Consider the following 56,656-nt stretch of genomic DNA (forward strand, 5'->3'; position numbering starts at 1 on the left):
GGCGGTCCAGCGGGCGATCTCCGGCCCGGTCATCCCGTTGAGCAGGATCGCCATGGCCAGCGCCGACATCTGCTCGTCGGCGACCACACCCTTGGTGTACGCGTCGACGACCCAGTCGATCTGCGCGTCGGAGAGCACACCCCCGTCCCGCTTGGCCCGAATAACATCAACCGCCGCAAAACCACTCATCAGATAGATCTTTCCTCGTCTGCTGGCGTTACCGACCCGCCATCCTCGACCTGGGCGGGGCGAGGCCCCTCAAGCTCAGCCACCCCAGCGGATCGGGATCTCCATCGGCGGCTCCCCCTCGCCCGCCCAGAAGACCGTGCCGGACGCGTCCACCACGACGACGCGGGGCGTCCGCGCCAGCCCCCAGGTGATCGCCTCGGCCGGGTCGTCCCAGCTCGGGCCCTCCTCCAGCACACCGGTCTCGGCGCCCTCGGTGTCCCCGGCCGACCGCTCCCAGTACGCCGTCCACACCTGCTGACCGGCGGACAGGTCGGGATGCACGAACACCGTGCCGCGCCCGCGCCAGGCGGCCAGCCGTTCCGGCACCACCGGCAACGGGGTCTCCCCGGTCACCGCCTCCAGGTCCTCCACGCCGAAGGCGTGCGGCAGCAGCTCGGCCATCCGCAGCGGGCCGCCCTTCGCCTCGATGAGGCACTCCGGGCCGCCCTGCTCCCAGAGCAGCTGCCGGCAGCGCCCGCAGGGCATCAGCGGCTCACCGGTCGCGTCCACGCAGGACAGCGCCACGATCCGGCCCCCGCCGGTGGCGTGCAGCGAGGAGACCACGCCGCACTCGGCGCAGAGCACCACGCCGTACGCGGCGTTCTCCACGTTGCAGCCGACCACGACGCGGCCGTCGTCGACCAGGGCGGCCGCCCCCACCGGGAACTTCGAGTACGGCACGTACGCGTGCCGCATCACCTCGGTCGCGGCGGCGCGCAGCCGCCCCCAGTCGATCTCCATGCGGTGTTCCCCCGTCAGCCCTTGATGTACGGCTTGCCGTCGGCGGCCGGCGCCCGGACCTTGCCGACCAGGCCGGCGACCGCCAGGATCGTCGCCAGGTACGGCAGCATGGCCAGGAACTGGCTCGGGATGGTGCTGTTGATCGCGCCCAGGTACGTGGCGAGCTGGTCGGCGAAGCCGAAGAACAGCGCCGCGAGCAGCGCGCCGGTGGGGCTCCACCGTCCGAAGATCAGCGCCGCCAGGGCGATGAAGCCCTTGCCACCGATCATGTTCTTGGTGAACGAGAAGAGCGCCAGCGTGTACGACGCGCCGCCGATGCCGGCGACCACGCCGGCCAGCAGCACGTTGCGGTAGCGCAGCCGCAGCACCTTGACGCCCAGCGTGTCGGCGGCCGTCGGGTGCTCGCCGACCGAGCGGGTCCGCAGACCCCACCGGGTGCGGAACAGCGCGATGTGGATCACCAGGACCAGCAGCAGGCCGAGGTAGAGGAAGATGTTGCCGCGGAACAGCGCCGGCCCGATCAGCGGGATGTCCGACAGCAGCGGGATCTCCCAGCTGCTGAATCGCGGCGCGCTGTTGTACCGCTCCGCGTCGGTCTGCATCAGCCGCTCGTAGAGGAAGCCGGTGACGCCGACCGCGAGCAGGTTCAGCACGATGCCCATGACCACCTGGTCCACCAGGTAGCGGATCGCGAAGACGGCGAGCAGCAGCGAGATGAACGCGCCGCCGATGGCCGCGGCCACCAGGCCGACCCAGACGTTGCCGGTGATGCTGCCGAAGAGGGCACCGCTGAAGGCGCCCATCAGCAACTGGCCCTCGATGGCCACGTTGACCACGCCGGACCGCTCGCAGAGCACGCCGGCCAGCGCGCCGAAGATCAGCGGCAGGGCCAGGATGAACGTGCCCCGTACGACGTTGACCAGCGGCATGAAGTTCTGCCCGGCCGGGGCGGCGGAGACCTGCCAGCACAGGAAGCTCAGCACGAACCCGACCAGGCCGGCGGTGAGCACCAGCGTGAACCAGCGCTTCGGCAGCCCGGCGAGCATCGCCACACCGGCGGCGAGCGCGACCACCCCGAACAGGATCGCGCCGAGGGTGCCGTTGACCGCCAGGGCGGCGCCGGCCGCGTCCTCGCTGAGTGTGAACCGCGCCTGCTGGTCGGTGGCGAGCGCCCCGAAGAGCACCGCCGCCAGCAGGCCGAGCGCGGTCAGCACCAGGCCGACCTTGCGGGTACGCGTCCAGAACCCCTCGTCGACCGGGGCGACCGCGACGTTATCGACAGCCATGGTGGACACGCGTCACCAGCCCTTCGCGAGGCTCGTCTGGAGCCGGGCGGCCCGCGCGGCCCGGAGCTGGAAGATCGCCTTCACCAGGGCCGGCGCGGCGATGAAGATGACGATCAGCGCCTGGAGCACGGTGACCAGCTCCAGCGAGATCCCGGAGTACGACTGCATCCGGTTGCCGCCGGCCTGGAGCGCGCCGAAGAGCAGCGCCGCCAGCGCCACGCCCCACGGCTTCACCCGCCCGAGCAGCGCCACCAGGATGCCGTCGAAGCCGATCTGCGCGACCACCAGCGGGGTCAGCGCGGCGGCGGTGGTGCCGAGCACCATCTGCGAACCGCCAAGGCCGGCCAGGACCCCGGCGAAGACCATGATCAGGATGTACGTCCGGGTCACGCTGATACCGGCGGTGCGGGCCGCGTCCGGGTTGGCGCCCACCGCGCGCAGCTCGAAGCCGAGCGTGGAGCGGTTGAGCAGCCAGGCGACCGCCCAGGTGGCCAGCACGGCGAGGATGATGCCGGCGTGCACGCGCAGGTTGTCGCCGAGCAGGCGGGGCAGCTGCGCGGACGCGTCGACCGGCTTGCTGATCGCGTCGGTCCGGTTCGGGTCCTGGATGCCGTTCTGCACGATGATCCAGGTCAGGAAGTACGTCGCGATGTAGTTGAGCATGATCGTGTTGATCACCTCGTGGGCGCCGGTACGCGCCTTGAGGATGCCGGGGATGAAGCCCCAGATCGCCCCGCCGAGCGCGCCGGCGAGCACCGCGACGAGCAGGTGCAGCCCCGGCGGCAGCGGCAGCAGGAAGCCGGCCAGCGCGGCCAGGATGACACCCATCGTGGCCTGGCCCTGGGCGCCGATGTTGAACAGGCCGCCCCGGAAGGCGAGCGCCACGGACAGGCCGGTGAACACCAGCGGCGCGGTGTAGGTCAGCGTCTCCGAGATGGGGCTCAGCGCCGCCGTGAAGCCGACCGCGTCCGGGTCGAAGACCGCGCCCTTGAACAGGTTCCCGTACGCCTCGCTGACCAGCGTCCAGCTGGAGTTGATCGCGTCCGACGGACGGGCGGTGATGTAGCTGTAGGTGGCGAGAACCTCCGGGTCGGAGACGATCATCAGGATCGCGCCCACGACCATCGCCAGCACCAGCGACAGCACCGTCACCGTGAAGGTGTTGGCGGCCCAGAGGTTGTCCAGGAAGAGTCGCCCGAGCGACGGGCGGCCCTCGGGCGTCGGCTGCTTCGGGGTCGTCGCCGTCTCGGCCCGCTCGGCGTTGCCGAGCGCGTTCTGCGCCGCCTGCGCCTCGGTCGCCGGCTCCTTGTCCGGAGAACCAGGGTTCGGGTTGGTCATGCCTTGTCCTCGCTGTCGGTCCCGGCCGGGCCGGTGGCCGGTGCGCCGTCAGAGCCGGTCGACGCGCTCTCGGGGGTGATGCCGGCCATCAGCAGGCCGATCTCCTCGCGCGGGGTGTCCGGGCCGACGATGCCGATGATGCGGCCGCGGTACATGACCGCGATCCGGTCGGCCAGCCCGATCACCTCGTCGAGTTCGCTGGAGACCACCAGGACGGCGGTCCCGATGTCCCGCTCCCGGATGACCCGGCTGTGGATGAACTCGATGGAGCCGACGTCGACGCCGCGCGTGGGCTGGGCGGCGATGAAGAGCTTCAGCGGCCGGGACAGCTCCCGGGCCACGATCACCTTCTGCTGGTTGCCGCCGGACAGGGTGCCCACCGGCGCCTCGGCCGACGAGGTGCGGACGTCGAACTGGGCGATCCGCTCCTTCGCCGACTTCGTGATCTGGTCCGGCTTCAGCGCGAGCCCCTTGCCGAACGGCGGCCGGTCGTAGATGTCCAGCACCAGGTTCTCGGCGACGCTGAACTCCTTGACCAGCCCGTCGACGCTGCGGTCCTCGGGGACGTAGCCGACGCCCGCCCGGAGGACCTTCTTGGTCGACCAGCCGTCGACCCGCTCGCCGTCGAGGCTCACCGAGCCGGCGAGCACCGGGCGCAGGCCCATGATCGCCTCGATCAGCTCGGTCTGGCCGTTGCCCTGCACGCCGGCGACGCCGAGCACCTCACCGGCGTGCACGGTCAGGTCGACGCCGTCGACCGCGCGGATCTGCCGGTCGTCGTCGACGACCAGGCCGGCGACCTCCAGGACCGGCTTGCCCGGGGTGGCGGGCTTCTTCTCCACGGTGAGGCGGACGCTGCGGCCGACCATCAGGGCGGCCAGCTCGTCGCGGCTCGCCTCGGGGGACGCGGTGCCGACGGTCTTCCCGCGCCGGATCACGGTGATCCGGTCGGCGATGGCCTTGACCTCGCCGAGCTTGTGGGTGATGAAGACGATCGACTTGCCCGCGGCCTTGAGCGACCGCATGACGGTGAGCAGTTCCTCGGTCTCCTGCGGGGTGAGCACCGCGGTCGGCTCGTCCAGGATCAGCAGGTCGACGTCGCGGGTGAGCGCCTTGACGATCTCGACCCGCTGCTGGATGCCGACCGGCAGGTCCTCGACGATCGCGTCCGGGTCGACGCGGAGGTTGTAGCGGGCGGAGACCTCGGCGACCTCGCGCCGGGCACGCCGGCGGTCCAGGAAGCCGGCGATGCCGCCGCGGACCTGCTCGGCGCCGAGCATGATGTTCTCCGCGACGGTGAAGACGGGCACCAGCATGAAGTGCTGGTGCACCATGCCGATGCCGGCCGCGATCGCGTCGGACGGGCCCCGCAGCTTCAACGGCTTGCCGTCGACCAGGATGTCGCCCTCGTCGGGCTGGTACAGCCCGTACAGCACGTTCATCAGGGTCGACTTGCCGGCACCGTTCTCGCCGAGCAGGGCGTGGATCTCTCCAGGCTCCACCGTCAGGTCGATGTGGTCGTTGGCGACCAGGTCACCGAACCGCTTGGTGATGCCGCGCAGTTCGAGTCTCAGCGCAACCTCCTGGAGTGCGAAGCGATGGTGCAGCGTAGCTGCCGGGCCGCCCACCGGGGCTCGGGCGGGATGGGAACCGATCGGCCGCCCCGGCGCCGGGGACTGGTCCCCGTGCCGGAGCGGCCGATCGTCGTGCTTGCCGCTCGCCGGCCACCTGCGGTGATCATCCCACCGCCGGCGGCCGGCGACGCGTCACTTCGGCTGGGCCTTCGACTCGACCTTGACGGTGCCGGCGGCGATGTCCGCCTTCAGCTTGTCGATCTCGGCCTTGAGGTCGGCCGGGATCTTGCTGTCGAAGTCGTGGTACGGGGCGAGCGAGACGCCGTTGTTGGCCAGCGTGCCCAGGAAGCCCGGGTTCGCCTCGAGCTTCTCGCCGCCGGCGGCCTTGAGCACGGCCTCCTTGACGGCGTCCGGGATGTTCTTCACCACGGTGGTGATGATCGCCGGGCAGTCCGGGGTGCTCTCGCAGCCGTCGACGTCCACCCAGATGGTGTTGTACTTGCCGCCCGAGGCCTTCGCGGCGCCGGTGGTGCCGAGGCCGGCGCCGCCGGCGACCGGCATGACGATGTCGGCGCCCTGCGCGACCAGCGCGTCGCTGACCTTCTTGCCCTCGTCCTGCTTGACGAAGTCGTTGGTGAAGGAGCCCTTCTGGGTCGCCTTGTCCCAACCGAGGACGCGGACGTTCTTGTTCTTGGTCTTGTTGAAGTGCGCGACGCCGTCGGCGTAACCGTCCATGAAGATGGTCACCGGCGGGATCGGCAGGCCGCCGTAGGTGCCCACCGCGCCGGACTTGGTCAGGCCGGCGGCGAGGTAGCCGGCGAGGAAGCCGGCCTGGGCGGTGTCGAACTGCATCGGGTAGACGTTGCTCTCCGGCAGCTTCGCGTCGACGATGCCGAACTGCTGGTTCGGGTTCGCCTTGGCGATCTTGGAGGTGGCGTCACCCATCAGGCCACCGACGGCCAGGATGAAGTCGCACTTCTGGTTGACGTACTGGGTCAGGTTGACCTCGTAGTCCGCCTCGGCCTTCGACGCGACGTACTTGATGTCGATGTTGTCGTTCTCGGCCTTGGCCGCCTCCAGGCCCGCCCAGGCCGAGGTGTTGAACGACTTGTCGTCGATGCCGCCGACGTCGGTCACCATGCAGGCGCTGTACTTCTTGTCGCCGTTACCGGCGCCGTTGTTCTCCTCAGGAGCCTCACCACACGCGGCGGCGGCCAGCACGAGGCCACCCACCGCGAAGACCGAGGCGATCCGCATCCCACGCACCGAGCGCAAGACGTCTCCTTCCATTGCTCACCGCTGCTCGCGGTGGCAGCCCATTGTCAACCGGCCTGCGTTGTGCCGCCGGCGTCCCACGTTACGGACGCAGAGCGTACGCCCACGCCCCTCCACCGGCCGACAATCGTGCAGGACTGTTGAGCGCCTGTTACCCCTATGTAACCCGTGGGTGGGCCAGATCACTCTCAGTGCCGATAAGTGGGCGTTCGGGCGCACGAACGTCCGTTCTCCGGGTGGCTTCTCCCTCTGTCGGACGTTACCGCCAGAAGACCGCCACCGCTGCGTTGACCAGGGTCAACCCGATGATCGCGAGGAAGTGGCCGCGGTTGACCACGTCCCGCTTACGGGAAAAGAAGACCATGACAAAGATCAGCAGCGCGAGCACCAGTTTGGTAACAAGTTTCGCGGGTGCCGGCTCGTCCCCGTCGCGAAGCGGAGCGGCCAGGCCGACACCGGTCAGCAGCATGATCACCGCGCCCCAGAGCATGGGCTGGTTGATCCGGAGCCGGCCGGTCACGTACTGCACGATCGCACCGCCGAGAAGCAGGGCGAAGCCGATGAGGTGGATGTACCGGAGGATGAGTCGAAGAGCTTCCACCTTCCCATCCTCCCGCATCAACGACATTTTGTAGTAGAGGGGTGAGCGGCCGGGCGCGTCGCCCGCCGCGACGACGGCGGGCGGGCACCCTTCGGCACCCGCCCGCCCCGCCCGCGCGTCGACGCGTCAGCGCCCGGCGGCCACGGTGTCACCCGGCACGACCGCGTGGGTCCCGCCCGCCGGGGCACCGGCTCCCCCGGTGCGCGCGAGCGCCACGAGGATGAGGCCGACCAGCGCGTACCCGGCCAGCACCGCGAGCGGTCGGCCGGCCGCCGCACCGTCGAAGAAGGCCGCCGACCGCAGCAGCGTCCCACCGGCACCCACCGGCAGCCACTGGCCCACCTCGCCCCACGGCTGCGGCAGCAGCTCCGGTGCGGCGCTGACCGCCGAGAGCGGGTTGCCGACCAGGAACACCAGCACGGCCCCGAGCGCCAGACCGACGCGGCCGAGCACGGCGCCGAGCCCGGCCACGGTCGCCGACGCCGCGAGCGCGAAGAGGCCGATCGCGCCCGCCTCGGCGAGCCGGTCGCCGTCGATGACACCCAACCAGTCGTGCAGCACCGCGACGCCGGCGGCGCCGGCGAGCACCCCGAAGAGAGCGAGGCCGGTCAACCGCGCGAGGCGGCCCGTGACCAGCAGCACGACCAGTGCTCCGGCGAGCAGGCTGGTGAGTGCCAACGGGAGGAAGCCGGCCGCGAATCCCGCGCCGCGCGCGTCGTCCGGATCACCGGGGACCACCTCGACAACGGTCACGGGTCGGCCGGCGCCGAGCTGGTTCGCCGCCTCGGTGAGGAGCAGGCCGACGGTCGGGCTCGCCGCCGGCGCGGTGTGCAGGGCGAGCCCGTCGGGCCGGACGACGAAGGCGGCGTAGACCTCCCGGTCCCGCAGCGCCCGGTCGGCGGCCGCCGCGTCGGGCAGGGTGGCGATCTCGAAGGCCCCGGGCCGGGCGGCGGCGAGCCGCGCGGCCAACGGGCTCGCGACCGGCACCGGACCCGCGACGGCGACCGGCAGGTCCCGCGGCGCCAGGTTGGCCGCGGGCGCCGCGAACAGGGGTACGAGCAGTGCCTGCACACCGACCACGACGGCGGCCAGCAGCACGGCGAGTGACAGGGGTGACCGGACACGGGATGACATGGCAACTCCAAAACGAATGCTCGTTCTCTTTACGTCCAGCGTCCTCCCGCCCCGCCCCGGTGTCAAGAACGAACGTTCGCTTTACGCTGTATCCCGTGCCACGTGTCTCGGAGCACCACCTCGCCGCCCGCCGTCGCCAGATCGTCGACGCCGCCCGCCGCTGCTTCGTGCGGGACGGGTTCCACCGCACGACGATGCAGGACGTGATCGCCGAGGCCGGGCTCTCGGTCGGCGCGGTCTACCGCTACTTCCCGAGCAAGGCGGACCTCATCACCGCGATCGCCGAGGAGGCGGTCGGCGGCGTCGAGGGCATCCTCGCCGACCTGATCCGCCGCGACCCGCCGCCTCCGCTGCTGGACGCCCTCGACCGCGCGCTGGAGTACGCCGAGGCCCAGATGGGCGACGACGGCGTCCTGCGGATCGCGATCCAGGTCTGGGGCGAGGCACAGCGGGATCCGGCCCTGGCGGCCTTCGTGGCCCGGGCGTACGACGGCATCCGGAGCAACTTCGAGACGCTGGTCCGGCGCGCGCAGCGCACCGGCGAGGTGCCACCGGACGCCGACCCGCAGGCCGTCGGGGCAGCCCTCTTCGCCCTGGTCCCCGGCTGGTTCCTCCAGTGCATCCTCACCGGCCGGCCGGACCGGGCGACCTACCTCGCCGGGGTACGCGCCCTCCTGCGCTCCGGCGCCTGACCGGTCCCGGCGGTGACGACGAAGGGCGGGCGTCGGTCGACGCCCGCCCTTCGCGGATTCGGCCGCGCGTCAGCCCTTCGTACCGCCCGCGGTCAGCCCGGACACCAGGTGCCGCTGGGCGAAGAGGAACACCAGGCCCGCCGGCACGGTCACCAGGACCGCCGCCGCGGTGAGGTACTCCCACTGCGGGTTGAACTGCGGCACGAACTGCTGGAGCCCGTACGCCAGGGTGAACTTGTTGTCGGTCTGGATGAAGGCCGACGCGTACGCCACCTCGCCCCACGCCGTGAGGAAGGTGTAGAAGGCGGTGACCGCGATGGCCGGGCGGGCCAACGGCAGCACGACCTTCCAGAAGATCCCGAACGGCCCGGCGCCGTCCAGCGCCGCCGCCTCGTCCAGCGAGGTGGGGATGGAGTCGAAGTAGCCCTTGAGCATCCAGGCGCAGAACGGCACCGCGATGGTGAGGTACGCGATCACCAGCGACGGCAGGGTGTTGATCAGCCCCAGCCGAGCCATGATCGTGTAGATCGGCACGATCAGGATGGCCACCGGGAACATCTGGGTGACCAGGAAGACCATCATCAGCGGCCGGCGGCCCGGGAAGTTGAACCGGGACACCGCGTAGCCGGTGGTGGCCGAGAAGAAGATGCCGATGATCATCGTAAGCGCGGCCACGATCACCGAGTTGAGCATCCACTTCGGGAAGCTCGTCTCGCTCAGCACGTAGCTGTAGTTGGCCAGGGTCGGGTCCGTGACCAGCGTCAGGTCGGTGCTCTGGACGGCGTACCCGGGCTTGAACGACGACAGCAGCACCCAGGCGATCGGCCCGATCGCGATCAGCGACGCCAGGATCAGCGTGCCGTGCAGCAGCACCGACTTCACCGGGCTGCGCCGGCTGCGGCCGGGCCGCTTCGCGCCCCGACCCCGCGCCGCCGTGGCGGCCACGGCGGGAGTCGCCGCCGCGGGAGTGGTCAGCTGGCTCATGTCACCACACCTCGCCTTGCTTGCGCAGGACCCGCCGGTAGAACACCGAGAAGACCAGCAGGATCGACAGGATCAGCACGCCGTACGTCGACGCGAGCGAGTAGTTGCGGATGCCCTCGAACGCGGCCCGGTAGGCGCCGGTCACCAGGATCTCGGTCTCGCCGGCCGGCTGGCCCTCGGTCACCAGGAAGATGATCGGGAACATGTTGAAGGTCCAGATGGTGCCGAGCAGGATCACCGTCATGCTGACCGAGCGCAGGCCCGGCAGCGTGATGTTCCGGAACCGCTGCCACGGCGAGGCGCCGTCGATCTCGGCCGCCTCGTACAGCTCGCCCGGAATGGTCTGCATGCCGCCGAGCAGCGCCACCATCATGAACGGCACGCCGAGCCAGATGTTGGTGACGATCGCGGTGAACAGTGACGTCCACCGGTCCGCGAACCAGTCGACCGGGTCGATGCCGAGCGACAGGAGCAGTGAGTTCGCCAGGCCGAAGCGCTCGTTGAAGATGAACTTCCACGCGAAGGCGCTGACGAACGCCGGCACCGCCCACGGCAGCACCAGCAGCACCCGGTAGAGGCCACGGCCCCACATCGGGCGGTTGAGCATCACGGCCAGGCCGAGCCCGAGGCCGTAGTGGAAGGCGACGCCGACGAAGGTCCAGATCAGCGTGATGCCGGTCCACTCCCAGAACTTTCCGACCTCGCCGGAGAGGACCTTCAGGTAGTTGTCGAGGCCGACGACCTCCCACTTGTTGGGGTTGTCCTTGCAGACCTCGCTGCCGGTGATCGACTTGGTGCAGATCTCCGCCACCTGGTTGGCCTCGGTGAGGTTGGTGAAGGAGAGCCAGACCCCGCGGAAGAGCGGGTAGAAGATCAGAACCGCCAGGACGATGACGACGGGCAGGACCATCGCCCAGGCGTACCAGTGCTTGTCCCAGCTTCGACGCAGCCGGGACGGTGGTGCGGAGCGGCGGCCGGACGGCGCGGACGCTGGCGCCGGCTCGGCTGTCACAGTGCGCATATCAGCTGTGCTCCTACGGGAGTGAGCCGGCAGGGCCGGCGACCGGTCACGGTCGCGCGGCCCTGCCGGGTGCCGAATTGGTCGCCGGCCGCTGCCAGCGCCGACTCAGGTCAGAGACCGTACGAGGTGACGACCTCTGCCTTGTACTTCTTGGCGACGGCGTCGAGCGCGGCCTTCGGGTCCTTGTTCTGGATCAGGACCTCGGTGGCCATCTGGTCCAGCGGGCCGAAGAACTGACCGGCCTCGGGGATCCACGGGCGGGCCACGGCGGCCTCGACGACCGGCTGGTACGCCGCCACGATCGGGTTGTTCTTCACCGCGTCGAGGTTGTACGCCGACTTGCGGGTCGGCAGCAGGCCGAGCTTCTCGGAGAGGAAGGCCTGCGACTCGGCGGAGCTCATGAACTTCACGAAGGCGACGGCCGCGTCGATCTTCTCCTGCGGCATGCCGGACCAGATCGTGTAGTTGTGGCCGCCGACCGGGCCACCCGCCTTGGCGGAGCCGGCCGGGACCGGGGCGATGCCCAGGTTCTCCAGGCCACCGAAGGCCGGCGCCGACTTGACGTTGTTGACCTCCCACGGACCGTTGATGATCATGGCGACCTTCTTCTCCTTGAAGAGGGTCATCATCGTGCCGTAGGAGTCGTTGGCGGACGGCTTGGCGGCCGCGCCGCTGGCGATGAGGTCCTTGGCGATCTTCAGCCCGGCGACGTTCTGGTCCGAGCCGACGGTGATCTTCTTGGACTGGACGTCGACCACGTCGCCGCCCTCGCCGTACATGAACGGCAGCATGAAGTAGCCGGCCGGGTTGATGTAGAGGCCCTCGGCGCCGGTCTTCTGCTTGATGGTCTGGGCGGCGGTCTTCAGCTCGGCCCAGGTCTTCGGCGGGGTGGAGATGCCGGCCTTGGTCAGCAGCTCCTTGTTGTACATGAGCGACAGCGTGTCGGTGACCTGCGGGACGCCGTACGTCTTGCCGTCGTACTTGTTCGACGAGAGCGGGGTCTCCAGGAAGTCCGACTCGTCGGCGAGCAGCTCCGAGCCGTCCAGCGCGTACAGGTAGCCGAGCGAGGCGAACTCCGGCACCCAGGCCACCTCGGCCCGCAGGATGTCCGGCGCGCCCGTCTTGGCCTGCGCGGCGGTCTTGAACTTGTTCTGGGCCTCACCGAACGGGACCGACTGGTAGTTGATCTTGACGTTCGGGTAGGTCTGGTTGAACTTGGCGATCAGCTCCTGGAACGCCGGACCCTCGTTCTTCGGGTCGGACGTGTCCCACCAGGTCAGTTCGGCCTTGAGGGCTGCGGGATCCGCCTTCGGCTGCTCCTCCGACTTCTTGTCCTCCCCGCCGCAGGCGGCGAGGGCGAGAGCAAGGGTGGTGGAGGCGAGAACGGCGATCCCCTTGGCTGTGCGACGCATGTTCGCTCCTAGATTGCCTGCCGGGTATCGGCGGGACAGTAGCAAGAAGTTTCCGGATTAGAAACCCCTTGCGAACGCCCTTGCAACAACCGATCCCGTCTTGTCATCTGACGATCCCTCGCTTGGGGCCTTTGGGACAAACCGCACCCGCTGAAGGTGTCCCAGATCCCACCTCGGTGACCACCGCGAGACCCTGTGTCACCTGCCCGTCCTCGATCGGCCACCGCCGGGGCACCCTCGGCGCCGCCCCGGCGGCGAGCGACCACGCCCGCGAAGGATCACTCCTGCTCGAACGTGCAAGAACTTGCGGGCCACTGCGCAAGAACCACTCAGTGAGCTACAGTGCCGCCATGCGCGCTCGACTGTCCGACATCGCCCAACAGGCCGAAGTCAGCGAGGCCACGGTGTCGCGGGTGCTCAACGACCGCCCCGGGGTGGCCCCCGAGACCCGGCAGGCCGTCCTGACCGCCCTCGACGTGCTCGGCTACGAGCGCCCGGCCCGGCTGCGCAAGCGCAGCGCCGGCCTGGTCGGCCTGGTCGTCCCGGAGCTCGACAACCCGATCTTCCCGGCCTTCGCGCAGATCATCGAGTCCGCGCTGGCCCCCACCGGCTACACCCCGGTGCTGTGCACGCAGACCCCGGGCGGCGTCCGCGAGGACGAGTACGTGGAGATGCTGCTGGACCGCCAGGTCTCGGGCATCATCTTCGTCTCCGGCCTGCACGCCGACACCGCCGCCGACCACGACCGGTACCGCGCGCTGACCGCCCGGCCGCTGCCGGTCGTCATGATCAACGGGTACGCCTCGGGCATCCCGGCGCCCTTCGTCTCCTGCGACGACCGGGAGGCGGCCGACCTGGCCGTCGCACACCTGGCCGCGCTGGGGCACCGGCGGATCGGCCTGATCACCGGGCCGGACCGGTTCGTCCCGGTGCAGCGCAAGGTCACCGGCTACAAGGCCGCGATGAAGCGTCTCGGCGTGTCCGACGACGAGCTGGCCGAGCTGACCGAGCTCTCCCTGTTCGGGGTGGAGGGCGGCGAGGCCGCCGCCGCCCGGCTGCTCGACCGCGGCGTCACCGGCATCGTCTGCGGCTCCGACCTCATGGCGCTCGGCGCGATCCGGGCCGCCCGCCAGCGGGGCCTGTCCGTTCCGGACGACCTGTCCGTCGTCGGGTACGACGACTCCCCGCTGATGGCGTTCACCGACCCGCCGCTGACCACTATGCGCCAGCCGGTGGCCGCGATGGCGGTGGCCGCCGTCCGCGCCCTGGTCGACGAGATCAACGGGCACGCCGCTCCCCACTCGGAGTACCTGTTCCGTCCTGAGCTGGTGGTTCGCGGCTCGACCGCCGTCGCCCGGGCGGCCGCCGCCGACGGCGGCCCCAAGCGGCAGCGCCCGGCGCCGTCCGCCCTGGCCGTCTCGGCCTGACCCGTCGCCGTACCCGGCCGGACCGTTCCCGCGGTCCGGCCGTCGCCGTCCCGTGCGGTCACCGCCGGTCCGTCCTCGGCCCGGGTACGGCGTGACGGCCGTCATCTCTTGCGCAAGGAATGCTTGACTCTTGCAGTCGGGGAACGGCACCCTTGACAGACGTCCGCGCTCCCATCACCCCGCGTGGACCCCGCCGTCCCGCGCCACAGAACGGGGAACGCCTCGATGACCCCCAGCAACCCCACCCCGCTGACCTCCGACGACGACTGGTGGCGCTCCGCGGTCGTCTACCAGGTCTACGTCCGCAGCTTCGCCGACTCGAACGGCGACGGCATCGGCGACCTGCAGGGGATCCGGCAGCGCCTGCCGTACCTGCGCGACCTCGGGGTGGACGCGCTCTGGCTGACGCCCTTCTACACCTCACCGATGATCGACGGCGGGTACGACGTCGCCGACTACCGGGACGTCGACCCCATGTTCGGCACCCTCACCGACTTCGACGAGATGATCACCGACGCCCACGCCCTGGGCCTGCGGATCATCGTCGACCTGGTACCGAACCACACCTCCAGCCGGCACGTCTGGTTCCAGGCCGCGCTGGCCGCCGGCCCCGGTTCCCCGGAACGCGAGCGCTACCTGTTCGCCGAGGGCAAGGGCGCGAACGGCGAGCTGCCCCCGAACGACTGGGAGAGCATCTTCGGCGGCCCCGCCTGGACGCGGGTCGAGGACGGCCAGTGGTACCTGCACCTGTTCGACCCGGCCCAGCCCGACCTGAACTGGCGCCACCCGGAGGTCCGCGCCGAGTTCGAGGACGTGCTCCGGTTCTGGCTGGACCGCGGGGTCGACGGCTTCCGGATCGACGTGGCCCACGGGATGATCAAGGCCGAAGGGCTGCCGGACGTCGGCTTCAGCAGCATGACCACCGGCCAGCGCCAGGTCGAGCTGCTCGGCAAGGGTCGCCTGCCGTACTTCGACCAGGACGAGGTCCACGACATCTACCGCTCCTGGCGCCCGATCCTGGACAGCTACCCGGGTGGCCGGATGGCGGTCGCCGAGGCCTGGGCCGAGACGCCGCAGCGGCTGGCCCGCTACATCGGCCCGGACGAGCTGCACCAGGCCTTCAGCTTCGACTTCCTCGACGCCACCTGGACGGCCGACTCGTTCCGCAAGGTCGTCGACACCGCACTGGCCGAGTCGACCATCGTCGGCGCTCCGACCACCTGGGTCCTCTCCAACCACGACAAGCAGCGGCACGTCACCCGCTACGGGGACGGCCCCGAGGGGCTGCGCCGTGCCCGCGCGGCGACGCTGCTGATGCTCGCGCTGCCCGGCTGCGCCTACCTCTACCAGGGCGAGGAGCTGGGCCTGCCGGAGGTGCTCGACCTGCCGGACGAGCTGCGCCAGGACCCCGCGTTCCTGCGGACCGGCGAGAGCCGGGACGGCTGCCGGGTGCCGATCCCGTGGAGCGGCGAGCTGGCCCCGTACGGCTTCGGGCCCGAAGGCTGCGAGCTGAGCTGGCTGCCGGCCCCCGCGACCTGGCGGGAGCTGTCGGTCGCCGCCCAGAGCGGCGTGCCCGGCTCGACGCTGGAGCTGTACCGCGCGGCACTGCGGATCCGCCGGACGCACCCGGCGCTGTCCGCCGCCGCCTCCGGGATCACCTGGCTGGAGACCGAGCCGGGCGTGCTCGCCTTCACCCGCACCGCCGGTGACACCGTGCTGACCTGCGTGGTGAACATCAGCGGCGCGCCGGCCCTGATCGACGGGTACGGCGACCCGGTCGTCGCCAGCGAGACGCTCACCCGTCAGGGCTCCGCCCACGTGCTCCCGGTCGACGCCGCCGCCTGGTTCGAACGGCGCTGAGCGGGTAAGCCCACATCGACCTGGTCGTCCGTCGTGCTCCGCGCCGCCGGGCGACTGGGCAACCGACCCCTTGTGGTGGGGGGTGAGGTGGCGCCGGCGCCTCGGGAATTCGTTCCCGGGGCGCCGGTGTCCATCCACGACGCGCGTCGATGCGTCGAAGCGCGCACGAGTCGCGGCGGCGGCACGGCGACCGCCAGCCCGGGGTCAGCCGCCGGCACCCGGGAGCCGGGCCGCGATGCGGCCGAAGCCCGCCCGCAGCTCGGCCTCGGTCGGCGGCGCCGCCGGACCGGTCCGCCGGTCCCGCTCGGCCGCCGCCTCCAGTTCCTCGTCGATCGTGTCCTCGTAGTCGCCGTACAGGTCGGCGCTGTCGACCTGCGCCGCCTCGTCCTCGGCGGCGATCTGGGCGGCGGCGATCTCGCTACGGATCTCGTCGACCGAGACGGCGGGCAGCAGCGGCTCGACGACCGCCATCAACTGCTCCTCCGCGACGACCGCCTCGGCGAGGGCCAGCGCGTGCCCACGCTCGTACGGGCCGCAGACCACCGGCTCCCACTCGTCGGCGTCGCCGAGCGGACCGAAGGTGATGATCCACGGCAGGTCGAGCATCGGCGAGTCGTCCGGCAGGTCGAGTGTCACGAGAGCGCCCACCCGCCCATCATCGTCCGGGCAGGGAGCGCGACGTGCCCGGTTCGCCGGCCTCGTCGCTTGTTCGGGGTGTCACATGATCGACTCTGTGCCGGCGGCGAGCGGCGTCCAGCGGGCGGCCCAGACCCGCTCCAGGTGGGCCGCCCCGGCGTCGTCGATGCCGTACGCGCTGACCGTCAGGCTGACCGGGCCCGGCTCCGGATCGTCCAGCGGGCGCTCGGCCGTCGCCGCCAGCAACCGGCCGTCGGGATCGACCACGATCCGCTGTCGCGGGCTGTGGAACCACTCCTCGGTCGACCCGGCCGTCCCGAGCACCGCCATCAGGTCGCGACCCGTCCCCGTGCCGGTCAGGTAGGCCGTCCGGCGCTGGCCCTCCGGCCGGCACTCGAGCAGGAAGCGCAGCTGGGCGAAGAACGTGCGCCAGCCCTCCGCGATCGCCTGCTGCTCGGCGGCCGCGGCGTCGTCGGCCGGGGCCGGCAGTACGGCGCTCAGCCGGGTCACGTCGCCGTCGGGGTCGAGCCGCAGCTCCGAGCCGTCGGACATCGAGATCCGGTCCGGTGGCCGGGGTGTCGCGTGGTCGACGAAGATGAACCGGATCTCGTCGTCGAGCCCGTCGTAATCCCAGCCGAACCACTGCCGGATCTCCTCGGGCACGGTCAGGGCCGACCAGACCCGCTCCGGCGGTGCGTGCACGCTCGTCTCGACGAGGGTGCCGTCCGAGTCGGTCATCGATGTCCTCCTGCCTCGACGCGGGCGCGGTCAGCCGGTTCGTGCCTCGATCGCGGCCCGGACCAGGCCGAGCGCCGTCTCCGGCGCCACCCCCAGCCGGGCCGCCTCCACCGCGTACTCGCCCGCGGCCCGCTGCAACCGGTCCGTCGCATCATCGCGGCCGGGTGCGACAACCGTGCCGTGCCGGCCCCGGGTCTCCACCAGCCCGGCCGCCTCCAGCTCCCGGTACGCCCGGGCCACCGTGTTGACCGCCAGGCCGAGGTCCGCGGCGAGCTGGCGGACCGTGGGCAGCCGCGTGCCGACCGGCAGCCGACCGTCCCCCACCTGCTCCGCGATCCGCGCACGCACCTGCTCGTACGGCGGCACCGACGAGCGCGGGTCGATCAGGATCCGCACGTGTGCCCTCCCTTTCCCCGTTCAGCCGGCCCCACCCGGGGTTCCGGGCTCGATCTCCTCGTCCAGGTCGACCGGTACCGGCCCCTCCGCCAGGTCCACCACCCGCCCCCGCTGGCTGGTCGCGGCCAGGGCCGCGCCGAACAGCACGAGCTGGTTGAGCAGGTACAGGTAGAGCAGCAGGCCCACCGCGCCGGCCACCACCGTGTACGCCGGGTTCCGCTCGGTCCGCACCACGTAGTAGCGCCCCACGGTGTTGAGCAGCGTGATGCCGACCGCCACCAGCAGCACGACCGGACGCAGCCGGACCCGGCTGATCCGCAGCCGCGGCACCGCCACCAGCAGCAGGGTGGCGAGCACCATGTTCACCAGTATGCTGAGCACCGCGCTGACGGTGGTCAGACCGACGGAACCGGTGCTGCGCAGCAGGAAGCGCAGGAGTGCCTCCAGCGTGTCGACGGCGGCCACCGAGACGCCGAGCAGCACGAAGACGATCAACAGCACGCCGAGGTCGACCAGCCGGCGGACGACCAGGTTGCCCGGCTGCTGGTTGAGGCCGTACATGAGCCGCTGCGAGGACCGGATCGCCTCCACCCACCCGATCCCGGTGAACGCGAGGATGACCAGGCCGACCACCCCGACCGTGCCGCTGTCCTCGGCGATCTGCACCGGGTCGAGGAACGGCAGGTTCTCCCGGAGGAAGTCGGCCGCCGCCGCGCTGACCTCGTCGTTGTCCTCCAGGATCGCGCCGAAGACGGAGTACGCGACCAGGGCGAGCGCGAACACCGCGAAGAAGCCGTAGTAGGCGATCGCGGCGGCCAGCCGGCCGCCGAGCAGGTCGGTGTAGAGCACGCCGGCCCGCCACACGTGGTCGAAGGCGTCGGAGCGGCGGCGGGCGGCGTCGATCCGCGCACCGATGGTCGCCTCGACGCGCCCGAACACGTTCACGCCGTCATCCTCGCCGATCTCCCGCCCGCGCGGGGTGAACCGACCGCCGCCGTGTCAGCCGCCGAGTCGGAAGTCCCGACGCGGCTGCCACCGCGCCTGCCCGCTGTGCGAGAAGAGGGTGAACGCCTCCACCTCGAACATCGCCGAGAAGTCGGCCAGGTCCTCGTACACCTTGTCCAGCGCCTCCGGCACGACATCCTGCGCGACGGTGACGTGCGGGTGGTACGGGAAGCGCGTCTCGCGGTGCAGCTCGGGCGCGGCGCGGATCGCGGCGGCGAGCAGCTCGCACTCGCTGATCCCGGCGGCCACCGCCACGAACACCACCTGGGTGACCGGCCGGAACGTGCCGGTGCCCCGCAGGTGCAGGGTGAACGGCAGGTGGGCGGCGGCGACCGCGTCGAGGTGCCGCTCGACGGCCGGGAGCGTGACGACCGGGATCTCGGTCGGCCCGAGCAGCGTCACGTGCGCCGGGACGGCCTGCGGGTCACCGGCCTCCACGCGGCGCCGGGTGAGCATGCTGCCCCACGGCTCGGGGATGTCCACGGCGATGCCGATCTGGATGGTGCCGTCGGACGCCGGCGCCCCGTCCCCTTGATCCACGCTCCGCGCCACCCCTCCGGCCACCGACTCCACGACCCACCCGTACCGTCGGCCGCGGCGCTACTCGCCGCGCACCGGCGGGAAGAAGCCCACCCGCTCGTACGCGGTCCGCAGCGTCGGCGCGGCCACCGCCCGCGCCTTCTCGGCGCCGGCGGCGAGCAGCTTGTCCAGCTGGACCGGGTCGTCGAGGTAACCCCGGGTGCGCTCCTGGATCGGCGCGACGAACTCGCGCACCACCTCGCCGAGGTCCTTCTTGAGGTCGCCGTAGCCCTTGCCGGCGTACGCGGCGACCAGGTCGTCGATGCTCCGGCCGGAGAGCGCCGAGTAGATGGTGAGGAGGTTGGAGACGCCCGGCTTGGTCTCGGCGTCGAAGACGATCTCCCGGCCGGTGTCGGTGACCGCCGAGCGGATCTTCTTGGCCGAGCGGGCCGGGTCCTCCAGGAGGTCGACGATGCCGGCCGGGGACGACGACGACTTCGACATCTTCGCCGTCGGGTCCTGGAGGTCGGTGATCTTCGCGGTGTCCTTGACGATGTGCGGCGCGGGCACGGTGAAGGTCGGCCCGAACAGCGAGTTGAAGCGCTGGGCCAGATCGCGGGAGAGCTCCAGGTGCTGGCGCTGGTCCTCGCCGACCGGCACCGCGTGCGCCTGGTAGAGCAGGATGTCGGCGGCCTGGAGGATCGGGTACGTGAACAGGCCCACGCTGGCCCGCTCGTTGCCCTGCTTCTGCGACTTGTCCTTGAACTGCGTCATCCGGCTCGCCTCGCCGAACCCGGTGATGCAGCCCAGCACCCAGGCCAGCTGCGCGTGCTCGGGCACCTGGGACTGCACGAAGAGCGTGCAGCGCTCCGGGTCGAGGCCGACCGCCAGCAGCTGCGCGGCGGCCACCCGGGACCGCTGCGTGAGCACCTTGGGGTCGTGCCCGGCCGTGATCGCGTGCAGGTCCACCACGCAGTAGAACGCGTCGTGGGTCTCCTGCAGGGCCACCCAGTGCCGTACCGCGCCCAGGTAGTTGCCGAGGTGGAACGAGTCGGCCGTCGGCTGGATGCCGGAGAAGACACGGGGACGGGCGGGTACGTCGGACATGCCGGCAATTCTGTCAGCAACACCCGGCGTCCGTCATGACGGGCCGGTGGGTCGTCCACGCCCGGCCGGCGTGGGGGCGGTGACCGCGCGCCGGGGCTCGGGCAGGCGCGCGGCGGAGACGGCGACGCGGGCGACCCGGCGCCCGTCGAGGGCGAGCACCCGCAGCGACCAGCCGGCGGTTGGCTCGTCCCGCGGGGGCCCGCCGCCGGCCGGCTCGGCGGCCACCGGCACCTCGTCGCCGACCACCGGCAGCCGCCCCAACGACGCCATCACAAACCCGCCGACCGTCTCGTACGGGCCGGTCGGCAGGGCGACCCCGGTGCGCTCGGCGAAGTCGGCGAGGTTCAGCCGGCCGTCCACCATGGCGGGAAGGCCGGAGGTCGTGGGTTCCGGCGGACCGTCGTACTCGTCGTGGAGCTCCCCGACCAGCTCCTCGATCAGGTCCTCGCACGTGACGATGCCGGCGGTGCCGCCGTACTCGTCGACCACCACCGCGAGGTGGTGCCCCTCCCGGCGCATCTCGGTCAGGGCCGCGAGCACGCGCTTGCTGCCGGGCAGCCGTTTGACCTCGCGGGTCAGCTCGCCCACCGTGGTGCAGGGGTCCTGGTCCGGCCGCAGCAGCACGTCGCGCAGATGCACGAAGCCGACCACGTCGTCGTGGGTGCCGTCGACCACCGGGTAGCGGGTGTGGGTCTCCAGCCGCACCAGCCGCTCCGCCTCGGCGATGGTCAGCGCGGCGGAGAGGAAGACCACCTCGGTGCGCGGCATCATCACCTCGCGGACGAGGCTCGCGCCGGCCACCAGCACCTCGTCGATGATCCGCCGCTCGACCGGGTCCAGCACGGTGGCCGCGGCGACCAGGTCCCGCAGCTCGTCCTCGCTGATCCGTTCCCGACCGGACGCGGGGCTGGCCCCGAGCAGGTCGGTGACCAGCCGGGTCGCGCCGGTGGCGGCGCGGACCACAACGCGGGCGACCGCCCGGGCGACCGGCCCGGGTTCGCGGCGGGGCCGGCCCCGCGCTCGACGCCGGAGCCCGGGACCGCCCGCTTCCCGCATGAGAAGGATGGTAGACACCGCCGTCGCGGGAAACGCCCTATGTTCGACTCTGTTCAATCGTGAAAGGTTATGATGGAATGAGCGAGGGCCGAGGGTGCAGCGCGCCCACCGGCGGCAGCCGTAGGGTGATCACCGAGCGGCCGCCGGCGCGGCGGCCAGGCAGGAGGAGACCGACGTGAAACTGCTCGTCACCGGCGGCGCCGGCTTCATCGGCAGCGTGGTGACCCGGATGCTGCTCGACGCCGGCCACGAGGTCGTCGTCCTGGACGACCTGCGGACGGGCCACCGCGTGGCGCTCGCGCCCGAGGCCACGCACGTCGAGATCCCGCTCCACCACGTGGCGCAGGTGCTCACCCCCGACGCGGGCTTCGACGGCGTGCTGCACTTCGCCGCCCTGATCGCCGCCGGCGAGTCGATGGTGAAGCCCGAGCTGTACTGGCACAACAACGTCACCGGCTCGCTCGCCCTGATCGACGCGGTCCGTGCCGCCGGCGTGCCGAAGCTGGTCTTCTCCTCCACCGCCGCCGTCTACGGCAACCCGACCGAGCTGCCGATCCCGGAGACCGCGGTCACCGCACCCACCAACACGTACGGGGCCACCAAGCTCACCGTCGACATGGCGCTCACCTCCGAGGCGATCGGGCACGGCCTCGCCGCCGTCTCGCTGCGCTACTTCAACGTCGCCGGCGCGCACCTGGACGGCGACGTGGCCCTCGGCGAGCGGCACGACCCGGAGACCCACCTCATCCCCATCGCCCTCGACGTGGCCGCCGGCCGGCGGGAGAAGCTCCAGCTCTTCGGCGACGACTACCCCACCGTCGACGGCACCTGCGTCCGCGACTACATCCACGTCGCCGACCTGGCCCGCGCCCACCTGCTCGCGCTCGACGCGGCCGTGGCCGGCCAGCACCGCGTCTACAACCTCGGCAACGGCAACGGCTTCACCAACCGCCAGGTGGTCGAGGTCGTCCGCGAGGTCACCGGCCACCCGCTCCCGGTCGAGGTCGCGCCGCGCCGCGAGGGCGACCCCGCCGAGCTGGTGGCCTCCTCCGACCTGGCCCGGGCGGAGCTGGGCTGGGTGCCCGCCAAGCCGACGCTGCACGACATGGTCCGCGACGCCTGGACCTTCTACCGCACCCACGTCCTGGAGGAGGCGTGACCGGTCCGTCCGACCTGGCCGCCCCCGCCGACGTCACGGCCGGTGCCACCGCCGACGTCGCGGCCCGCGCCACCGCCGGCTTCCGCTCCCGGTACGCCGCCGAGCCGGCGGGCCGCTGGGCGGCTCCCGGCCGGGTCAACCTGATCGGCGAGCACACCGACTACAACGACGGCTACGTGCTCCCGTTCGCGCTGCCGCTGCGTACCGTGGTCGCCGCCGCGACGCGCGAGGACGAGAGCTGGACGGTCTGCTCGGAGCTCGACGACGACCCGGTGGAGTTCGGGCCGGACGCGGCCGACGAGCCGGGCCGGGTGACCGGCTGGGCCGCGTACGTGGCCGGGGTGGTGTGGGCGCTGCGGGACGCCGGGTACGCCGTGCCCGGCGCCCGGCTGGCGATCGCCTCCGACGTGCCGCTCGGCTCCGGGCTCTCCTCCTCGGCGGCCCTGGAGGCCGCCGTGCTGGCGGCCCTGGTCGATCTGGGCGGTCTCGACCTGCCCGCCGAGAAACAACCACGGCTCGCGCAGCGGGCCGAGAACCGCTACGTCGGCGCACCGACCGGGATCATGGACCAGTCGGCGGCGATCCGCTGCCGGGCCGGGCACGCGCTGTTCCTGGACTGCCGCGACGAGTCGGTCGAGCACATCCCGTTCGACCTGGACGACGCCGGGCTGGCCGTGCTCGTCGTCGACAGCCGGGCACCCCACCGGCACGCCGACGGCGAGTACGCGGCCCGCCGGCGCTCGTGCGAGCGGGCCGCCGCCGCGCTCGGGGTGCCCGCCCTGCGCGACGTGGCCGTCGCCGACCTCGACGCCGCACTCGACCGGCTGCCCGACGACGAGACCCGCCGCCGGGTACGCCACGTCGTCACCGAGGACCAGCGGGTTCTCGACACGGCCGCGCTCCTGCGCGCCGGCCGGGTCCGCGAGATCGGGCCGCTGCTCACCGCCTCGCACGCGTCCATGCGGGACGACTTCGAGATCACCGTCCCGGAGATCGACACCGCGGTGGAGGCCGCGCTGGCCGCCGGGTCGCTGGGCGCCCGGATGACCGGCGGCGGCTTCGGCGGCTGCGTCCTCGCCCTGGTCGACGCCGGCCGCGCCGACGCCGTCGCGGACGCCGTCCGGGACGCGTACGCCGAGCGCGGCTTCACCGCCCCCGGCACGGTCACCGTCCTCCCCGCCGCCGGTGCCACCCGTCTGGGGTGAACAGAGGGCGGGTGCCGCAGGCTCCGCCCCATGATCGCGCCGCAACGCGGACGTGGTGGCCTCGCGGCTGCGTGAGGCCGCTACGTCCCGATTCGAGGGCGATCGCGCGGGGCACCGATCCCGCCGGGCGTCAGCCCGCTTCGACGATCATGCCGGCGCCGACCGTCCGGTTCGTCGTCTCGTCGATGATCACGAAACCGCCGGTGGTGCGGTTGCGGCGGTACTCGTCGGCGAGCAGCGGGACCGTCGTCCGCAGCCGGACCCGGCCGATCTCGTTGAGCTTCAACTCCCCCGCCGACTCGTCGCGGTGCAGCGAGTTGATGTCCAGCCGGTAGTGCAGGCCACGGACGATCGCCCGCGCCGACCGGGTGGTGTGCTTGATCGCGTACTTGCCGCCGACCTGGAGCGGGCGGGTCTCGTCCATCCAGCAGACCATCGCCTCGATGTCCTGGGCGACGGCCGGCGCGTTGTTCGGCCGGCAGATCATGTCGCCCCGGGAGATGTCGATCTCGTCGGCCAGGCGTACGGTCACCGACATCGGCGGGAACGCCTCCGCGACCGGCCCGTCGGCGGTCTCCACGGCGGCGATCCGGCTGGTGAAGCCCGACGGCAGCACCATCACCTCGTCGCCCGGCTTGAGCACGCCCGAGGCGACCTGGCCGGCGTACCCCCGGTAGTCGGTGACGGTGATCGACTGCGGGCGGATCACGTACTGCACCGGGAAGCGCACGTCGACCAGGTTGCGGTCACTGGCGATGTGCACCCGCTCCAGGTGGTGCAGCAGCGACGGCCCCTCGTACCAGGGCATGTTCGCCGAGCGGGAGACGATGTTGTCACCCTTCAGCGCGGAGATCGGCACCACGGTCAGGTCGGGCACCTCGAGCTTCGCGGCGAACGCGGTGAACTCGTCGGCGATCCGCTCGAACACCTCCTGCGACCAGTCCACCAGGTCCATCTTGTTGACGCAGAGGACCAGGTGCGGCACCCGCAGCAGGGAGCAGAGGAACGCGTGCCGGCGGGACTGCTCAACCAGACCCTTGCGGGCGTCGACCAGGATCAGCGCCAGGTCGGCCGTCGAGGCCCCGGTGACCATGTTCCGGGTGTACTGGATGTGCCCGGGGGTGTCGGCGATGATGAACTTCCGCCGCGGGGTGGCGAAGTAGCGGTACGCCACGTCGATGGTGATGCCCTGCTCGCGTTCGGCCCGCAGACCGTCGGTGAGCAGCGCGAGGTTCGTGTACTCGTCGCCCCGGGCCGCGCTGACCGCCTCCACCGCGGCGAGCTGGTCGGTGAAGAGCGACTTCGTGTCGTACAGCAGCCGGCCGATCAGGGTCGACTTGCCGTCGTCCACGCTGCCGGCGGTGGCGAACCGCAGCAGGTCCATCGGGCGGGCCGCCGTGTCGGACCCGACCGGCGCGATCGTCTCGGTGGTCATCAGAAGTAGCCCTCCCGCTTGCGGTCCTCCATCGCGGCCTCGCTGACCCGGTCGTCACCGCGGGTCGCGCCACGCTCGGTGATCCGGGTGGCCGCCACCTCCTCGATGACCTTCTCCACCGTGTCGGCGTCCGAGCGGACCGCCGCCGTGCAGGACGCGTCGCCCACCGTCCGGTAGCGCACCCGGGCCTTGAACCGCTCCTCCCCCGCGCGGGGGCGGAAGAACTCGTTGACCGCGTACAGCATCCCGTCGCGTTCGATCACCTCGCGCTCGTGCGCGTAGTAGATCGACGGCAGCTCGATCCGCTCGCGGGCGATGTAGTGCCACACGTCCAGCTCGGTCCAGTTGGACAGCGGGAACACCCGGATCGACTCGCCGGGGTGGTGCCGGCCGTTGTAGAGCGACCACAGCTCGGGACGCTGGTTCTTCGGGTCCCACTGGCCGAACTCGTCGCGGAAGCTGAACACCCGCTCCTTGGCCCGGGCCTTCTCCTCGTCGCGGCGGGCCCCGCCGAAGAGCGCGTCGAAGCGGTGCTTCTCGACCGCGTCCAGCAGCACCGGGGTCTGGATCCGGTTGCGCATCCCGTCGGCCGACTCGCGGACCAGGCCGCTGGCCAGGGCCTCCGGCACGCTCGCCACGACGAGTTGCAGGCCCAGCTCGTCGACGCGCCGGTCCCGGTAGTCCAGGACCTCGGGGAAGTTGTGCCCGGTGTCGACGTGCATGACCGGGAAGGGGATGTTGGCCGGCGCGAACGCCTTCTGCGCCAGCCGGAGCATGACGATCGAGTCCTTGCCCCCGGAGAAGAGCAGTACCGGCCGCTCCATCTCGGCAACCACCTCGCGCATCACGAAGATGCTCTCGGCCTCCAGCGCGTCGAGGTGGGACACCTGGTACGCGGCCGTGGTGGTCATGACACCGACTCGATTCGCACGCTCATTTCCAGACCTTTCCGGTCGGGCATGTCAAGAACAGCAGCGCTCAGGCTACCCCGGAATGTCGCTGCAACGCCGCAAGCAACCGACTGGCGAGATCCTTCCGGCAGACCAGCAGGTCCGGCAGGCGCGGATCCGCCTCGTTGTATTTCAGCGCAGATCCGTCGATCCGGGAAGCGTGCAGCCCGGTGGCCGTCGCCACAGCCACCGGCGCGGCCGAATCCCACTCGTACTGGCCGCCCGCGTGGATGTACGCGTCCACCTCACCGGTGACCACCGCCGCGATCTTCGCGCCCGCCGATCCCATCGGCACCAGGTGCGCGCCGACCTCCTCGGCCAGATCGGTGAGGAACACCGGCGGCCGGCTCCGGCTCGCCGCCAGCCGGATCGTCCGCGCGCCACCCGAGGTCGCCGCCTCCAGCGTCATCGGCGGGTACGCCGGCGGGTAGTCCGTCCCCAGCACCCGGTGCTGCGCCGGCAGCCCGACCGCACCGGCCACGAGCCCGTGCGGGGTGGGGGCGTTCCGCGCCCAGAGCGCCACGTGCACCGCCCAGTCCGAACGCCCCTCCTCGGCGAACTCGCGGGTGCCGTCCAGCGGATCGATGATCCACACCCGGTCGGCCGTCAGCCGGGACACCGCCCCCTCGCTGACCTCCGCCGCCCAGGCCAGCCGCGACCCCTCGTCCTCCTCCGACAGGACCGCGTCACCCGGCCGCCACTTCGCCAGCTCCGTACGGATCAGGTCGTGCGAGACCTTGTCACCGGCCGACTTCAGGGCACCCGCGTCGGCGAACCCCATCTCGGCCCGCAGAGCGAGCAGCGCCTGACCGGCCCGGGCGGCCAGCCAGCGGGCGAACGCCCCGTCGATCATCGGAGGACTGCCCATCACCCTGCTCCCGTCGCCGCACCCGCGATCCGCGCCGCCCCGGCCGAGCCTGCCCGCCGCCGCGCCACGCCCCAAAAGGCGCAGACTACCCGGCCCGACCCGCACGCCGGCCCCGCGCCATCACCTCCGGCGCGATCTTGCACTTTGTGCCCCTGGAACGCGAAGTTCGTCCACTATGTCGAGGCAGAAAGTGCAAGATCGCGGGGCGAAGCGCGGGGCTCAGGCCCCGTGGTACAGGTTCTGCGTCGGCTCCACACCCCGGACGATCACCGACTCCACCACATCCACGGCCCGGTCCACCAGGAAATCCAGCTCCTTGCGCTCGACCGCGCCGAAATCCGACAGGACGAAGTCCGCCGGATCCTGCCGCCCCGGCGGCCGGCCGATCCCGAACCGCACCCGGACATACTCCTTCGTGCCCAGCGACTTCGTCGTCGACCGCAGGCCGTTGTGCCCGCCCTCGCCACCGCCGCACTTCACCCGCACCTGGCCGTACGGGATGTCCAGCTCGTCGTGGACGGCGACCACCTGCGCCGGCGGCACCTTGTAGAACTGCGCCAGGCTCGCCACCGGCCCGCCCGACAGGTTCATGTACGTCAACGGCTTGACCAGCACCAACCGCGGGCCGCCGAACCCCAGCCGCCCCTCGGCGACCTCCGCCATCGCCCGCTTGTGCCGCCCGAACTTCGCCCCCACCCGGCTCGCGAGCAGGTCGGCCACCATGAAACCGACGTTGTGCCGGTTGCCGGCGTACTCCCGACCGGGGTTGCCCAGGCCGACCACCAGCCACGGCCCCGTCTCGTCCGTCACCGTCCGTTCCTTCCCGCTCTCGTCCGGCGGACCACCGCCGCTCGTCGCCGTCCCCGCACCCGCCCCGATACGCCGACAGGCGCCCCCGAAGGAACGGGGACGCCTGTCGTTGCGCAGTGGACCGGTCAGGCCTCGGTCTTCGCCTCGGCGGTCTCCTCGCCCTCGGCGGCCGGAGCGCCGCCCTCGGCACCCTCGGAGGACTCGGTCTCCTCGCCGACCTCGGCCTCGGCCTCCTCGGTGGCCTCCACGACCTCGGGCAGCGTGGCCTCGAGCTGCTCGGCGGTCGGCGCGGCGGTCACCGCGGCGACCGTCAGCTCCGGGTCGGCGGCCAGCTCGACGCCGGCCGGCAGCTCGACGTCGGACGCGGTCACCTGGTTGCCCGCCTCCAGGCCCTCGATGGACGCCTCGAGGTGGTCCGGCACCTTGGTGGCGTCGGCGGTCACCGACAGGGTGTCGTGGTCGTGCACGATCAGGGTGTCCTTCGCGGCCTCGCCGACCAGCTGGACCGGGACCTCGACGGTCACCTTCTCGCCCCGGCGGACGAGCAGCAGGTCGACGTGCTCGAACGTGTCCTTGATCGGGTCACGCTGGATCGCCTTCGGCAGCGCCAGCACCTGGGTGCCGTCACTCACCTCGATCGCGAAGAGCTGGTTCGCGCCGCCCTTGCGGATCGCGGCCGCGAACTCACGCGCCGGAAGCGCGATGTGCTTGGGCTTCTCGCCGTGGCCGTACAGCACGGCGGGCACCTTGCCGGCCCGGCGGGTACGACGGGCACCACCCTTGCCGAACTCGGTACGGGGCTCGGCGCTGATCTTTACCTCGGACACGGGGAAACTCCTGATGCTTCGCGGCGCTTGTCGTCTGGCGGTGCTGGGCGAGGGGCTCGCTGGGGCTCATGCGTCATGAACGACTGCCCGGAGCACCGCGTCGATGACGGCGCTCCGTGCGGTCCTGAGTCAGCGGCCCGCAGGGCACCCTCGCCGTGGCAACCGCACCAGTCTACCCGAGCGAATTCTGCGCTCTCCGGCAGTCCCCTTGTCAGCGTCCCCGCCGCCGCGCACGGCGGCGGGGAAAGCCGCGTGGTTCAGCTCAAACCACCGAAAAGGGTGGTCACCGAACCGTCGTCGAACACCTCACGGATCGCCCGCGCCAGCAGCGGCGCGATCGACAGCACGGTGATCTTGTCGAGCTGCTTCTCCGGCGGCAGCGGCAGCGTGTTGGTCACCACGACCTCACTGATCGGGCTGTTCTTCAACCGCTCGGTCGCCGGGTCCGACAGCAACGCGTGGGTCGACGCCACGATGATCTCCGCAGCGCCCGACGCCTTGAGGATGTCGGCCGCCTTGGTGATCGTGCCACCGGTGTCGATCATGTCGTCGACGATCAGGCAGACGCGACCCTCGACCTCACCGACCACCCGGTTCGCCACCACCTGGTTCGGCTTCGAGGGATCCCGGGTCTTGTGGATGAACGCCAGCGGGCAGCCACCCAGCCGGTCGGTCCACCGCTCGGCCACCCGCACCCGGCCCGAGTCCGGCGCCACCACCGTCATCGGCCGACCCGCGTACCGGCGCTCCACGTACTCCGCCAGGACGTCCATCGCGAACAGGTGGTCCACCGGCCCGTCGAAGAAGCCCTGGATCTGAGCGGTGTGCAGGTCGACCGTGAGGATCCGGTTCGCGCCGGCCGTCTTCAACAGGTCCGCGATAAGCCGGGCCGAGATCGGCTCCCGACCCCGGTGCTTCTTGTCCTGCCGCGAGTACGGGTAGAACGGCAGGACCACGGTGATCCGCTTGGCCGAACCGCGCTTCAGGGCGTCGATCATGATCAGGGTCTCCATGACCCAGGTGTTGACCCCGTGCGTCACGGACTGCACCACGAAGGCGTCCGAACCACGCACCGAGTCCTTGTAGCGTACGAAGATCTCACCGTTGGCGAAGTCGTACGCGTCGGCCGGCGTCGGCGCGACACCGAGCACCTCGCCGATCTCCTTCGCCAACTCTGGAAAGCCACGCCCGGAGAAGAGCATCAGGCTCTTGCGGTTTTCGGCGACGATGCTGCCCATGGCCCGTCTGCTCCCGTAGGTCGGTGGTGCCCGGCACGGTGGTGGTGGGCCGGGGACTATTCGGTTGCAGTATCTCCCGCGCCGGGCGCCCCGCCCACCGGCTCGGCATCCCCGTGGATTGCCTCACCTTCACTTGCCGGCAAGCCGGGCGCCACCGCACCCTCACCGCGCCGGGCCCGCTCGGCCGCCTCCGCGGCCGCCGTGCCGGCCCGCCGCTTGAGCACCCAGCCCTCGATGTTGCGCTGCCGCGCCCGGGCCACACCCATCGCGCCGGCGGGCACGTCGTCGACGATCACCGAACCCGCCGCCGTGTACGCGCCGTCGCCCACCACGACCGGCGCGACGAACATGTTGTCGGCACCGGTACGGGCGTGACTGCCGATGACCGTGCGGTGCTTGTGCACCCCGTCGTAGTTGACGAACACCGTCGCCGCGCCGATGTTGCTCTGCTCACCGATCGAGGCGTCCCCGACGTACGTCAGGTGCGGCACCTTCGACCCGGCGCCGATCTCCGAGTTCTTCACCTCGACGAACGTGCCGACCTTGGCCTTCTCCGCCAGCCGCGCCGCCGGCCGCAGGTACGCGTACGGGCCGACGCTGGCCTTCGGGCCGATCTCCGCACCCACCGCGTGGCTGCGCACCACCGTGGCGCCCTGCCCGACCACCGTGTCCACCAGCGTGACATCCGGCCCGACCACCGCGCCGGAGCCGACCACCGTCGCGCCCTGGAGCTGCGTGTTCTGGTCGACCACCGCGTCCCGGTCCAGCGCCACGGTCACGTCGATCCACGTGGTCTCCGGGTCGAGCAGGCTGACCCCGGTGCGCATCCAGGCCTCGTTCACCCGGTCGCGCAGCAGCCGCCGCAGCGCGGCCAGCTCGACCCGGTCGTTGCAGCCCAGCGTCTCCACGTGGTCCGCCGCCACGTGCACCGCCACCGGCTCACCGGCCGACCGCAGCAGGCCGAAGACGTCGGTCAGGTACTCCTCGCCCTGCTCGTTGTCGGTGGAGAGCTTGCCGAGCGCGTCCCGCAGCCGCACCGCGTCGAACGCGTAGATGCCCGCGTTGATCTCCCGGATCTCCCGCTGGGCGGGCGTGGCGTCCCGCTGCTCCACGATCTGCTGGAGCCGGCCGTCGGCGTCGCGCACGATCCGGCCGAGCCCCGTCGGGTCGGGCACCTCCGCGGCGAGCACGGTCGCCGCCGCACCCTCCCGCTCGTGCGCCTCGACGAGCGCACCGACCGTCTCCGGACGCAGCAGCGGCACGTCGCCGTTGATCACCACCACGGTGCCGGTGGCCTCCGGGACCGCGTCCAGCGCGATCCGGACCGCGTGCCCCGTGCCGAGCTGCTCGGCCTGGAGCACCGGCGTGGCCTGCGGGGCGATCTCGGCGAGGTGCGCGCGGACCTGGTCGGCGCCGTGGCCCACGACGACCACCGTGCGGTCCGCGCCGAGCGGTGCGGCCGCGCTCAGCACGTGGCCGACGAGCGTGCGGCCGAGCAGCGGGTGCAGCACCTTCGGCAGCGCGGACTTCATCCGCTTGCCCTCGCCGGCGGCTAGCACGACGACGGTGCGGAGATGGGGCGGCTGGGACACGACGTGGCTCCCGTCGGGACGGCGACAGTCTCGCGGCCATGCTAACCAGACATCATCCGCGGATGAGGAGAAGCTCCCGGGAGAGGATTCGAACCCCTACAATCAGGACCAAAACCTGACGTCCTGCCATTAGACGACCCGGGACGGTCTAAAACGGGCAAAGCCAAACACCTGTCGGACGCCTATACCTTAGCGTCCTCGGCTCGGATCCTCATCGGCCATTCCTTTCATGATCCCTTCGATCTTCCAGTACAGGTGTCGCGACTGCGGGACCTCGACGCTCAGACAGCCCCGATAGCCCTCGCCCGTATTCCGCCGCACGCTGGCCGGGCGGTGGCGCTTGAGCGACGTTGGCTGGAAGCAACCCGGGGAAACGCCCACCACTTCGGCCCACCAGATGACCGCCGCCGCGGCGTCGGCGCTCTCGTGGATGCTCACCCGGTACCGCAGCGCCTCGCGGCGAACGCCCATCTCCTCCAGGAAGCGCAGGAACAGCGCTATCAACATCGGATCGCTGTTCACGAAGCGGACCCGGCAGTCGTGAGGTCGCCACGGTTTCGCCTTGGTTCCCTCGGCCCAGTACATGGCCGCGCCCACCATCACCAACTCGCGATGCCGCAACCGCTTGACCCACGCAGCCGCTCTGGCCACCGCCTCGGCACGGGCGGCGTCCCGCGCGGCCCGGTGCTCCGCCCAGAGTGCATCGGTCATGACCTTCGAATGGGCCTGCCGACGGGCTCGGACCTCCGCCTCGTCCCGCTCGAGCGGCAGGTGCCCGATCCACCGCCAGGCGGTCGACCGTGCCACGCCGACCCGACGCGCGATCTCTGGAACCGTGCAACCGGCGCGGCGCAGTCGCAGCGCCTCCTGGTAGAGCGGTGAGGCTGCGGCCCGCGGCCCGATCGGCGGTTGCGGGGCGAGCGGATCTGTCATGGCTAGCAAATTAGAACGGGCGTACGACGAGACCACGCATTCATTCGCGACTCTGTCCCGTGCGCGTGCGGCCCACCCAAGTTACGGTGACGTAAGCGTAGCTCGTGATCTCCGTCCCCTCTGCGAGGTGCCATGTCGACCGCTCTCGTCGAACCCTCCTCGACCGGCCCGAAGCCCCTCACCCAGGGCACCCAGTCCCGCGGAATCCTCATCGCACTCTGGGTGTTCGTGGTCGTCCCGTTCGTGGCCCTGGTCGCCGCCGTCCCGGTCGCCGGGGGTGGCTGGCTGAGCTGGACGGACGTGGCGATCGCCGGCTTCTGGTACGTGGTTTCCGGGCTCGGCATCACGGTCGGCTACCACCGCTACTTCACCCACGGCTCCTTCAAGGCAACCCGGCCACTGCGGGTCGGGCTCGCCGCCGCCGGCTCGCTGGCCGTGCAGGGCGAGATCATCCAGTGGGTCGCCGACCACCGCCGGCACCACGCCTTCTCCGACCTGGAGGGTGACCCGCACTCACCGTGGCGGTTCGGCGCGACCGTCCGCGGGTTGACGAAGGGCCTGTTCCACGCGCACATTGGTTGGCTGTTCAACCGGGAGCTGTCCAACCGGAAACGCTTCGCACCGGATCTGATCGCCGACCGCGACATCAACCGGGTCGACCGGTTCTTCCCGGCGCTCGTGGCGGTGTCGGTGCTCGGTCCCGCGGCCATGGGCGGGCTGTTCACCTGGTCCTGGCAGGGCGCGCTGACCGCGTTCTTCTGGGGCGGTCTGGTGCGCATCGCGCTGCTGCACCACGTGACCTGGTCGATCAACTCGGTCTGCCACGTGTACGGCGAGCGCCCGTTCGCGATGCGCCAGGGGGACCGGGCGGCCAACTTCTGGCCGCTGGCGATCCTGTCCTTCGGCGAGAGCTGGCACAACCTGCACCACGCCGATCCCACCAGCGCGCGACACGGCGTACTGCCGGGCCAGGTGGACATCTCGGCCCGGGTGATCTGGCTGTTCGAGAAGCTGGGCGCGGCCCGGGACGTGCGCTGGCCGAAGCCCGAGCGGATCGCGGCCAAGCTGGTGAGGGCGGACGCCGAGCGGTAACCGGGCGGTAGCGGGCCACGTTACCTGGCAGTATGGCCGGGTGACCGGCTCCATCCCACGACAGGGCGTCACCGAGCGCCGACGAGGTGACGAGATGACTGACGCCCCGGGCGGTGACGGTACGGCCGGCCGCCGCCGGGCGGTGCCGGCGTCCGGCAAGACGTCACGCGTACGCATGTCCGCGGCGCAGCGGCGCGAGCAGTTGATCTCGATCGCCCGGCAGATCTTCGCCGAGCGCGGGTTCGACGCCACGTCCATCGAGGAGGTGGCGTCGCGGGCCAAGGTCTCCAAGCCGGTGGTGTACGAGCACTTCGGCGGCAAGGAGGGGCTGTACGCGGTCGTGGTGGATCGGGAGGTCCGCAGCCTGCTGGACCGGATCACCACCGCGTTGACCGCCGGCCACCCGCGGGAGCTGCTGGAGCAGGCGGCGCTGACCCTGCTCACGTACATCGAGGAGGAGACCAGCGGGTTCCGGGTGCTGGTCCGGGAGTCGCCGCTGATGGCGACGACGGGGAACTTCAGCAGCGTGTTGAACGACGTCGCCCACCAGGTGGAGCACATCCTGGGCGCCGAGTTCTCCAGCCGGGGGTACGACCCGAAGCTCGCCGAGCTCTACGCGCAGGCGCTGGTGGGGATGGTGGCGTTGACCGGCCGGTGGTGGCTGGAGGTCCGCAAGCCGCGCAAGGAGACGGTGGCGGCGCACCTGGTGAACCTGGCCTGGAACGGCCTGTCGCACCTGGAGGCGAAGCCGGGCCTGATCACCGTACGGAAACGGTGAGTCAGGGGCGCGGAGCGCCGATCGGGTGGTTGCGGTGGCGCCGCACCTCCTCGGCGTGCTCAGGGGTGCCGACCTTGTCGTACAGGCCGGTCCCGAGCAGGATCAGCCCGAAGATCATCGAGATGATGACGGTCGACATCGAGAAGTTGAGGAAGTTGGCCGGGGTCTGCAGCACCGACATCATGAGGATGCTGGTGACGAGGAAGACGATCCCGGCGGTGAGGTTCATGTAGTGGCCGAGGTTGCCGCGCCGGGACGCCCCCACCAGCAGGAAGGCGCCGAAGACGACCGAGGCCAGGGAGAACGCGAGGTTGGTGCGGAGCCCCAGCACCCAGTGGCTGCCGCGGCCGAAGAGCGGCTCGCCGAGCGTCACCACGACGCCCCAGACGCCGAAGACGAGGATGTAGAGGCCGATCAGCCCGGAGAGGACCCGGTAGATCGGCCGCGCCGGATGGTTCAAAGGAAAGTGCGCCACGGCCCCTCCACCCGAATGACGACATTCAGGAGGATTGTCACCCGCACGAGCGGCCCACGTACCCCGAATCACGAGTCAGGGCATCACGCCCGCACCGACCCGCGGACCGCAACCACCTCAGATCCCCAACCCACCCGCTCGTGCGTGCGGACCGCAACCATTTCAGATCCCCCACCCACCGGGCAGCAAGGCGCGGACCGCCACCACGACAGGTTCTCGCCGGAGCCCGACCCGCGGAGGGATCAAGCCTGACCGCCCGGAGCGGGTCGGGCTCCGGCGAGAACCCCCACCGCAACCAAAGCTCCGGCGAGAACCGAAACGCTCAGAGCACCAGCCGAGCCTTCTGCCAGGCTTCCTTCTCCTCGTCGGTGCCGACCTTGCCGTACATGCCGACCATGAGGAGCACGAGGCCGACCACCATCAGCACGATGACGGTGGCGACGGTGAAGTTGAAGATGTTCGCCTCGGTCCGGATGAAGGCGAGCCCGGCCAGGCTCAGCGCCATGATGAGGTACGCCAGCCACTGGTTGATCACCACGTCGAGGTTGCGACCGATGACAGTGCCGGCCAGGACGGCACCGCCGAGCAGCAGGCTGAGCAGCGAGAAGCCGACGTTCGTGCCCTGGCCGATGACGGTGGTGTCGTCCTGGGCGAGGACCTCGTTGCCGGCGCTGGCGATGAGGCCGAGCACGCCGAAGGCGACCAGGTACAGACCGGTCAGCCCGCCGATCGCCCGGTAGATCGGCCGCGCGGGGTGGTTGACGGGGGTGTGGGCCATCTCTGAGTCTCCAACGACGAACGGAAGAGGGTCGCCGGTGATTCTCCCGCATGTCCCGGTGTGACGCCGCACACGGCCCCGCCGGTCGTGGCGGAGGCGACCGTCAGGCGGGGAGCTGGTCGGCCAGGGTCAGCCAGGCCTCCTCCACCTGCTCCCGTTCGGCGCGGACGTCCTTGAGCTGGGCGTCGAGGTCGGCGACCGTGGCGTAGTCGGTGGCGTTGGCGGCGAGCCGGTCGAGCAGGTCCGCCTCCTTCTGCTCCAGCTTGACGATCTGGCGCTCCAGCTTCGCGAGTTCCTTGCGGGCCTGGCGTACCTCGGCGGCGGACATGCCCTCCGCCGCCGGCGCCGAGGACGCGGCGGCCGAGGTGGGGGCGGGTGCCGGGCCCGTCCCGTCGGCGGCCCGGGCCAGGTACTCGTCGACGCCGCCGGGCAGGTGCACCAGCCGGCCGTCGCCGAGCATCCCGTACGCGGTGTCGGTGACCCGCTCGATGAGGTACCGGTCGTGGCTGGCCACGAGGATCGTGCCGGGCCAGGAGTCGAGCAGGTCCTCCAGGGCGGCGAGGGTGTCGGTGTCGAGGTCGTTGGTGGGCTCGTCGAGCAGGAGGACGTTCGGCTCGCCGGCGAGGAGCCGGAGCATCTGGAGCCGACGCCGCTCCCCGCCGGAGAGGTCGGCGACGGGGGTCCAGAGCCGCCGGTCGTCGAAGCCGAAGACCTCGGCGAGCTGGGCGGCGGAGATCTCCCGGTCGCCGAGGCGGACCCGCCGGGCGACCTCCTCGACGGCTTCGAGGACGCGCAGGTGGCCGGGGAGTTCGGCCAGCTCCTGGGAGAGGAACGCGGGCCGGACTGTGGAGCCGACGGCGAACCGGCCGCCGTCGGGGCCGGTGACGCCGGCGAGCATCCGCAGCAGGGTGGTCTTGCCGGCGCCGTTGCGGCCGAGGACGGCGATGCGGTCGCCGGGGCCGACCTGCCAGGTGAGGTCGTGCAGGATCTCCTTGGGGCCGGCGTGGAGGCGGACGTGCTCCAGGTCGTACACCTGCTTGCCGAGCCGGGCGGTGGCGAGCCGTTGCAGTGACATGGTGTCGCGCGGCGGCGGGACGTCGGCGATGAGCGCGTTGGCCGCGTCGATGCGGAACTTGGGCTTGGAGGTGCGGGCGGGGGCGCCGCGGCGCAGCCAGGCGATCTCCTTGCGGAGCAGGTTCTGCCGGCGGGCCTCGGTGGCGGCGGCGACCCGCTCGCGCTCGGCGCGGGCCAGGGTCCAGGCGGCGAAGCCGCCCTCGTACGCGCGGACGGCCTGGTCGGCGACCTCCCAGGTGGTGGTGCAGACGGCGTCGAGGAACCACCGGTCGTGGGTGACCACGACGAGCGCGCCCTTGCGGCCGAGGAGGTGCCGGGCCAGCCAGTCGACGCCGCCGACGTCGAGGTGGTTGGTGGGCTCGTCGAGGACGAGCAGGTCGGAGTCGCGGACGAGCAGCGCCGCGAGGGCCACCCGGCGGCGCTCGCCGCCGGACATCGGGCCGACCGGCTGGTCGAGACCGAGGTGGGGCATGCCGAGGCCGTCGAGGATGGCGCGGACGCCGGCGTCGCCGGCCCACTCGTGCTCGGCGCCCATGCTCTCGGGGAGCCAGGCGGTGCCGAGGACGACGTCGCGGACGGTGGCGTCCGGGGCGAGCTGGAGGGTCTGCGGGAGCCAGGCCACCCGCAGGTCGCGGCGGTGGGTGACGCGGCCGTCGTCCGGCTCCTCCTGCCGGGTGAGCAGCCGCAGCAGGGTGGACTTGCCGGCGCCGTTGAGGCCGACCACACCGATCCGGTCGGCGTCGTCGAGGCCGAGTGAGACGTCGGTGAGCAGCGGCCCGGCGGCGCCGTAGCCCTTGGACACCCGGTCCAGGTTGACGATGTTGGCCACTATCCCACCTCTCATGATCAAGGCGTCCCGGTGCCGGTGGGCACCTGGGGACGCCTGGGCTCCCAGGGTACGCGGAGCGGCCTGCCGGCCCGTCACGCCGTGACGCTTCGTGCCGGCCCTCGCTTCCGGGCCGCACCCGTCGAGCGGCGCAGCCGCCGGCCCGACGCAGGTCAACGACCCGGGGACGGACGCTGTTCCCTCGATCAACTCGAGATCGTTGGTATCGGCGGGCCCGGACGGCCGGGATGCCGCGATGCCGGCGGCATCGAGTCGAACAAGGCGGCAGCGGTGGGTCAGACGATCCGGGCGCCGGCGACCGGGCCGTGGGCGAGGCGGGCCTCCCGGCACACGCCGGCCGCCTCCAGCTCGGCGGCGACGCGGCCGGCGTCGGCCTCGTCGGCGGCCAGGAAGACGCAGGTGGGACCGGACCCGGAGACGATGCCGGCGAGCGCGCCCGCCGCCTCCCCCGCCTTGAGCGTGGCGGCCAGGGACGGACGCAGGGAGAGGGCGGCGTCCTGGAGGTCGTTGCCGAGGGCGGCGGCGAGCACCCGGGGGTCCCGCTGGCGCAGCGCGGCGAGCAGCGTGTCGGTGCTGCCGAGGGGCGCGCCGGCGGACCCGGCGTCGCGGAGCCGGTCGAGTTCCCGGTACGCGGCGGGGGTGGACAGGCCACCGTCGGCGATCGCGACGACCCAGTGCCAGGAGGTGGGGCGGGCCAGCACCGGGCTGACCGCCTCGCCCCGGCCGGTGCCGAGCGCGGTGCCGCCGTGGATCAGGAACGGCACGTCGGAGCCGAGGTCGGCGGCGATGCCGGCCAGCTCGTCGCGGGACAACCCGGTGCCCCACAGTGCGTCGCAGGCGACCAGCGCGGCGGCGGCGTCGGCGCTGCCCCCGGCCAGGCCGCCGGCGAGCGGGATGTGCTTGCGCAGGTGCAGCCGGGCGTGCGGGAGGACGCCCGCGTAGCCGGCGAGGGCGTGCGCGGCCCGGATGACCAGGTTGGTGTCGTCCAGGGCCAGCTCGCCGGTGCCCTCGCCCTCCATTGTCAGAGTGAGGGTGTCGCCGCGCCGGGCGGTCAGCTCGTCGTAGATGGAGATCGCGTGGTAGACGGTGTTCAGCTCGTGGTAGCCGTCGCGGCGCAGCGGCCCCACCCCGAGGTGCAGGTTGACCTTGGCGGGCACCTTCACCCGTACCGGCCCGCTGACACCGCGCGGCTCGTCGTCGTCCGGTCGCCAGGCCTCGGTCACGGGATCAGGCCCCGGACGAGCGGCCGGATGTCGAACGGCTTGGTCACGATCAGCTCCTCGGCGGAGTCGGCCGGCTGGGGGCGGCGTACGCGTACTCGTGGGCCCGGGGGCGGGCCCGGCGCCAGCCTAGCGGGCGGCGGGTGCGGCGGCCGGGGCCGACGCGGCGATGGCGGCGAACTGCTCGACGGTGAGTGACTCCCCGCGCGCGCCCGGGTCCACCCCGGCGGCGGTGAGGGCCTCGGTGGCCCGGTCGGCGCCGCCGGCCCAGCCGGCGAGGGCCGCGCGGAGGGTCTTGCGACGCTGCGCGAACGCCGCGTCCACCACGGCGAACACCCGCTCCCGGGGTACGTCGGGGCGCGGCGGCTCGCGGCGGGTGAAGGCGACGAGCCCGGAGTCGACGTTCGGCACCGGCCAGAACACGTTGGGTGGCACCTTCCCGGCGGCGCGGGCGCGGGCGTACCAGGCCAGCTTGACGGACGGGACGCCGTACACCTTGGAGCCGGGACCGGCGACCAGCCGGTCGGCGACCTCCTTCTGCACCATGACGAGGCCGTGCCGCAGGGTGGGCAGTTCGGCGAGCAGGTGCAGCACCACCGGCACGGCGACGTTGTACGGCAGGTTGGCCACCAGCGCGGTCGGTGCCGGCTCGGCGAGGTCGGCGGCGGTGACCCGCAGCGCGTCGGCGTGGTGCACGGTGAGCCGTTCCGCGTCGGGGCCGGCGTGCCGGGCGGCGGTCTCGGGCAGGGCGCCGGCCAGCATCGGGTCGATCTCCACGGCGTGCACGTGCGCGGCGACCGGGAGCAGCGCCAGCGTGAGGGAGCCGAGCCCGGGCCCGACCTCCAGCGCCACGTCGTCGGGAGCCAGCCCGGCGGTGGTGACGATCCGGCGGACCGTGTTGGGGTCGTGCACGAAGTTCTGGCCGAGCTTCTTGGTGGGCGCGACGCCGAGACGGGCGGCGAGGTCCCGGATCTCCGCCGGGCCGAGGAGACCGGTCACGCCCCGTAGCGTATGCGGGGCGGGCCCGGTGATTGGAAGGGACCCGTCACCTACCGGGGTACCCGTCCCTTCACCACGGCCCGAAGGCGCGGTCACCGGTTGCGGAGATGGCGGCGCACAGGTCGTCCAGGTCCGCGCCGGTCGTCGTGGCGAGGGAGCGGACGGTGAGCGGGATCAGGTACGACGCGTTCGGCCGGCCGCGGTGCGGCATCGGCGTGAGGTACGGCGCGTCGGTCTCCACGAGGATCTGGTCCAGTGGGGTCAGCGCGGCGGCCTCGCGGAGCGCACCGGCGCTGCCGAAGGTGACGGTGCCGGCGAAGCTCAGCAGGTAGCCGCGGCGGACGCACTCGCGGGCGAAGTCCGCGTCGCCGGAGAAGCAGTGCAGCACCACCGTGTCCGGGGCGCCCTCGTCGTCGAGGATCCGCAGCACGTCGGCGTGTGCCTCCCGGTCGTGGATGACCAGGGTCTTGCCGTACCGCTTCGCGATGGCGATGTGGGCGCGGAAGCTCTCCTCCTGCGCGGCGCGGCCCTCGTCGCCGGTGCGGTAGAAATCCATGCCGGTCTCGCCGATGCCGCGTACCCGGTCCTGGGCCGCGAGGGTCTCGATCGCGCGCAGCGCGTCGTCCAGATCGGACAGACGGGGCGCCTCGTTGGGGTGCAGTGCGACGGTGGCGACGACCGCCGGGTACTTCTGGGCGACGTCCGCGCCCCACCGGGACGAGTCGACGTCGACGCCCACCTGCACCAGCCGGTCGACGCCGACGGCGGCGGCCACCTCGACCGCCCGCGCGACCGGGTCGTCGACCGGGCCGCCGCCGGGGACGCCGGCCTCGCTGACCGTGATGTCGAGGTGGGTGTGGCTGTCCAGCACCGGGCGGGGCAGCGGCTCGGGCGGCGCGGGGAACTCGCCGGCGCGCCGGGCGGCCCGTTTGCTTCGCGATTCGGTCGGCTCGGTCGTCTGTTCGGTCGGCTCGTTCATCACCCAAAGGATCACACACTGACGCGGTCCACCCAGGCGCCACCCGATGTTCACCTCTGCTACGCCGTACGCGCTTAGCGTCGCACGGTGAATGAGCATCGCGTACGGGAGGCGACACCGTGAGCGATCATGTCGAGAGACCCGGGCGGGCCGGCAGCGTGGCGCCGCGCGTCGCCGCCGAGCGGAGCGAGGTGAGGGCGTGAGCATCACCCCCCAGGCCAGCGGAGCCGCCGGTGAGCGGACCGGGCTGCGCGTCGCGTACGGCGGTGCGGTGTACCCCGCGGAGGAGATCGCCCGCGGCGCGGCGTACGAGCTGTTCAGCGCGGACGAGGTGACGGGCTTCGAATGGGCGCCCCGCCCGGGGTCGGCGCTGCCGTGGCGCCGGTTCGTGCACGCCACCGAGGTCGCGGCGGTCCACGGCGCCTCCGAGCCGGCCGAGGAGGCGGAGGCGCCGCTGCTGGTGCCGCTGCACCGAGAGCGGGGGTGGGCGGCCGTGCACCACCTCTCCCAGCAGCCGCAGGCCGCCGACGACCCGCTGCTCGCGGCGGTCCGGCGGTCGGCGGTGATCCGGCGCGGCACCCGGATGGTGAAGATCCTGTCGGCCCGGCAGCTCGCCGGTTACGTGCGGGGCTGGCTGCCGCACGGCTTCTGCTTCCGGGAGTACGACGTCGCGCACCTGCGCACCCCGGCGGCGACGGCGGTGCTGCGCGGCGACGGCGCGGGGACGCCGGACGGCGCCGACATCACGTACGCGCTGCGCTGGCGGGCTGCCGACCCGGCGGACTACGACGTGCCGGTCGGCGCGGAGCACCGGGGGCTGACCGCGCTGGCGCCCCGGGACCGGCTGGGCGCGGCGGTGCTCGGCACCGGGTTCGTCCCCAGCAGCAACCAGTTGGTGCCGGAGTTCATCACCCGGGACTTCGCGGACCTGCCGATGCCGGCGAACGCCACCCTGCTCGCGTACCCGGCGGACGGCAGCGAGGTGGTGCTGTACACGTACCAGGCGGAGCAGCGGGGGTGGCTGCGGATGGTGGGCCCGCAGTGGCGGCACCTGCTGGCCGCGGTGCCCGGTGTGTCGCCGGACCAGGAGTACGTCCCGACCGGGGAGGCGCCCCGCTCCACCCAGTTGGTCGGCGGCTACGGCGGAGGCGACTACGAGGCGGTCTCCGACATGCCCGGCGGCTTCCGGGTGCTGGCGATGACCCGGGCGGCCCGGTACCCGGTCGACTCGGCGACCCGCCGGGTGCGGTTCGCGCGGTGGCGGGGCGTGCCGTGCCTGGTGCTGCGGGAGGAGGCCGGCTGGCTGCGGCTGCGGCTGTGCCGGCCGAGCCCGGAGGCGGTGGCCACGACCGGCGCGCAGTGCCACGAGCGGGGCGTCTACGAGACGTGGGCGCCGGGCACCGAGGTGACCGACGACCAGGTGGTGGACCACCCGTACGTGCTCTGAGGTCGCGCACCGGCCGCCGGCGCATACCGGTTCGCGGCACGGGAATGCGCCCGGGGACCGATGAGGGAGCGCGACCTCGGGAGAGAGCATGCCGTTCATCACCGTGGGGATGGAGAACTCCGCCCCCATCGACCTGTACTACGAGGACCACGGCTCGGGTCAGCCGATCGTGCTGATCCACGGGTTCCCGTTCAACGGCGCGACGTGGGAGAAACAGACCGGGCCGCTGCTGGCCGCCGGATACCGGACGATCACGTACGACCGGCGCGGTTTCGGCAACTCGGCGCAGCCGGTGTTCGGGTACGACTACGACACGTTCGCCGCCGACCTGGACGTGCTGATGACGGAGCTGGACCTGCGGAACGTGATCCTGGTGGGTCACTCCATGGGCACCGGCGAGGTGACCCGCTACCTGGGCGCGTACGGCTCGGACCGGGTGCAGCGGGCCGTGTTGCTCGCACCGTTGGCGCCGTTCCTGTTGCAGACCGCCGACAACCCGGAGGGCGTCGAGAAGAGCCTGTTCGAGGGCTTCCAGAAGGCGATCATCGAGGACCGGTTCGCGTACCTGACCCAGTTCTGCAACGCGTTCTTCAACTACCAGGAGAACAAGGGGAAGCTGGTCAGCGAGGAGGCGTTCCGGGCGCACTGGGAGATCGGCGCGCGGGCCTCGGCGAAGGGCACCCATGACTGTGTGGACGCCTGGCAGACGGACTTCCGCGGCGACCTGCCGAACATCGACGTGCCGGTGCTGATCGTGCAGGGTGACAAGGACGCGGTCCTGCCGTACCCGAAGACCGGCGCGCGACTCCAGCCGATGCTGCCGGGCAGCCAGTTGATCACGCTGAAGGGCGCCCCGCACGGCACCCCGTGGACCAACGCGCCGGAGGTTAACCAGGCGATCATGGAGTTCATCGGCGCGCCGACGATGGCCCGCGCCTGAGCGGGCCCACCACTCGGCGGGCGCGCGCAGACCGCGGCCACGCTGACACGGTGCGGCCCCGGGCTCACGAGGCCCCGGGGCCGTGCCGTCGTCAGCCGGCGAGCCGGGCCAGCTCCTCGTCCACGATCGACGGGTCGAGCTTGCGGAACACCGGCTTGGGGGCGGCCAGCGGCCGGCCCACCTCCAGCGGCGCCGACTCCCAGCGCGCCCCGACCGTGTAGTCACCGGTCAGCACCGGGTACGCCGGGCCGCCGTCGAGGTCCTCGACCTGCTCGATCACCGGCATCGGCGCGTGGACGCCGGTGCCGCCCAGCAACTCGTGGATCTTCTGCGCCGAGTGTGGCAGGAACGGGGTGAGCAGCGTGTTCGCGTCGCTGACCACCTGGAGGGCAACGTGCAGGATGGTGCCCATGCGGGGCTTGTCAGCCTCGTCCTTGAGCTTCCACGGGGCCTGCTCGGACAGGTAGCGGTTGGCCTCGGCGACGACCTTCATCGCCTCGCCGATGGCCTGCTTCTGCCGGTGCTTGCCGATCAGCTCGCCGACCGTCGCGAAGCCGGCGCGCGCCACCGCGAGCAGCGCCTCGTCGGCCTCGGTGAGCCCGGCCGGGTCGACCGGCGGGATCGCGCCGAAGTTCTTCGCGGCCATCGAGATGGACCGGTTGACCAGGTTGCCCCAGCCGGCGACCAGCTCGTCGTTGTTACGGCGGAGGAACTCGGCCCAGGTGAAGTCGGTGTCGTTGCTCTCCGGACCGGCGACGGCGATGAAGTAGCGCAGCGCGTCGGCGTCGTACCGGTCGAGGAAGTCGCGGACGTAGATGACCACCTTGCGGGACGAGGAGAACTTGCGCCCCTCCATGGTCAGGAACTCGCTGGAGACCACCTCGGTCGGCAGGTTCAGCCGGCCCAGCTCGCCGGGCTGCCCGTCGCGCGCGCCCTCGCCGGAGTAGCCGGACAGCAGGGCGGGCCAGATCACCGAGTGGAAGACGATGTTGTCCTTGCCCATGAAGTAGTAGCCGCGGGCGTCCTTGCCCTCCCCGTCGGCGGACCACCACCTGCGCCACGCCTCCGGGTCGCCGGAGCGGCGGGCCCACTCGATCGAGGCGGACAGGTAGCCGATGACCGCGTCGAACCAGACGTAGATGCGCTTGTCCGCCCGGTCCCGCCAGCCGTCGAGCGGGATCGGGACGCCCCACTCCAGGTCGCGCGTGATGGCCCGGGGCTGGAGGTCGTCGAGCAGGTTCTTCGAGAAGCGCAGCACGTTGGGCCGCCAGCCCTCGCGGGTGGCCAGCCACTGCCGCAGCACGTCGGCCAGGGCCGGCAGGTCCAGGAAGAAGTGCTCGGTCTCGACGAACTTCGGCGTCTCCCCGTTGATCTTCGACCTGGGGTTGATCAGGTCGATCGGGTCGAGCTGGTTGCCGCAGTTGTCGCACTGGTCACCGCGGGCGCTCTCGTAGCCGCAGATGGGGCAGGTGCCCTCGATGTAGCGGTCGGGCAGGGTCCGGCCGGTGGACGGCGAGATCGCGCCCATGGTGGTCTTCGGCACGATGTAGCCGTTGCGGTGCATCCCCTCGAACAACTCCTGCACCACCGCGTAGTGGTTGCGGGTGGTGGTGCGGGTGAACAGGTCGTACGACAGCCCGAGGCCGTGCAGGTCCTCGACGATCACCCGGTTGTAGCGGTCGGCGAGCTCGCGGGGGGTGACCCCCTCGGCGTCGGCCTGCACCTGGATCGGCGTGCCGTGCTCGTCGGTGCCGGAGACCATGAGCACGTCGTGGCCGGCCATGCGCATGTACCGGGCGAAGACGTCGGAGGGAACGCCGAAACCGGAGACATGGCCGATGTGGCGCGGGCCGTTGGCGTAGGGCCAGGCAACCGCCGCGAGAACGTGACTCATGACCAGCAAGCCTAGTGACCCGCGCGGGACGGCTGCGAACCAATAGGGCGCGAGTCGGTCACCCGGTGCGCCGGTCCGCCGGCCGGCTGACCCCGGGCCGACCGGCAGGCCCGAAAGGCCACCTGTCATCCGATTTGTCCCCCGACACGCGGGCCAGCATGCCCGGCGAGACGCACGGAGCGGTGTGCAATGGACACCGTGAGTGGCAGACGAGCCGACGAGCGTCCGTCCGGCCCGCCGGCCGGCGGCCGCCACGACCCCGCCGGACCACCACGCGGGAGCGCGGTGGCGCCGCACCCGCGGCCGGTACCGGCCGCACCGCCGGAGGCGGAGCCCGCCGTCGAGGTCGAGCCGACCACCGGGGCGCCGCTCGACGCGCTGCCACGTCGCGTCCCGGTGCGCCAGCCGCGCCGGCTGCGCCGCGGCCGCTCCCGGACCGGGGGTACGCCGGACGGCGAGGAGTCCTGGGCGCCGATCGAGGAGGTGCACTGGGACGGCACGCCGGTCAAGCCGGAACCGGAGCCCGAGCGCACCCGGTCGCCGCGGTTCGAGCGGTGGCGGCGACGGGTCCGCCGGCCCGCGCACCCGCCCGACCCGCTGCCCGGCCTGGCCACACTGGTGGCCCTCAGCCTGGTGGCGGCGTTCTTCGCCTGGGTGAGCGCGGCCCCGCTGTGGCTCGCGGTCGGGCACTCCACGTCCGGCCGCGTGGTGATCGACGACTGCACCGGCGGCGGGCTCACCCAGCGCTGTCGCGGCACCTTCCTCGCCACCGAGGCCCGGTGGGTCGCGCACGGGGTGAGGGTGAGCGGGGTGCCCGCGGAACGGGCGACGCCCGGCAGTTGGGTGGCGGCCCGGATGACCGGCCCGGACGCCAGCACCGCGTACGTCGACGCCGGAGCCGCCGCGCACCTGCGCTGGCTGCTCGGCCTGCTGACGGTGACCGGCTGCGGCGCCGGGATCGCCCGCTGGACCGGGGCCACGCGGCTGGCCGACCGCCGCGCCCGCCGCTGTGCGATCGCCGCCTCGGCAGCCGGCCCGTTCCTCATCACGGTCGGCTTCCTCGCCGCCGCCTGGTAGGCGAAGGAAGGGTCCCTCCTTGCACCCTCAGCGGTGGACCACGTCATAGACCTCGCGGCGGCGCAGGCCGTACTCGGCGGCGACCTCGGTGACCGCGTCGCGACGGGACCTGCCGGCCGCCTCCCGCTCGGCGACCGCGGCGCGCAGCGTGTCGTCGTCGGGCCGCTCGGCGGTGACCGGTGGCGCGCCGGCCACCACCAGCGTGATCTCGCCGCGCGGCTCGCCCTCGGCGGCCCACTCGGCCAACTGCCCGAGCGGGCGCCGGAGCACCTCCTCGTACGTCTTGGTCAGTTCGCGGCAGAGCGCGGCGGGCCGGTCGGGGCCGAACGCGGCGGCCAGGTCGGCCAGGGCGCCGGTGATCCGGTGCGGCGCCTCGAAGAAGACCAGCGTGCGCTCCTCGGTGGCGAGCGCGCGGAGCCGGGACCGGCGGGCGGCGGGGGTACGCGGCAGGAAGCCCTCGAAGCAGAACCGGTCGCTGGGCAACCCGGAGAGGGCCAGCGCCGTGGTGACCGCGCTGGGACCGGGCGCGGCGGTGACCGGCACCCCCGCGTCCAGCGCCGCCCGGACCAGCCGGTAACCGGGGTCGGAGACGCTCGGCATGCCACCGTCGGTCACGAGGGCGACCACGTACCCGGCGACGAGCACGTCGACCAGTTCCGGCGTACGCCGCTCCTCGTTGCCCTCGAAGTACGAGACGATCCGCCCGGGCACGGTCACGTCGAGGTCCCGGGCGAGGCGGGTGAGCCGCCGGGTGTCCTCCGCGGCCACCACGTCGGCGGCCTCGAGCACCTCGCGGAAGCGGGCCGACGCGTCGGCCGGGTTCCCGAGCGGCGCGCCGAGGAGGATCAGGCGTCCGACATCGGACTTTTCACCCACGAGACGGCGCTCCTTCATCGACGGCGGTAGGGATTGTTGGGACGACGGCCGCCACCGGCCACCTTCGCAGCCTACGATCGCGGGGTGACTCAGGCGTCGACAGCGCACCCCGCCGGCCAGGCCGAGCCGGAGCACGCCGCTCCCGAGGACCGGGACCAGGCACCCGGCGACCGGAACGGCGACGTCCCCGGCGTGGTCCGGCGCCGGCTCGCCACCGTCGACGCCCACCTCGACGGGCGGTCCTGGCTGGCGACCGCGGTGATCGTCGCGATCGCGGCGATCCTGCGCTTCCTCAACCTCAGCCACCCGCCGGGCAAGGTCTTCGACGAGGTCTACTACGCCCGCGACGCGTGGGGCCTGGTCGACAAGGGCGTCGAGTGGAACTACAAGGACGGCGGCCCGTCGTACGTGGTCCACCCGCCGCTCGGCAAGTGGCTGATCGGGCTCGGCGAGTGGGCCTTCGGATACTCCGACGCCGAGCACCGCCTCTCGGCCGCCGGGCACCTGGTCACCACCGCCCCGGAGTTCGCCTGGCGGTTCTCGGCGGCGGTCGTCGGGACGCTGTCCGTGCTGCTGCTGGTGCGGATCGCCCGGCGGTTGTTCCGGTCGACCGTGCTGGCCTGCGCCGCCGGCCTGCTGCTCGCCCTCGACGGGTTCCACCTGGTGCTGTCGCGCACCGCGCTGCTCGACATCTTCCTGCTCTTCTTCGTGCTGGCCGCCTTCGGCGCGCTGGTGCTCGACCGGGACGCCCGCCGGCGCCGCTGGGCCCGGGCACTGGAGGCCGGGCTGGACCCGGCCCGGCCCGGTCGCGCCGGCCGCCCCCCGGGTGGCTGGCGGAACTGGCCGTGGTGGCGGCTGGCGGCCGGGGTGCTGTTCGGCTGCGCCTGCGCCGTGAAGTGGAGCGCCCTGTACTTCCTGCCGGCGTTCGCGCTGCTGGTGATCCTCTGGGAGGTCGGCGTGCGCCGCTCGGCGGGGGCACGCCGGCCCTGGCGGGACACCCTGCTCGACGAGGTGCCCTGGCTCGTGCTGGCCGGGCTGCTGATGGTGGTCACGTACGTGGCCACCTGGTCCGGCTGGCTGCTGGGGGACGAGGGCTACTACCGGGTGATCGACGCGCAACGGTGGCCGAACGCCCCGCTGAGCGACACCCCGGTGATCGGGGCGCTCGCCAACCTGATCGAGTACCACAAGGCCGCGTACGGCTTCCACGCCCAGCTGGACGACCCGCACAAGTACCAGTCGTGGCCGTGGCAGTGGCTGCTGCTGGGCCGGCCGGTCGCCTTCTACTGGTCCGGTGACGGGTCCTGCGGGGCGGCGAGCTGCGCCTCCGAGGTCCTGCTGCTCGGCACTCCCCTGCTCTGGTGGTCGTTCCTGCCGGCCCTGGTCGCGCTGGCCTGGCTGGGCCTCGCCCGGCGGGACTGGCGCGCCGGGGCGATCCTGCTGTGCGTGGCCGCCGGCCTGCTGCCGTGGTTCTGGTTCGCCGTCGACGGCGGGCGCACGATGTTCTCCTTCTACACCGCGCCGACGCTGCCGTTCCTGGTGCTGGCGGTGACGTACGTGCTGGGGGCGATCGTCGGCCCGCCCGACCCGGCCGGGGACGCCGCGGCGCGGGAGGCCAGCCGGGACCGCCGGCTCGTCGGCGGCGTCATCGCCGGGGCGTACGTGCTGCTGGTGGCGCTCTGCTTCGCGTACTTCTATCCGCTCTTCGTCGGCGAGACGATCCCGTACGCCGACTGGTCCAACCGGATGTGGCTGGACGGCCGCTGGATCTGACCGGCGACGATGTCGTGTCCGGCGGCACGCCGCCGGACACGACACGGTCGGATGACGGGAAAAGGGCCCGCACGCGCTGCGTGCGGGCCCTTTCACGTAGACGCGCGCCCCGATCGCCTGCCACGGGGGAAGCGGGCGATTGGAGCGCGCAGGGAGAGCTTAACCAGCCCGGAGCAGCGGCACAACGGGTCGACTCGGGTCAGATTTCCGACCGACGCCACGCCGGACAAGTGGTTTACCTGCGACAGGTGACGGTCCGTCAGCCGACGGCCACGTGACGAGACGGTTAACGCGAGACGGTGCGAATCGGACCGGTCGGCCGAGCCGGCGACGGATTCCCGCCGTGTATCGATGGATTTAACATCCTCGTCATCCCCTGTGGGGTCCGCCGGCACTCGGCACGACTGCACTGTCGGCCGACCCCCCGACCGATCGGATGGAGTACGCGATGACCCGCACCCTCCGCTGGCTCGGTGGCCTTGTGGCCGCCGCCACCCTCTCGACCCTCGGCCTCGCCGCTCCGGCGCGTGCGGCGACGATCTCGGTGCCGCTGCGCACGCTCGTCGCCGACCTGCCCGTCGCGTCCGAGGTACGCACCGGGTACTCCCGCGACCTGTTCCCGCACTGGATCGACGCCGACGGGGACGGCTGCAACACCCGGTACGAGGTGCTGATCGCCGAGGCCACCACCAGCCCGTCGGTCGGCTCCGGCTGCTACCTGTCCGGCGGTCGCTGGTACTCCTACTACGACGCCGCCTACTGGACCAACCCATCCGATCTCGACATCGACCACCTGGTGCCGCTCGCGGAGGCCTGGGACTCGGGCGCCCGCAACTGGACGACCTCCCGCCGGCAGTCGTTCGCCAACGACCTCGGCGACGCGCGGTCGCTGGTGGCGGTGACCGACAACGTCAACCAGGCCAAGGGCGACCAGGATCCGGCGACCTGGCTGCCGACGTACGAGAAGTGCCGCTACGTCCGGGAGTGGGCGGCGGTGAAGACCCGCTGGCGGCTGAGCGTGGACAGCGTCGAGAAGAACACGCTGACCAGTTGGGCCAACTCCTGCTCGAACGTTACGGTCACCGTGACCCACGCGTACTGACCGGGGAGGGGCGAGGCGGATGGCCCTGCTGGAGCGCGTACGCGCCATCTGCCTCGCCCTGCCCGAGGTCACCGAGCGGCCCAGCCACGGCTCGCCGACCTGGTTCGTCCGCGGAAAGAGCGTCTTCGTCACGTTGCACGCCGACGGCCACCACGCCGACGACTTCCCGCACCTGTGGTGCGCCGCCCCGCCGGGCGCCCAGGAGGCGCTCACCGCGGCCGACCCCGGCCGCTTCTTCCGGCCACCCTATGTGGGCGGTCGCGGTTGGCTCGGCGTGCGCCTGGACGGGCCGGTGGACTGGCCGGAGATCGCCGAGCTGTGCGAGGACGCGTACCGGGTGATCGCCCCGCGGCGGCTCGTCGCCCTCCTCGACGACGGCGCGGCCGACCGGGGATGAAAGCCCTCGCACGCCGAATGTCCCATCCTGGGCTTGCTGGGCCGTTTGTCGCCGTCTGCGCCTGATCCGCCCGGGATTCGGTATTTTCACATTCCGAAGACAAGGTGCCGGAGGGCTCCGGAGAAGCGGACATAAGGCACCTACCGCCCCTCTAGCCTCGGCCGGGTGGCCGCTCACATTCACCATCACCAGACGCCGTACGTCCCCCTCGGAACGCCCGGCCGCAGCGCCGGTCAGCCCGTGACCGCCCCGGTGTTCGTCGACGTCACCGGACGGCGGCACCGCCTCGTCCGCCTCTGCGGGCTCCTCGTCGCCGCCGGGTCCCTCGTGTACATCCCGCTCGTCGCGACGGCCGTCCTACCTGGACCGGCCGCCCCGTACGGCGGTTCGGCACCCGCGGACGGCCGCTCGTTCCTGGCGGCGGCCGACCAGCCGTCGGTCCCGCCCGGCGAGGCCGACGTGCTGCTGGATCCGCTCGACGCTCCGCCCGCCGAGACGGCACCGGTCGTCGAGACCGAACCACCCGGACGGCCACCGGCACCCGTGGACGCACCGGTGGACCGGGGGCCCGATCCGGCCCCCCCGCCACCCGCCCCGCAGGCCATGCCCACACCCGGCGGACCGGCCACCGTTCCGCCGACCAACCCGGAGCCCGCCCCACCGCCGTCGCCCTCGCCGACGGGCACCCCGCCCTCGCCGTCGCCGTCCCCGCCCGCCACGGACCTCCTCGACCCGGTCGGACGGTGGCCCGCCTGATGGCCCGTACCACGCTCGCCGCGTCGCCCTCCCGCCGGCGGCGCCCCGCCCGCCCCGGGCTCCGGACCGGCTGGACGGTCTGGTCGACGCTGTTCACGGTCCTGCTCTGCGTGCTGTTCGTCGAGGCGTACGCGAACTCCGAGTTCGTCCCCGACCACGTCCGGGAGAGCGGCGGCCAGGCGCAGGTGCCCGCGGGGATCCGGTCCGGCGGCCCGGTGATCGACACCACCGAGGGGCGGGCGACCTCGTACCGGATGTCACCGCGCACCATCGCCCTCACCTTCGACGACGGCCCGGATCCGGTGTGGACACCGAAGGTCCTCGACCTGCTGCGCCGGCACCGGGCCGAGGCGACGTTCTTCGTGGTCGGCAGCCAGGTGGCCCGCCACCCCGGGCTCACCCGGCGGATCGCCACCGAGGGCCACGAACTGGGTGTGCACAGCTTCAGCCACCCGGACCTGACGGTGCTGCCAGCCTGGCAGCGGCGGTTGGAGTACTCGCAGACCCAGCAGGCCATCGTGAGCACCGCCGGGGTCCGGACCAACCTGCTGCGCTTCCCGTACTCGTCCATGCCGCAGGCGATCGACGACAAGGCGTGGGCGGCGATCCGGGAGGCCGGCGACCTCGGCTACCTGACGGCGGTGAACGACACGGACAGCCGGGACTGGTCGCGACCCGGCCCCGAGGCCATGGTCCGCAACATGACGCCGCCGCCCGGACAGGGCGCGGTGGTCCTGCTGCACGACGCGGGCGGTGACCGGTCGCAGACCCTGGCCGCCCTGGACCGGTTCATCCCGATGATGACGGCCCGGGGATACCGGTTCACGACCATCAGCGACGGCGTCGACCGGGCGATGGCAACCGACGAGGAGGGGGCCGGACCGGTCGCGGGGAACGCACCGGTCTCCGGCCTCGAACGCTGGCGCGGCGGATCGGTCGTCCTGGCCGTGACCATCGCCGACCTGTTCCTCGCGGCGCTGCGGTGGCTCTTCCTGCTGGTCGGCCTCCTGATGCTCGCCCGTACGCTGCTGCTGCTCGTCCTCGCCGGCCGACACGCGCGACGCCGGCGGTCGCGGCGCTGGCCGTGGGGTCCGCCGGTCACCGAACCGGTGTCGATCATCGTGCCGGCCTACAACGAGCAGGCGGGGATCGTGGCCACCGTCCGGTCGCTGGCCGACGGGGACCACCGGGGCATCGAGGTCATCGTCGTGGACGACGGGTCGACCGATGGGACCGCCGACCTGGTGGAAGCACTCGGCCTGCCGAACGTCCAGGTCGTCCGCAAGCCCAACGGCGGCAAGCCGAGCGCCCTGAACACCGGGATCGCACACGCCCGGCACGAGATCATCGTGATGGTCGACGGGGACACCGTGTTCGAACGCGACTCGGTCCGCCGGCTCATCGAGCCGTTCGCCGACCCCTCGGTGGGGGCGGTCGCCGGCAACGTCAAGGTCGCCAACCGCACGGGGCTGCTCGGGCGGTGGCAGCACATCGAGTACGTGATCGGCTTCAACCTGGACCGCCGGCTGTACGAGACGCTCGGCTGCATGCCCACCGTCCCGGGCGCGATCGCGGCGTTCCGCCGTCGCGCGCTGCTCGCCGCCGGCGGCATGAGCGACGACACGCTGGCCGAGGACACCGACATCACCATGGCCGTCCTGCGGGCCGGTTGGCGGGTCGTGTACGAGGAGCGGGCCCGGGCCTGGACCGAGGCGCCCTCCTCGCTGGGGCAACTGTGGCGCCAGCGCTACCGCTGGAGCTACGGCACCATGCAGGCGATGTGGAAGCACCGCCGGGCGGTGTTCGACCGCGGTGCCTCGGGTCGCTTCGGCCGGTTCGGCCTGCCGGTGCTCGCACTGTTCGGGGTGGTGCTGCCCCTGCTGGGCCCGGTCCTGGACCTGATGGCCCTCTACGGGCTCGTCTTCCTCGGCGCCACGGAGACGGCCGTCGCGTGGGTGGCGATGCTGGCGGTCCAGGCGCTCACCGCACTGGTGGCCTTCCGGCTCGACCGGGAGCGGATCGCTCCGCTGTGGTCGCTGCCGGTGCAGCAGTTCGCGTACCGGCAACTGATGTACCTGGTGCTGGTCCGCTCGACGGTCACCGCGCTGACCGGGACGCGCCTGCGATGGCGGAAGCTGAAGCGCGCCGGCGACCCGGCGGTCGGAGCACCCCGGGACCCGGTCGCGGCCGGGGGCGGCCGGGACCGATGGTTCGACCTGCTGCGCTCGGTAGCCCTGGCCCGGGTGATCGTCTACCACATGTTCGGCTTCGCCTGGATGAGCTGGGCCTTCCCCGCCATGGGCGTCATGTTCGCCCTCGGTGGCTCACTGATGGCCCGATCGCTCGACCGGTCACCCACCGGTGCGGTGAACGACCGCCTCCGGCGGCTCCTTCCCGCGCTCTGGGTGATGGGAGCCGTCGTCGTACCGGTGATGATCTGGCACGGCTGGTCCGACCGGCCGGCCTGGCCCGCGCTGCTGACCTGGGTGTTTCCGCTCGCCGAGCCGCCCGGCAGCGACTGGGCCCGGGACGTCACCGGTGTGCTGTGGTACCTGGTCGCGTTCCTCTGGCTGGTCCTGCTCTCCCCCGTACTGCTCGGGTTCTACCGGCGGTGGCCGCTGCCGACCGCGCTCCTCCCGCTCGCCGTCGTCGTGATCCTGCAGACCGCGACGCCGTCGCTCGGGCGCGCGGTCGTCGACTCGGTGGCGATCGACCTGGCCACGTTCGGGGCCTGCTGGATCGCCGGCTTCGCCCACCGCGACGGCCATCTGCGCCGGATCCCGTGGGCCGCCGTGGTGGCCCTGGCCGGTGTCTGCGCGGCGGGCGCGGTGGGCTGGGTCTGGACGCACCCGGAGGCCGGGTTCGACCTCAACGAGATTCCGGTCGCTCAGGCGTTCTACTCGCTCGGCTTCGCGCTGGTGCTGCTGCGGATGGCACCGCGGCTGGCCTGGCTGCGCCGGGTACGGCCACTCGACGGGCTGGTCACCACGCTCAACAGCCGTGCCCTGACCGTCTACCTGTGGCACAACGCGGCGATCGCGGTCTGTTTCGTCGTCGGCAACCAGGTCGACGCCTGGGAATTCGGGAAGATTGGTTACCTGGCGGTGGCGCTGGCGATCCTCGCCGTGGTCGTCGTGCTGCTCGGCTGGGTCGAGGACGTCAGCGCCAAGCGGAGACCTACCCTGGCCCCGTGGCGGACCCGGGCGACGCCGACGCCGGGGCGGCCACTTCCGGCCCGCGTACCGGAGCCGGCACCGCCGCCCCGGCGACGGACGACTGTGGGGCGCTGAGGACGGCGGCGTCGTCCCGCTCGGGCGACGCCGCCGTCCGGGTCAGATGGGCCTCGGCTGCCGGGGCAGCCAGCCCATGAACCGGTCCTGCAGCGACGTGCCGGCCGGCGGCGGCAGGTCCTGGGTGGCGGCGGCGAGGCAGGACCCGAGGTACACGGCCAGCATGCCGCGATCGAGTCGGTACTCCCTCAGCAGCAGGTCGCGCTTCGGCTCGCACGGCCAGTCGGCGCCACAGGTTCCACAGGTCCATTCGGGAGGGGACGGGGCATGTTCCCCCGCCGTGGACAACGGGGATTCCGCAGCACCGGTCATCGCGCTCCCTCTCGCAGCCGCGTCTCGACCCGGCCCAGGGCAGTTGCCATCGCCAGTGGACGGCCCTCGCACCACCGGGTACCGGCCCGTTCAGCGCCGCGAAACGCTCCGGCGTTACAGGGTTGCGGTACGTTGACCGACCATGGTCGTCGACAAGCTGACGGTGGACCGGGTGCCCGCCGGGCGGGAGCGCGTCACGTCGTACCTGTCCGGGAGCTCCGATGCGTGACCTGCTGCCACCGGTGGTCGCGGTCGTGGTGGCCGAGTCCGCCGACTGGGTGGGCGACCTGCTGCCCGCCGAGCTGGCCTGCCTCGGCGAACGCGCGGTCGAGAGCCGGCGGCGTGACTTCACCGCCGGCCGCGTCTGCGCCCGGCGTGCCATCGCCGCGCTCGGCCTGCCGCCGACCGCGGTGCCGGCCGCAGCCGACCGCGCACCGGTCTGGCCGGCCGGGGTGGTCGGCGCGATCACCCACACCCGCGGCTACTGCGCCGCCGCGGTCGCCCGCGCCGGGGAGGTCCGGTCCGTCGGCCTCGACGCCGAACAGCACAAGGACCTCACCCCGGGGGTACGCCGCGCGATCCTCCTGGACGAGGAGGAGGATCACCTGGCGCGGCTGCCGGTGGGCGTCTCCTGGCCGGCGGTCGTGTTCAGCGCCAAGGAGACGGTCTACAAGGTGTGGAACCCGCTGGTCGGCACCTGGCTGGACTTCCACGACGCGCATGTGGAACTGGACCCGGAGGCCGGGACGTTCACCGCCCGGATCGCCCCCGCCCGGGTGGCCGACGCCCCGGTCGTCGACCCGCCGGCCGTCATCTCCGGCCGCTTCGCCGTCGAGCCGGCGCTGGTCCGCACCGCGGCCGTCCTGCATCCGGAGTGACCGTCCCTTCACGTTTCCCGAAGCGCGAGGGGGACCCTGGTGCCTCGGATCTTCGTCCGGTGGCCGGTCCCACCTAGGTTTCGACCGCGACGGAGACCGGGCCGACGCGGAGGACGCCGTCGTCCAGTGGTGTGCAGCGGACGCCGCCCTTGCGGCGCAGCGCACGGAACGCGCCCGGACCGATCGTGACGTCCATCCACGCGCAGGGGTTCGCCGGGCGGTTCACCTGGAGCCGGACCGGCCCGTCACCCGAGTCGAGCGTGAGCACCGAGCCGACCAGGTCGTCCACCCCGATGCCGGCGGTGAGGATGTTCCGCCGTACCTGCACCAGGTCCACGCCCGGCGGCAGCGACTCCCGGGCGATCACCGTGACGCTCGCGTTGCGGTGCGCCGGCTTGCCGAAGTAGCGGTCACCCACGATGCCCAGGCCGGCCCGGAGGTGCACCTCGTCGACGAGTTCGCCGGGCGGCGCGGGCGCCGGACCGTCCGCGGGCCGGCCCACGTAGCGGTGCACGGGCGAGGCCAGCAACTGGACGATCTCGGGCACGCCGCCGAGTCTACGAAGGGATCCCGGCGCGTCCCTGGCGTTCCGCAATACCACGCCTCCGCCGACGTCGGGTCGCAGCGCCGGCCCGAGAGGCGACGGGCACCCCGCCTCGGCCGGATAATCCTTCCGGGATGGTGTCGAGACGGATGACCGCGGCGTCGACTCCACCTGAAGATCGCGCCGCTTCAGCTGGAAGGCCCCATCCGGGCGCCGTGGAGGGCACCGGCGTGACGCACCTCACGTATCGGGTGCGCCGGGACGGATGAGGCCGGCCCGTTTCACCTCCCTGCTGACGGGGACGCGTGCCACGGGGCGGGGAACTACCCTGTCCGCCGCGCCGACAGGGGAGGCGACATGAGCGTGGAGCGGGCGACCGACAACATCGAGCAGCTCGCCGGCCCGGCTCGGGCCCGGATGGGCGACTTGAACCGGAACGAGCGGTCCGAGGCGGAACGGGTACGGAAGCACGACGAGATCCGCGGCCAACGGCCGGGCGAGCACGTCCAGGAGGACGCCCGGGACACCCCGGACAACTTCACCACCTGATCTTCGTCGCTCGATGGCCGCCTCCGGTGCCCCGGGGCGGCCATCGGTCCTGAGGTGGCGACCTGGACACGCGGGTGGCGGCGGCGACCGCGCGAGGGTTGGAGCCGGCGAAGCGGGAGACGTACGAGAACGGCGTACGGAAGATCACGTACGTCGATCCGACGGCAACGAGTCGGCTTCGGCGGAGCCCCGCTCTGACGTACGACTGACCTCTTGGGACGTTTCAGGCACCCACGATCTCGGGCAGATATTCGTGACCGACCATGCCGACCAGGGAGGCCACGACCATGGCAAAGGGCGACATCGAGACGTACCCGCAGGACGGCCAGTGGAAGAACCGTCCCGAGGGCAACAAGCGTGCGAGCAGCGTGCACGACACCAAGGCGGAGGCGGAGGCCACCGGCCGGGAGATGGCCAAGCAGCGCGACGCCGAGCACGTAATCAAGAAGCAGGACGGCACCATCGGCGAGAAGAACACCTACCCCCGCAGCCGCGACCCCCGCGAGATCCCCGGCTGAGCCGCTTGCACCGG

54 protein-coding genes and 1 tRNA gene (1 of these 55 running past the window's edge) are annotated in these 56,656 nt (G+C 72.1%); 18 read left to right on the forward strand and 37 right to left on the reverse strand.

Annotated elements, in window-relative coordinates:
• From HCJ94_RS12460 to HCJ94_RS12495, 8 genes are all read right to left on the reverse strand, one after another.
• On the reverse strand, window positions 1–189 hold the 5' end (the start) of the coding sequence (locus tag HCJ94_RS12460; RefSeq protein WP_168001161.1) for a thymidine phosphorylase. 1,092 nt of this gene lie to the left of the window's left edge; the window shows 189 of its 1,281 coding nt (coding positions 1–189); its start codon is at window positions 187–189; its stop codon lies off the left edge, out of view.
• Between the two features lie 75 nt (window positions 190–264).
• On the reverse strand, window positions 265–969 hold the full coding sequence (locus tag HCJ94_RS12465; protein WP_168001162.1) for a cytidine deaminase: 705 nt from the start codon (window positions 967–969) through the stop codon (window positions 265–267).
• A gap of 14 nt (window positions 970–983) precedes the next feature.
• Window positions 984–2,264, reverse strand: coding sequence for an ABC transporter permease (locus HCJ94_RS12470; protein ID WP_168001163.1), 1,281 nt, complete (start codon window positions 2,262–2,264; stop codon window positions 984–986).
• A gap of 3 nt (window positions 2,265–2,267) precedes the next feature.
• The gene (locus tag HCJ94_RS12475) at window positions 2,268–3,593 is read right to left on the reverse strand and encodes an ABC transporter permease (protein ID WP_168001164.1); all 1,326 of its coding nucleotides are present in this window, start codon (window positions 3,591–3,593) and stop codon (window positions 2,268–2,270) included.
• Window positions 3,590–5,221: an ABC transporter ATP-binding protein gene (locus HCJ94_RS12480; RefSeq protein WP_309227235.1), complete on the reverse strand. Its 1,632-nt coding sequence runs from the start codon at window positions 5,219–5,221 to the stop codon at window positions 3,590–3,592. The genes HCJ94_RS12475 and HCJ94_RS12480 overlap by 4 nt, the downstream gene beginning before the upstream one ends.
• A 138-nt stretch (window positions 5,222–5,359) precedes the next feature.
• Window positions 5,360–6,424 carry a BMP family lipoprotein gene (locus HCJ94_RS12485; protein ID WP_168001232.1) on the reverse strand — a complete coding sequence of 355 codons (1,065 nt, stop codon included), beginning with the start codon at window positions 6,422–6,424 and terminating at the stop codon, window positions 5,360–5,362.
• A gap of 277 nt (window positions 6,425–6,701) precedes the next feature.
• On the reverse strand, window positions 6,702–7,043 hold the full coding sequence (locus HCJ94_RS12490; protein ID WP_168001165.1) for a hypothetical protein: 342 nt from the start codon (window positions 7,041–7,043) through the stop codon (window positions 6,702–6,704).
• 126 nt (window positions 7,044–7,169) lie between these two features.
• Window positions 7,170–8,177 (reverse strand): hypothetical protein, encoded by a 1,008-nt coding sequence (locus HCJ94_RS12495; RefSeq protein WP_205801137.1) that lies wholly within the window; start codon window positions 8,175–8,177, stop codon window positions 7,170–7,172.
• Window positions 8,178–8,272: 95 nt separating this feature from the next.
• Here HCJ94_RS12495 and HCJ94_RS12500 point away from each other — a divergent pair, with 95 nt between their 5' ends.
• Window positions 8,273–8,869 (forward strand): TetR/AcrR family transcriptional regulator, encoded by a 597-nt coding sequence (locus HCJ94_RS12500; RefSeq protein ID WP_309227236.1) that lies wholly within the window; start codon window positions 8,273–8,275, stop codon window positions 8,867–8,869.
• 69 nt (window positions 8,870–8,938) lie between these two features.
• On the opposite strand, the gene HCJ94_RS12505 is transcribed toward HCJ94_RS12500, so the two are convergent.
• From HCJ94_RS12505 to HCJ94_RS12515, 3 genes are all read right to left on the reverse strand, one after another.
• Window positions 8,939–9,853 (reverse strand): sugar ABC transporter permease, encoded by a 915-nt coding sequence (locus HCJ94_RS12505; protein WP_168001166.1) that lies wholly within the window; start codon window positions 9,851–9,853, stop codon window positions 8,939–8,941.
• Window position 9,854: 1 nt separating this feature from the next.
• Window positions 9,855–10,874 carry a carbohydrate ABC transporter permease gene (locus HCJ94_RS12510; RefSeq protein ID WP_168001167.1) on the reverse strand — a complete coding sequence of 340 codons (1,020 nt, stop codon included), beginning with the start codon at window positions 10,872–10,874 and terminating at the stop codon, window positions 9,855–9,857.
• A gap of 110 nt (window positions 10,875–10,984) precedes the next feature.
• A complete protein-coding gene (locus HCJ94_RS12515; RefSeq protein WP_168001168.1) occupies window positions 10,985–12,286 on the reverse strand; it encodes an extracellular solute-binding protein in 1,302 nt (433 codons plus the stop codon).
• A 350-nt stretch (window positions 12,287–12,636) separates the two neighbouring features.
• Here HCJ94_RS12515 and HCJ94_RS12520 point away from each other — a divergent pair, with 350 nt between their 5' ends.
• A complete protein-coding gene (locus tag HCJ94_RS12520; RefSeq protein WP_205801139.1) occupies window positions 12,637–13,713 on the forward strand; it encodes a LacI family DNA-binding transcriptional regulator in 1,077 nt (358 codons plus the stop codon).
• A gap of 225 nt (window positions 13,714–13,938) precedes the next feature.
• Entirely contained in the window at window positions 13,939–15,573 is a 1,635-nt protein-coding gene (locus HCJ94_RS12525; protein WP_168001170.1) for a glycoside hydrolase family 13 protein, read from the forward strand.
• Between the two features lie 204 nt (window positions 15,574–15,777).
• On the opposite strand, the gene HCJ94_RS12530 is transcribed toward HCJ94_RS12525, so the two are convergent.
• From HCJ94_RS12530 to HCJ94_RS12560, 7 genes are all read right to left on the reverse strand, one after another.
• Window positions 15,778–16,221 carry a hypothetical protein gene (locus HCJ94_RS12530; protein WP_168001171.1) on the reverse strand — a complete coding sequence of 148 codons (444 nt, stop codon included), beginning with the start codon at window positions 16,219–16,221 and terminating at the stop codon, window positions 15,778–15,780.
• Window positions 16,222–16,290: 69 nt separating this feature from the next.
• Complete coding sequence (locus tag HCJ94_RS12535) at window positions 16,291–16,947, reverse strand: SRPBCC family protein (RefSeq protein ID WP_168001172.1); 657 nt, start codon at window positions 16,945–16,947, stop codon at window positions 16,291–16,293.
• Between the two features lie 30 nt (window positions 16,948–16,977).
• Entirely contained in the window at window positions 16,978–17,343 is a 366-nt protein-coding gene (locus HCJ94_RS12540) for a GntR family transcriptional regulator (protein ID WP_168001173.1), read from the reverse strand.
• 21 nt (window positions 17,344–17,364) lie between these two features.
• Entirely contained in the window at window positions 17,365–18,288 is a 924-nt protein-coding gene (locus tag HCJ94_RS12545) for a YihY/virulence factor BrkB family protein (RefSeq protein ID WP_168001174.1), read from the reverse strand.
• A gap of 54 nt (window positions 18,289–18,342) precedes the next feature.
• The gene (locus tag HCJ94_RS12550) at window positions 18,343–18,921 is read right to left on the reverse strand and encodes a 2'-5' RNA ligase family protein (protein ID WP_168001175.1); all 579 of its coding nucleotides are present in this window, start codon (window positions 18,919–18,921) and stop codon (window positions 18,343–18,345) included.
• 27 nt (window positions 18,922–18,948) lie between these two features.
• Window positions 18,949–19,974 carry a tryptophan--tRNA ligase gene (trpS, locus tag HCJ94_RS12555; protein WP_168001176.1) on the reverse strand — a complete coding sequence of 342 codons (1,026 nt, stop codon included), beginning with the start codon at window positions 19,972–19,974 and terminating at the stop codon, window positions 18,949–18,951.
• Between the two features lie 33 nt (window positions 19,975–20,007).
• On the reverse strand, window positions 20,008–21,030 hold the full coding sequence (locus HCJ94_RS12560) for a hemolysin family protein (RefSeq protein WP_168001177.1): 1,023 nt from the start codon (window positions 21,028–21,030) through the stop codon (window positions 20,008–20,010).
• A gap of 175 nt (window positions 21,031–21,205) precedes the next feature.
• Here HCJ94_RS12560 and galE point away from each other — a divergent pair, with 175 nt between their 5' ends.
• Both galE and galK read left to right on the forward strand, forming a co-directional pair.
• Window positions 21,206–22,189, forward strand: a complete 984-nt coding sequence (gene galE, locus HCJ94_RS12565; protein WP_168001178.1) for a UDP-glucose 4-epimerase GalE — start codon at window positions 21,206–21,208, stop codon at window positions 22,187–22,189.
• Window positions 22,186–23,394, forward strand: a complete 1,209-nt coding sequence (galK, locus tag HCJ94_RS12570) for a galactokinase (RefSeq protein WP_309227237.1) — start codon at window positions 22,186–22,188, stop codon at window positions 23,392–23,394. Before galE ends, galK begins: the two co-directional genes overlap by 4 nt.
• A gap of 130 nt (window positions 23,395–23,524) precedes the next feature.
• Here galK and HCJ94_RS12575 read toward each other — a convergent pair whose 3' ends face one another.
• The 9 genes from HCJ94_RS12575 to HCJ94_RS12615 all read right to left on the reverse strand — a co-directional run bounded on the left by HCJ94_RS12575 (window position 23,525) and on the right by HCJ94_RS12615 (window position 32,047).
• Window positions 23,525–24,829, reverse strand: a complete 1,305-nt coding sequence (locus HCJ94_RS12575) for a sulfate adenylyltransferase subunit 1 (protein ID WP_168001179.1) — start codon at window positions 24,827–24,829, stop codon at window positions 23,525–23,527.
• A complete protein-coding gene (gene cysD / locus HCJ94_RS12580) occupies window positions 24,829–25,740 on the reverse strand; it encodes a sulfate adenylyltransferase subunit CysD (RefSeq protein ID WP_168001180.1) in 912 nt (303 codons plus the stop codon). Before cysD ends, HCJ94_RS12575 begins: the two co-directional genes overlap by 1 nt.
• 67 nt (window positions 25,741–25,807) lie before the next feature.
• Window positions 25,808–26,647: an inositol monophosphatase family protein gene (locus tag HCJ94_RS12585; RefSeq protein ID WP_168001181.1), complete on the reverse strand. Its 840-nt coding sequence runs from the start codon at window positions 26,645–26,647 to the stop codon at window positions 25,808–25,810.
• Window positions 26,648–26,866: 219 nt separating this feature from the next.
• Window positions 26,867–27,457 carry an aminoacyl-tRNA hydrolase gene (gene pth, locus HCJ94_RS12590; protein WP_168001182.1) on the reverse strand — a complete coding sequence of 197 codons (591 nt, stop codon included), beginning with the start codon at window positions 27,455–27,457 and terminating at the stop codon, window positions 26,867–26,869.
• 125 nt (window positions 27,458–27,582) lie between these two features.
• Window positions 27,583–28,284 (reverse strand): 50S ribosomal protein L25/general stress protein Ctc, encoded by a 702-nt coding sequence (locus HCJ94_RS12595; protein ID WP_168001183.1) that lies wholly within the window; start codon window positions 28,282–28,284, stop codon window positions 27,583–27,585.
• A gap of 257 nt (window positions 28,285–28,541) precedes the next feature.
• Window positions 28,542–29,522, reverse strand: coding sequence for a ribose-phosphate diphosphokinase (locus HCJ94_RS12600; RefSeq protein ID WP_168001184.1), 981 nt, complete (start codon window positions 29,520–29,522; stop codon window positions 28,542–28,544).
• Between the two features lie 56 nt (window positions 29,523–29,578).
• On the reverse strand, window positions 29,579–31,114 hold the full coding sequence (glmU, locus tag HCJ94_RS12605) for a bifunctional UDP-N-acetylglucosamine diphosphorylase/glucosamine-1-phosphate N-acetyltransferase GlmU (protein WP_168001185.1): 1,536 nt from the start codon (window positions 31,112–31,114) through the stop codon (window positions 29,579–29,581).
• 73 nt (window positions 31,115–31,187) lie between these two features.
• A tRNA-Gln gene (locus tag HCJ94_RS12610) sits at window positions 31,188–31,258 on the reverse strand.
• A 45-nt stretch (window positions 31,259–31,303) separates the two neighbouring features.
• Entirely contained in the window at window positions 31,304–32,047 is a 744-nt protein-coding gene (locus tag HCJ94_RS12615; protein ID WP_205801140.1) for a helix-turn-helix domain-containing protein, read from the reverse strand.
• A gap of 132 nt (window positions 32,048–32,179) precedes the next feature.
• Between HCJ94_RS12615 and HCJ94_RS12620 the strand changes: the two genes are divergently transcribed.
• Both HCJ94_RS12620 and HCJ94_RS12625 read left to right on the forward strand, forming a co-directional pair.
• On the forward strand, window positions 32,180–33,139 hold the full coding sequence (locus HCJ94_RS12620) for an acyl-CoA desaturase (protein WP_168001186.1): 960 nt from the start codon (window positions 32,180–32,182) through the stop codon (window positions 33,137–33,139).
• 94 nt (window positions 33,140–33,233) lie between these two features.
• Window positions 33,234–33,917: a TetR/AcrR family transcriptional regulator gene (locus tag HCJ94_RS12625; RefSeq protein WP_168001187.1), complete on the forward strand. Its 684-nt coding sequence runs from the start codon at window positions 33,234–33,236 to the stop codon at window positions 33,915–33,917.
• Between the two features lies 1 nt (window position 33,918).
• Here HCJ94_RS12625 and HCJ94_RS12630 read toward each other — a convergent pair whose 3' ends face one another.
• The 6 genes from HCJ94_RS12630 to HCJ94_RS12655 all read right to left on the reverse strand — a co-directional run bounded on the left by HCJ94_RS12630 (window position 33,919) and on the right by HCJ94_RS12655 (window position 40,289).
• On the reverse strand, window positions 33,919–34,392 hold the full coding sequence (locus HCJ94_RS12630; protein ID WP_168001188.1) for a DUF4383 domain-containing protein: 474 nt from the start codon (window positions 34,390–34,392) through the stop codon (window positions 33,919–33,921).
• A 322-nt stretch (window positions 34,393–34,714) separates the two neighbouring features.
• A complete protein-coding gene (locus HCJ94_RS12635; RefSeq protein WP_168001189.1) occupies window positions 34,715–35,170 on the reverse strand; it encodes a DUF4383 domain-containing protein in 456 nt (151 codons plus the stop codon).
• Between the two features lie 103 nt (window positions 35,171–35,273).
• Entirely contained in the window at window positions 35,274–37,073 is a 1,800-nt protein-coding gene (locus tag HCJ94_RS12640; protein WP_168001190.1) for an ABC-F family ATP-binding cassette domain-containing protein, read from the reverse strand.
• A 293-nt stretch (window positions 37,074–37,366) separates the two neighbouring features.
• A complete protein-coding gene (locus HCJ94_RS12645) occupies window positions 37,367–38,314 on the reverse strand; it encodes a 4-(cytidine 5'-diphospho)-2-C-methyl-D-erythritol kinase (RefSeq protein ID WP_168001191.1) in 948 nt (315 codons plus the stop codon).
• A 126-nt stretch (window positions 38,315–38,440) separates the two neighbouring features.
• The gene (gene rsmA / locus HCJ94_RS12650; protein ID WP_168001192.1) at window positions 38,441–39,310 is read right to left on the reverse strand and encodes a 16S rRNA (adenine(1518)-N(6)/adenine(1519)-N(6))-dimethyltransferase RsmA; all 870 of its coding nucleotides are present in this window, start codon (window positions 39,308–39,310) and stop codon (window positions 38,441–38,443) included.
• Between the two features lie 70 nt (window positions 39,311–39,380).
• The gene (locus HCJ94_RS12655) at window positions 39,381–40,289 is read right to left on the reverse strand and encodes a TatD family hydrolase (RefSeq protein WP_168001193.1); all 909 of its coding nucleotides are present in this window, start codon (window positions 40,287–40,289) and stop codon (window positions 39,381–39,383) included.
• Between the two features lie 199 nt (window positions 40,290–40,488).
• On the opposite strand from HCJ94_RS12655, the gene HCJ94_RS12660 reads away from it, so the two are divergent.
• Together HCJ94_RS12660 and HCJ94_RS12665 are read left to right on the forward strand one after the other, a co-directional pair.
• Window positions 40,489–41,736 (forward strand): hypothetical protein, encoded by a 1,248-nt coding sequence (locus HCJ94_RS12660; protein WP_168001194.1) that lies wholly within the window; start codon window positions 40,489–40,491, stop codon window positions 41,734–41,736.
• Between the two features lie 88 nt (window positions 41,737–41,824).
• On the forward strand, window positions 41,825–42,676 hold the full coding sequence (locus tag HCJ94_RS12665; RefSeq protein ID WP_168001195.1) for an alpha/beta fold hydrolase: 852 nt from the start codon (window positions 41,825–41,827) through the stop codon (window positions 42,674–42,676).
• A gap of 91 nt (window positions 42,677–42,767) precedes the next feature.
• Here HCJ94_RS12665 and metG read toward each other — a convergent pair whose 3' ends face one another.
• Entirely contained in the window at window positions 42,768–44,570 is a 1,803-nt protein-coding gene (gene metG, locus HCJ94_RS12670; RefSeq protein ID WP_168001196.1) for a methionine--tRNA ligase, read from the reverse strand.
• 189 nt (window positions 44,571–44,759) lie between these two features.
• Here metG and HCJ94_RS12675 point away from each other — a divergent pair, with 189 nt between their 5' ends.
• Window positions 44,760–45,647, forward strand: a complete 888-nt coding sequence (locus HCJ94_RS12675) for a hypothetical protein (RefSeq protein WP_240944163.1) — start codon at window positions 44,760–44,762, stop codon at window positions 45,645–45,647.
• Window positions 45,648–45,674: 27 nt separating this feature from the next.
• On the opposite strand, the gene rsmI is transcribed toward HCJ94_RS12675, so the two are convergent.
• Window positions 45,675–46,523: a 16S rRNA (cytidine(1402)-2'-O)-methyltransferase gene (rsmI, locus tag HCJ94_RS12680; RefSeq protein ID WP_168001197.1), complete on the reverse strand. Its 849-nt coding sequence runs from the start codon at window positions 46,521–46,523 to the stop codon at window positions 45,675–45,677.
• 84 nt (window positions 46,524–46,607) lie between these two features.
• On the opposite strand from rsmI, the gene HCJ94_RS12685 reads away from it, so the two are divergent.
• The 5 genes from HCJ94_RS12685 (at window position 46,608) to HCJ94_RS12705 (ending at window position 53,841) form a co-directional block, all read left to right on the forward strand.
• Window positions 46,608–48,296 (forward strand): dolichyl-phosphate-mannose--protein mannosyltransferase, encoded by a 1,689-nt coding sequence (locus HCJ94_RS12685; protein ID WP_168001198.1) that lies wholly within the window; start codon window positions 46,608–46,610, stop codon window positions 48,294–48,296.
• Between the two features lie 448 nt (window positions 48,297–48,744).
• Window positions 48,745–49,398 carry an HNH endonuclease family protein gene (locus HCJ94_RS12690; RefSeq protein WP_168001199.1) on the forward strand — a complete coding sequence of 218 codons (654 nt, stop codon included), beginning with the start codon at window positions 48,745–48,747 and terminating at the stop codon, window positions 49,396–49,398.
• Between the two features lie 19 nt (window positions 49,399–49,417).
• Complete coding sequence (locus HCJ94_RS12695; protein WP_168001200.1) at window positions 49,418–49,795, forward strand: MmcQ/YjbR family DNA-binding protein; 378 nt, start codon at window positions 49,418–49,420, stop codon at window positions 49,793–49,795.
• A 165-nt stretch (window positions 49,796–49,960) separates the two neighbouring features.
• Window positions 49,961–50,551, forward strand: a complete 591-nt coding sequence (locus tag HCJ94_RS12700; RefSeq protein ID WP_168001201.1) for a hypothetical protein — start codon at window positions 49,961–49,963, stop codon at window positions 50,549–50,551.
• A complete protein-coding gene (locus HCJ94_RS12705) occupies window positions 50,551–53,841 on the forward strand; it encodes a glycosyltransferase (RefSeq protein WP_168001202.1) in 3,291 nt (1,096 codons plus the stop codon). Before HCJ94_RS12700 ends, HCJ94_RS12705 begins: the two co-directional genes overlap by 1 nt.
• Window positions 53,842–53,883: 42 nt before the next feature.
• Here HCJ94_RS12705 and HCJ94_RS30760 read toward each other — a convergent pair whose 3' ends face one another.
• Entirely contained in the window at window positions 53,884–54,006 is a 123-nt protein-coding gene (locus tag HCJ94_RS30760) for a hypothetical protein (RefSeq protein WP_255481006.1), read from the reverse strand.
• Window positions 54,007–54,374: 368 nt separating this feature from the next.
• Here HCJ94_RS30760 and HCJ94_RS12715 point away from each other — a divergent pair, with 368 nt between their 5' ends.
• Window positions 54,375–55,031, forward strand: a complete 657-nt coding sequence (locus HCJ94_RS12715) for a 4'-phosphopantetheinyl transferase family protein (protein ID WP_168001204.1) — start codon at window positions 54,375–54,377, stop codon at window positions 55,029–55,031.
• Window positions 55,032–55,104: 73 nt separating this feature from the next.
• Here the strand turns inward: HCJ94_RS12715 and HCJ94_RS12720 are convergent, their stop codons facing one another.
• Window positions 55,105–55,578: a molybdenum cofactor biosysynthesis protein gene (locus tag HCJ94_RS12720; protein ID WP_168001205.1), complete on the reverse strand. Its 474-nt coding sequence runs from the start codon at window positions 55,576–55,578 to the stop codon at window positions 55,105–55,107.
• A 354-nt stretch (window positions 55,579–55,932) separates the two neighbouring features.
• Here HCJ94_RS12720 and HCJ94_RS12725 point away from each other — a divergent pair, with 354 nt between their 5' ends.
• A complete protein-coding gene (locus HCJ94_RS12725; protein ID WP_168001206.1) occupies window positions 55,933–56,124 on the forward strand; it encodes a general stress protein CsbD in 192 nt (63 codons plus the stop codon).
• A gap of 287 nt (window positions 56,125–56,411) precedes the next feature.
• The gene (locus HCJ94_RS12735) at window positions 56,412–56,642 is read left to right on the forward strand and encodes a DUF2188 domain-containing protein (protein WP_168001207.1); all 231 of its coding nucleotides are present in this window, start codon (window positions 56,412–56,414) and stop codon (window positions 56,640–56,642) included.
• The last annotated feature ends 14 nt before the right edge of the window (window positions 56,643–56,656 follow it).

It is taken from the genome of Micromonospora thermarum (genome assembly GCF_012034245.1).
Classification (GTDB): Bacteria; Actinomycetota; Actinomycetes; order Mycobacteriales; family Micromonosporaceae; genus Micromonospora; species Micromonospora thermarum.

Bases quoted from the DNA above. Each gene is read 5' to 3' on its own strand.
- HCJ94_RS12465 (WP_168001162.1), bottom strand. From the start codon at position 969: ATGGAGATCGACTGGGGGCGGCTGCGCGCCGCCGCGACCGAGGTGATG.
- HCJ94_RS12475 (WP_168001164.1), bottom strand. From the start codon at position 3,593: ATGACCAACCCGAACCCTGGTTCTCCGGACAAGGAGCCGGCGACCGAG.
- HCJ94_RS12485 (WP_168001232.1), bottom strand. From the start codon at position 6,424: ATGCGGATCGCCTCGGTCTTCGCGGTGGGTGGCCTCGTGCTGGCCGCC.
- HCJ94_RS12495 (WP_205801137.1), bottom strand. From the start codon at position 8,177: ATGTCATCCCGTGTCCGGTCACCCCTGTCACTCGCCGTGCTGCTGGCC.
- HCJ94_RS12505 (WP_168001166.1), bottom strand. From the start codon at position 9,853: ATGAGCCAGCTGACCACTCCCGCGGCGGCGACTCCCGCCGTGGCCGCC.
- HCJ94_RS12510 (WP_168001167.1), bottom strand. From the start codon at position 10,874: ATGCGCACTGTGACAGCCGAGCCGGCGCCAGCGTCCGCGCCGTCCGGC.
- HCJ94_RS12515 (WP_168001168.1), bottom strand. From the start codon at position 12,286: ATGCGTCGCACAGCCAAGGGGATCGCCGTTCTCGCCTCCACCACCCTT.
- HCJ94_RS12520 (WP_205801139.1), top strand. From the start codon at position 12,637: ATGCGCGCTCGACTGTCCGACATCGCCCAACAGGCCGAAGTCAGCGAG.
- HCJ94_RS12525 (WP_168001170.1), top strand. From the start codon at position 13,939: ATGACCCCCAGCAACCCCACCCCGCTGACCTCCGACGACGACTGGTGG.
- HCJ94_RS12535 (WP_168001172.1), bottom strand. From the start codon at position 16,947: ATGACCGACTCGGACGGCACCCTCGTCGAGACGAGCGTGCACGCACCG.
- trpS (WP_168001176.1), bottom strand. From the start codon at position 19,974: ATGTCCGACGTACCCGCCCGTCCCCGTGTCTTCTCCGGCATCCAGCCG.
- HCJ94_RS12560 (WP_168001177.1), bottom strand. From the start codon at position 21,030: ATGCGGGAAGCGGGCGGTCCCGGGCTCCGGCGTCGAGCGCGGGGCCGG.
- HCJ94_RS12575 (WP_168001179.1), bottom strand. From the start codon at position 24,829: ATGACCACCGAGACGATCGCGCCGGTCGGGTCCGACACGGCGGCCCGC.
- cysD (WP_168001180.1), bottom strand. From the start codon at position 25,740: ATGACCACCACGGCCGCGTACCAGGTGTCCCACCTCGACGCGCTGGAG.
- HCJ94_RS12585 (WP_168001181.1), bottom strand. From the start codon at position 26,647: ATGGGCAGTCCTCCGATGATCGACGGGGCGTTCGCCCGCTGGCTGGCC.
- HCJ94_RS12600 (WP_168001184.1), bottom strand. From the start codon at position 29,522: ATGGGCAGCATCGTCGCCGAAAACCGCAAGAGCCTGATGCTCTTCTCC.
- HCJ94_RS12615 (WP_205801140.1), bottom strand. From the start codon at position 32,047: ATGACAGATCCGCTCGCCCCGCAACCGCCGATCGGGCCGCGGGCCGCA.
- HCJ94_RS12620 (WP_168001186.1), top strand. From the start codon at position 32,180: ATGTCGACCGCTCTCGTCGAACCCTCCTCGACCGGCCCGAAGCCCCTC.
- HCJ94_RS12625 (WP_168001187.1), top strand. From the start codon at position 33,234: ATGACTGACGCCCCGGGCGGTGACGGTACGGCCGGCCGCCGCCGGGCG.
- HCJ94_RS12635 (WP_168001189.1), bottom strand. From the start codon at position 35,170: ATGGCCCACACCCCCGTCAACCACCCCGCGCGGCCGATCTACCGGGCG.
- HCJ94_RS12655 (WP_168001193.1), bottom strand. From the start codon at position 40,289: ATGAACGAGCCGACCGAACAGACGACCGAGCCGACCGAATCGCGAAGC.
- HCJ94_RS12665 (WP_168001195.1), top strand. From the start codon at position 41,825: ATGCCGTTCATCACCGTGGGGATGGAGAACTCCGCCCCCATCGACCTG.
- metG (WP_168001196.1), bottom strand. From the start codon at position 44,570: ATGAGTCACGTTCTCGCGGCGGTTGCCTGGCCCTACGCCAACGGCCCG.
- HCJ94_RS12675 (WP_240944163.1), top strand. From the start codon at position 44,760: ATGGACACCGTGAGTGGCAGACGAGCCGACGAGCGTCCGTCCGGCCCG.
- HCJ94_RS12690 (WP_168001199.1), top strand. From the start codon at position 48,745: ATGACCCGCACCCTCCGCTGGCTCGGTGGCCTTGTGGCCGCCGCCACC.
- HCJ94_RS12695 (WP_168001200.1), top strand. From the start codon at position 49,418: ATGGCCCTGCTGGAGCGCGTACGCGCCATCTGCCTCGCCCTGCCCGAG.
- HCJ94_RS12705 (WP_168001202.1), top strand. From the start codon at position 50,551: ATGGCCCGTACCACGCTCGCCGCGTCGCCCTCCCGCCGGCGGCGCCCC.
- HCJ94_RS30760 (WP_255481006.1), bottom strand. From the start codon at position 54,006: ATGCTGGCCGTGTACCTCGGGTCCTGCCTCGCCGCCGCCACCCAGGAC.
- HCJ94_RS12715 (WP_168001204.1), top strand. From the start codon at position 54,375: ATGCGTGACCTGCTGCCACCGGTGGTCGCGGTCGTGGTGGCCGAGTCC.
- HCJ94_RS12725 (WP_168001206.1), top strand. From the start codon at position 55,933: ATGAGCGTGGAGCGGGCGACCGACAACATCGAGCAGCTCGCCGGCCCG.
- HCJ94_RS12735 (WP_168001207.1), top strand. From the start codon at position 56,412: ATGGCAAAGGGCGACATCGAGACGTACCCGCAGGACGGCCAGTGGAAG.